The sequence below is a fragment of the Paraburkholderia sediminicola genome, assembly GCF_046027355.1.
GTDB classification, from domain to species: Bacteria; Pseudomonadota; Gammaproteobacteria; order Burkholderiales; family Burkholderiaceae; genus Paraburkholderia; species Paraburkholderia sediminicola_B.
Genome location: NZ_JAQQEK010000025.1, coordinates 1 through 57,671, shown reverse-complemented (window position 1 = coordinate 57,671; position 57,671 = coordinate 1). Strand labels below are relative to the sequence as shown.

Genomic DNA, 57,671 nt, shown 5'->3' with positions numbered 1-57,671 from the left:
CATTTGGGGGCCGTATGCGGTCTCGACTGCTGCCCCGACGCTCAGCCCGTGTCGACTTGCAAAGGACACATGCTCCGATGGGTGCCAGTCTTGCGTGAATACCACCCGGCTGAAGTGCTGAGTTAGCTCATTAATCACGGGAATTATGGCAGGTGCATCTGGGATCGCAACGGTCCCTGATATGAAATCGTTTTGGACGTCGATCACGAGAAGTACGTCCCGCGAGGAGATGCTGATCCTTTTGTTCATTTCCAAGCCCGATCCTGAATGCGCAAAGCGATGCTCCACTGCGTTTATCGTTCATTCCGGCGTTGAATTGCTCGGTCTCGCCAGATGGTCCGACTCGTGCAAAGGTAGAGCACGAGTCCGCAAGATGACCATATCGCGACACCTTCAGTCATTGCTTTCGTTGCAGGACGCCGATCTGTCCGGACCGCTATGCCTGCCTTGGCGGCCTGCCTTGACGGCCTTTTCAGTTGTAGCCGAGCACAGCCGCGCTGCAGCAGTGTGGACCTTCTTCGATACACCGAGCTAAGGTGGCCGTAGGTTCCTTGAGCAGGCTCCGGTAGGCCCCACCATGCCCACGAGGCGATGCTAGGTGAAGCTTGCCGTTACCTGTTGCGCTCCGTTCTGCCTCGATATCTTCCGTGGACTCCAAGGTCATAGCACGTCTCCTTCCATTCTGTTTCGTTTGTGTTAAACGCGAGCGCCGGCTCGCCGACATTGAACCCAGCGACTTGGCACTTGTCCAGCTACCTGGGAAATCCCTTTATGCGCGATAAAAAGCCCAGCTACGTGAGTCGTTCGTTTATTGGCGCCGGCGCAGTTGCCCGCTCCAGCAGTGTCAGCTTCCGGCCAATCTCAAACAAACCACTGCGCCAAAGTTCCTTTTTTGGTACTATATCCAAAAAAGGAAGCCGTGACCAGTGAAGATACGCGCGCACTTACGACGGGAAGCGTAGATGGAGTAAACCATTCGGCTGACCTGGGTGTGGTCAGGAAATGCCCCGCATAAGTCGCGGGCGTGCGTCATGTCCTAACGACGCTGGCGCGGCGATCAATGGTCAGCTAATACAACCGGAGGTTCGATGAACGTCGAAGGAAGATGTCATTGCGGTGCTATACAGTTCCAAGCTACAGTCAATCCTCAAGCATCGTTTATCTGCCATTGCTTCGACTGTCAAACCCTATCTGGCTCCGCATTTCGCCTAAATGTAAGCGCGTCCGCCGAAGGATTTTGCATTATCAAGGGCTGCCCCAAAAAATACGTCAAGACAGCGGAAAGCGGAACGCGACGAGTCCACGCGTTTTGCGACAATTGCGGGAGCCCGGTTTATTCTTGTACGATCGAGAATCCCGAAAAGTACACCCTGCGCGTGGGAACCCTTGAGCAACGGTCCGAAATACCCCGACCATTTCGTCAGACGTGGACCAAACGCCGATTTCAATGGCTAGAGGACTTTGAATCAATTCCGGCGTGCGAAGGGCAGATGTAGTGCTGCGTGCCCGAGTCGCTTAACCCATACAATTGGGAACTGTCGCAGTAAGGCGTTGGGCTATCATGTGACGTCGAAAGCCGAATGATCGGATATCAGGCTGAATTGGGTGATCCTTGAGGAAAACGTGCTTCGTCAGCGCGCGACGACCGATACCACCACTAACAGCGGCCAGTTCGACGTGGTTGTAATGGGTACGTACGAAACGCCGCAGTGGGACAAGCGCGGCTGGCTGGTGCCGATGAGCAATCTGCCGGTCGACTACGACCTCGACGACGTGGTAAAGACCGCGCGCGACGGCCTTTCCTACGATGGCCAACTCTACGCGCTGCCGTTCTATGTCCAGAGCTCGATGACCTTTTATCGGAAGGACCTGTTTCAGGCAGCTGGGCTCAAAATGCCGGATCAGCCGACTTACGATCAGATCAAGCAATTCGCCGACACGCTCACTGATAAGTCCAAGGGTCAGTATGGCATCTGTCTGCGCGGGAAGGCAGGTTGGGGCGAAAACATGGCATACGTGTCGACAATGGTGAATACCTTCGGTGGACGCTGGTTCGATGAGAACTGGAAAGCGCAGATTAATACGCCGGAGTGGCACAAGGCGATTAGCTTCTATGCAGACCTCTTGAAGAACGACGGGCCGCCCGGAGCGAGCTCGAACGGCTTCAACGAGAACCTCACGCTAATGTCGTCCGGCAAGTGCGCGATGTGGATCGATTCGACGGCCGCCGCGGGCACCCTCTACAACAAGTCGCAGTCGAAAGTGGCGGAAAAGATAGGCTTCGCCGCGGCGCCGGTTGCGGTGACGCCGAAAGGATCGCATTGGCTGTGGTCGTGGTCGCTCGCGATCCCCAAGACCTCGAAGTCGCAGGATGCCGCGAAGAAATTTGTTACCTGGGCAACGTCGAAACGGTACATCGAGATGGTTGGAAAGGACGAGGGTTGGGCATCCGTTCCTCCGGGCAGGAAGTCGACTTTTGCACGTCCCGAGTACAAGCAGGCCGCTCCGTTCGGAGAATTTGTGTGGAAAGCGATCGAATCGGCCGACCGAACGACTCATCGCTCAGGAAGGTGCCGTACAGCGGGATTCAATTCGTAGGCATCCCCGAGTTCCCGTCTTTCGGGACCGTGGTGGGGCAAGCGATTGCGGGCGTCGTTGCTGGGCAAACCAGTGTGGACGCAGCGCTGAAGGCGGGCAACGCCGCTGCCGATCGCGCTGTGAAGCAGGCGGGTTATCAGAAGTAAGCGCCCGAATTTGTCCTTCGCGGTAAACGGGCAGCACCGCCTCCGGTCACGGGGTGCTGCCCAACGCACCGCGAGGCGTCACGACGAGTCAACTGAATCCCCCAATCCATTCATCGAGACTTCAGGTGGAACGCTCTCGTGCTGGCAGTCTGCATTCCGCTGACAGTCCGCCTTTTTTTAGGTTTGTTCGGCGCCTGCCCATGTCCACAGGCTTGGAGACGCGCGCCGGCGCGTCAGGGCGTGCGTTAAATAAACCTCAAGACTCGTCGTCGGCCGGCGAGGTCACTAGGTGAATGGCCGTTGTACTCCGGAACGCGCCTTTGGCTCATAACATGGCGACCGGCCGCAACGGGGTCGAGTACAGCCGATCGCCCAACGCTAACGCAAATCGAAATCGCGCCTAAATTGTCACCCGATAGAGTGGGCGAGCACTGTCTTCAATTGCCGGCATGCAGTTCGGCGGACCCTTCGCATGGTGGTGAAAGGGGTTCCCGTAAATGCTCACTCTGGGCGGCCATATTGATTGCAAACATGCAACTAACCGTCTGCCGCGTCTGCATTCTCCGAAACCGCAAACCCCGTCTCCAACAGGCTGCAATCTACACTACCGCAGACCAACACGAAATTTCGTTCCGCCTGACCGGACAGCGCCGCATTATCGCGGTCGCAGAAAGAAAAGTCCGCCTGCATCCGGGTGAACCAGTCAGGCTCAAGGCCTTCGATTTCCAGATCAGGCGGTAGGGGCTGGCTGCCATCTGTCACCAGTCGGTCACCAGTCAATGCGGTGTTTCTCGTCGGTCTCGCGGTGCCGGCGATCGTCGTCGACGTGAAGATACTGACTGGTCGTCGTCAGTGACGCATGCCCGAGGTTATCACGCACGAGTCGCAGATCGACCTGCTGGTCCGCCATGTGGGACCCTGCGCTGTGACGCAGCCAGTGTGCCGATGCCTGCTCGAGGCGGTCCGCGCGCGGCGCATGGTCTTCACCACGCGCACGCAGGGATTGCGCCGCACCGCTAAAAACGTCCTTCACGATCCGGTGCAACGCTGCGCGCGTGAGTGGTTTGAGCGACCGGCCAACCGGCAGCACGAGCGGCGTGTCCTCGCCCGGCGAGGGCAGGGCGGGCAGTCCGCGTGCCCGCCGGTAGGTGCCCAGTTCCGTCATCATTTCTGCGGTGGCGGGCACCAGCCGCTCCTTGCCACCTTTGCCCATCACTTCGAGCCACCAGCGATCCGTGCCGTTTTCGTCACCGCGCCGGAAAAACCGTCCCATCGTGTTCGTGCCGACCTCCGTGATCCGCAGACCGCCCAGATAGAGCAGGGTGAAGAGCCAGCGCACGCGTGCGTGGTGTTCGCGCTCGCGACCGGTCTGCACTGGCATGCCCTGAATCCAGGTCTTGACCTCGAGCCACAACTCGGGCGACAGATACCGGACGATGCGCGGCCGGGCCCGTCGGGCGCGCTGACGCGACAGCGACAGCGGATTGCCGGCCAGATAACCGGCCTGCACGAGCGTAGACCGCAAGAAAACTGACACCTGCCCAGTCCTGACGCAGCAAGGCATAGCCGCTGGCAATTGACACAATTCCCGTCTACCTGCAACGACTCCTCTTCCTGTAGCGCGAGGATCTTCTCGTCGAGCCCATTGTCTGCCATCAAAACGGCGAGACTGAATTGTGCACTGTGCTCACCGGCAGCTCTCGAACGCCCAATAACCCGCCTGATCATAGATGGCCGTCTTGACCATAGCTTATAGTATTCACGGAATGCGGCAACTCAGCCGCGCCGGAAAGCGATCTGGCATCCGTGCGGAGATTCACGCGCACCGCGTGCGTGGTGTTGCATGCATGATTGCAATGACGGCGGTATGACGACCCGGGTTGCGCCGCGGCCGCGCAATCGACTGTCTACTGAAAGCGGCGGGTAAGGCCGCTGCGAAAGATCGTTCATCGAGTCCCATGTCCATCAAATACTATCCGCAGCTTCTTCGCAATCGTCCCCGCACGGTGATCGGCCTCGCGATCGGCGTCGTCGTCGCGCTCCTCATCCCCGGCCATACGAGTCCGCTGACTCGCACGCTGCTCGGTTGGGACGCGGCCGTCTGGAGCTACCTGCTGATGATCTGGGTACATATGGCCCTCACCGAGGAACACCGCGTGCGCGAATACGCGATACGCGACGACGAAAACGCGGGCGTCGTGCTGTTCGTAATCTGTATCGCGACGGTCGCGAGCATCGCCGCGATCGTACTAGAGCTCGCCTCGGCGAAGGGTGCGGGAGGCGCGTCGATCGTATCGCACTACCTGCTGACCGGTCTGACGTTGATGGGCGCATGGTTTCTGATTCCGACAATCTTCACGCTCCACTACGCGCGGCTCTACTACGACACCGACGCCCAGGAAACCGCGTTGAAGTTCCCCGACCACCATTTGCTGCCGAACTACTGGGACTTCCTCTACTACTCGTTCACGATCGCGGTTGCGTCGCAGACCTCGGACGTCGTGCTACGCTCGCGCGAAATTCGCCGCGCGACGCTCGCTCAATCGATCCTGTCGTTCTACTTCAACGTCGCCGTGCTCGGCTTGTGCGTGAACATCGCGGCGGGGCTGCTGGGCTCATGACACTGCCCTTGCGCGGTGGTCGGACGATTTTCACGCGAACGCCACGCGCGTGCCTGATAGTTGCGACGCGAGTGTGCCGCCCAAGCTGCGCGCGTCCACTTCAGGCGGACTCGAGCATCGTCGGTCCGTCCGTGCAAAACCGGTACACGCCGAGGCCTAACTCCGGCCATTTTCCATGCCGCCCCCCGGGAGCGAGCATGACGATGCACGCTTTATCGCAGGGCCGGCCGCCCAATGCGCGGTGGTGTCCAGCGCCCGCGGACCGCCTGACGCCAGCCGCCAGTCGCCATTCCATCGCGTCAATAGTCGACGCCTGCATACGAATATCTCGCCAACTGAATTTCTTCTGTTCACGCTGCAATCCATACCTCGCATGACGACGTGGCATGGGCAATCACCGATATAGCGAGGATATTGATCAATTGTGGCGCGAGGTGGAAAGTGAAAACGCCTCAGATCTGCTCGCCTAATTGCGTGCTGCACCTACGATCTTCACGAATGACCGTTGAACAATCGAAATCGGCCCTTGGGACTTCGACAGTTCGACCGGCAGCAACGGGGTCGACTTCGGCCCGATGCAACATCCGCCATTTTTCATTCGACGAGCGCGACATCCACGTCAACATCGATAGCTACACGGTCGAAGGTAGTGTGACGACTAGGTCATGCTTCCCCGCTCAGCTTGGCCACGCAAGTTGAGTAGATTCCACGTACAACAGGCGATCGATAGTCCAGTCTCCACCCGTTGGTGAACAGTCTTGCCAAGTATTCCGCGTCGGCGAAATCCGGCAGACCTGTCAGGTCGAGCGCCATCTTTTCTGAGAGAGTGCCAAGTTGCACCCGCTCTGACCAGTTGGCCTTCGCGCCGTTTCCGGCAAGCCAGATGCGGGTCGACTCGACGAGGTGATCTGTGCGTAGCCAATCACCGCCGCGCGCCCTGGAGACAAGCAGGGCTATTGCAAGATAGCAGAGCAGTTCGGCGCGTGCTTCCTCGTCCAATCCGGTAGATTCGATCATCCGTTGTACCGCATCCGGCCAGCATTGTGTCGTGCGGCTTTAGCTGCAACGTGAAGACCGGGCGAAGCGTCCCGAACTTCGCATAGTTGCTCGTAAGCGCCGTTCGTCTGGGTGACGTCCAGCATGTCGGTACAGGCAACGATCGCGCGTCGACAGCCGTTCTCGATAACAGTCCCGGCATGAAGACGAATCTCGGTGCATTCGTTTGCTTCGGTTTCGTTCACTGTAACCTCCGTGTAGGGTCAAAAACTGCAGATTTCGGGAAGGCAGCACCAACCCGGGCAGGAGAATGGTCCTCCCGACTCGCGCCAAATATCGACTTTCACGCAGGACCTGCTCTTGCCAGCGTTAAGATCCCCGTCGTTAGTGTATGGCAGCATCAGCGGAATCGAAGCAATTTCGCCGATTTCGCAGCCAGTCGCATATGGTCGATTTCAATCCCCCGATGCCAGTGCACGGATCGTCAACGACCGAGATAGAGTGACGTTGAAATGAGTGAATAAGCCTTCACGACCGTGATCGCATGAATCTCATTGGAACTGCGACCGGGCTTTAAGCGTTCGTAGCCCTGCGAATTGCCGTCCTCAAGTAATTCCACGCATAGCGTCGCCGCGAATGTTTCTGATGCCGGACTGGAGCGGGCGCAGGGCAATAATGTTGGTTTCCTCTCGCGGCAAGCGTTATCGCCGATCTTGACTTCGTAGCGAAAAACACTAGCACTGAAGCTTACCGTCAGTCGAGCTTCCATGTCCCCCGCCGGGACGCCTTCTATTCACCCGGCTGCGCCGCCCCGGGCCGCGCAATACATTCGCATGTCCACCGATCACCAGGAATACTCTCCGCTCTTCCAGCGCGAAGCGATTGCCCGGTATGCAGCCACACACAAAACATACGGATCGTGCGGGACTACGAAGACGCGGGAATCAGCGGTCTCACATTGCGTGACCGGCCAGCGCTGATCCAACTGCTGCTTGATGTGGAAAATCCCGCTAGCAGATTTTCCAGCGTTCTGGTGTACGACGTCAGCCGCTGGGGACGTTTCCAGGATGTCGATGAGAGCGACTTTTATGAGTACACATGCCGCCGCGCTGGCGTGAACATTATTTATGTCGCTGAGCCCTTTGAGAACGACGGCAGTCCACTCTCGTCGGTGTTGAAAGCGATGAAGCGGGCGATGGCCGGTGAATTCAGTCGAGAGATGTCGCGCAAGGTATTTCTTGGCCACTGTTTGAACGTCCAGCGAGGGTTTCACACCGCTGGGCGCGGCTCGCAAACCTCTCGGACTCTCGGCCACGGATTGCAAGATCCTTCAGTTCGCCATGGCGCTGAAGCACGAGCGGCTATCCGCCCACGCCGACGAGCCAGTTGTGTTTGATGTGGTAATTGACGCCGTAGTCCGCGGTAAGCTGGACGCCCGACTGGTAGCGGATAGCCGCATTGTTGCTCGTCGCGAAGTGGGGTTCGAGGTGGTAGTTGCCGGGCGAAAAAGTGAAGCCGGAAGAAGGATTGATCGGTGCGGCAACTCGCGAGTTGCAGGAGGACACCAACATCGCCTTCGCCGATCCTTTCGTCCCGGTTTCGCGACCGGTCCGCGCGCGGGTCACACTGCAGATTTTCGATACCTCTAGGCAGAAAAGAGAAAGAAGCACGGGCGAGCTTAGGCTTGACGTCATGGGCCGAATCAGCTCGGCGCAAAAGCTGACGTCCTGGATGAAGTTCACCTTGGTTGAGATCGGAGCACCAGCGATGGACGAACTGTTAGCACATGCATGGCGGATGCTGCTCCTGGTGCGAGGCATCGCGGGACTACTATTGGGCCTGCTCGCGCTGTTGGCGCCTGGAATTACGCTTGTTCTGCTCATCGCCATGTTCGCTGCGTACGCGCTGTTAGGATGCGCCGCGGCGGTCCTCACAGGGTTCCGGCATTGCTCGAGCCAAAAAGACCGGTGGATTCCATTGCCGCTCGGCCTATGCAGACCGTGATCACTGCAGTGCTGCTGATAGCACTCCGCAACAGTCCGCGCGGCCGGCGGCGTAGCGACTTCTCCGGCAAGCGGAACGGGCCGCTGCACCCATAAAGGCCACGGCGGGGCAGGGTGCCCCTTTATTTATTCGTACGCATTGGGAGTACATCATGAATAAAAAACTCGAAAAGGCTACGAGAACCCTCTCACTTTTGCTCGCCGTGACGGCCACCGTGCTCCCGGCCGGCTCCGCGACGGGGCAGCAGCCCGCAGCCCCGGTCGCAGGCGCGGTGCCTCTCGGCGTGAGCGTCACCCAAACGCAACTCGTAGCGAAGGGGTGGCGTGCATCGAAGCTAGTCCACACGGACGTGTACAACGACAAAAACGAAAAGATAGGACGGATCGACGACCTGATTATCGCGCCCGACGGGTCACTTTCCGTGGCCATCATCGATGTTGGCGGATTTCTCGGCATCGCTGCGCACGGCGTCGCCACTCCGGTGCAGCGGTTCAAGCAGATCACACCGAAGATGATACTGGAGGGCGCGAGCAAGGATGCGCTGAGCAAGCTCCCGGAATTCGAATACGCCAAGGGTTGAAATCAGCCCGCCGATAATCCGATTTTCACCCTTTGCCCAGTTCACCTGGCGCGTGCGCCGCCGGCCGTATAGCGTGGCGCTGCTCGATGAGCGCAAGAAAGCGCATTCGGAGATGCATAACCTGCTTCTGTAACTCTTCGACGAAGGCCGACTCACCGACGGCGAGGGACGTCTGGTTGATTCTACGAATACGATAATCATCGCCGCCAGCAATCCGTCTCGCGGACATCGGCTATGACCCGGAGTTCGGCGCACGCATGCTCAAGCAAAAAATCCCTCAGGAAGGGGAGTCGCAGCTCGCGGATGCCGTTTTGCGCGGCGACGTGCGCGAAGGCGACAAAGTCGTTATGACCTACGACAGGGTGCAAACGCCGTGCTCGTACAGAAGCAATCACCAGAGACGGAGCTCCGAACAAGTCGACCAAGAAACCGGCGCACGTCTGACGCGATGCACGGCCGCAGGCGATGCCGCCTGAACGGCATCGTCCATGCGGCGGAGCCTGGACCAGGCAGGAGAGAGCGATACGAGAGGAAATGGGCGCTTGAAAAGACTGAGATAGGATCGCCGACGTCGCCGTCAGCTTCGCAGCACATTCCCGACGCGTCGGGCTTGGCCCGGAGCGGCAATTGAAACTGCACGGAGGAAAGAAAATGGAAAGACGAACTTTGGTAATCAAGGGGCTGGCGCTAGCGTTCGGAAGCCGCGCAGTTGCCGGCTGCTCTGTTACTTCTGAACGCTGCGTAAGAAAGTGCGGCGAGCGCCGGCAAACGCAAGTCAATCGATTCGGTGATCGACGCGACGCTTGAGCACTTCTACGCGGCCGCTCACGGTTCGCGCGAACTGGTGACAAAGTCGCGCGGCGCGATCGCGCGGAGATCGCGATCCGCGTGGCGTTGTCATCGCTTCCCACTTCTCCTCTTCTGCCTCGCGACCTGGTACCGGTTCGAACGAAGTTGTCCTGTCAAAGCATCGGCACGTCGACGGCCCGAGTGGTTTTACCTGACCACGCTCTTGTTTTTCGTAGACCCGCGGCGTTGCGCTCGGCGACTGGATGGCCGGTTCAGACCGGGGTGGCCTGGGCCTCGGTTACGAATATGGCGCGTTGATCTTTGGAGCCGGACTCATCGTCCGGCTGCCCTCCACTTCCCGGACGAAAATTCCGCGCACTATGCTGGTGTGGGCGTCTTCATCCTGACGCGATCCTGGGGAGCGACTCAGGATGACCTCCTCGAATAAGCCACAGGCGCAGGGGCTGCACGTCAGCCGATTGTATGCGTCCCTGATCCTGCTTGGCTTCATTGTCGCCTGCATCGTGCTTATTTCCCAGCGGGCCACGAGGAGGGAGGAGACAGCTTGATTGAATTGGATGGCATTGATGGTTGGCCAATTGATTGATACCCCGGCCCTATGCCAGGCCCCCATCATTACCTCACATGCGGCACGGGAGTCTCGGTGCATCGTGCCGCCGTTTCGGAGGCAGTTCGCGCACAAACGCAGGAATCCAACATGTCCGGGCAGGAAGAAGGAAGAAGCGCGAGAACCATGGACGTATGCTCTGCCCCAGGCCAACCCGTAGCAAGCTTCTAAAGGAGCTTCGCGAATGAAACGCATCATACTGTTTCTCGCCACCAACCTCGCGGTGATATTGGTGTTTTCGATAGTACTGAATGTCTTCGGCGTCGGCCGCTTCCTGACCGAGAGCGGGCTGAAAGTCAATGCCCTACTCGTGTTCTCCGCAGTGGTAGGCTTTGCCGGTTCGATTATCTCGCTGCTTATTTCAAAGCCGATGGCGAAATTGACAACCGGGGCGCGTGTCATTGACTTTCCACGCGATGCGACCGAGCAATGGTTGGTGGGCACCGTACGGCAACTCGCACAGAAAGCCCGCATCGGTATGCCGGAAGTTGCAATTTTTGAAGGTGGGCCGAACGCATTTGCCACAGGCGCATTCAGGGATTCAGCCTTGGTGGCCGTCTCGACCGGCTTGCTGCAATCGATGAATAACGAGGAAATAGAAGCGGTCCTCGGACATGAAATTACGCATGTGAGCAACGGCGATATGGTGACGTTGACCCTCATTCAAGGTGTGGTGAACACCTTTGTGATTTTCTTCGCGCGCGTAGTCGGCTACTTCGTGGACAAGACTGTCTTTCGCACTGAACGCGGGGTGGGCCCGGGTTTTTACGTTACTGTTATTGCCTGCCAGATCGTCTTCGGTATCCTCGCTTCAGTGATCGTCGCCTACTTCTCGCGCTTGCGCGAGTTTCGCGCCGATGCGGGATCTGCTCAACTGCTGGCTTCACCGCGGCCGATGATCAGCGCGCTCGCCCGCTTGGGTGGGCTTGAACCCGGCGAACTTCCGCAAACTTTCAAGGCATTCGGCATCACCGACAAACCCGGTTGGCTTGGGTTGTTCGCGACGCACCCTCCGATCGACAAGCGCATTGCCGCGCTGCAAGGTCGCGAATAGGTCGGCGAAGTGGTGGGCGGTTTCAAGAGTGAAGCGCAACAGTGGCTAATGAATGGAAGCTGAGGTTATCGCAGCGGTTGCAAGCATACGTTCGAAGACCTCGAATGGCGAATGAAATGCATGGGTAGCGCGAGGTCGGCAGTTGGGGCTGTCGGCGATGGCATCGAGTTCGTCCTGACTGTAGATCGAGAGGTCAGTGCCCTTCGGCAGATACTGCCGCAGCAGCCCGTTGGTGTTCTCGCAGGTACAGCGTTGCCATGGACTATGGGGATCGCAGAAGTACACGCACACGCCGGTGGCGGCGCTAAACTCCTGATGCCGGGTCATTTCCTACCCTGATCGTAGGTGAAGCTCTGGCGCAGTGGGGCGGCGATCGAATTCAGTTTGGCAGTGAAGCCCGCCGGTGCCGAGGCGGCCGTGGCGTCTTCCATATTCACCAGCAGCACCAGGCGACTGGTGCGCTCAACCAGCACGCCGACGGAAGACTGGTTGCCGGCGCCCTTGATGAAGTCGCCTTCCCAGTGATCGGGCATCATCCGGTCCTCGACCTCAGGCGGGCGCACATGGATGCTCACCGTGTCGGGGATCTGGCCGCGCCGGTCAGTGCCACGCTTGCGTGACATACGCGTGCTGTGGCCGTGGCACAGACAGGCTATCAGCTGGCGGCGCAGCTCACCGCCAGGCTGGGCATACATGGCAGTGTAGATGGTCTCGTGCGAGACGTGCTGGGTCGGATCGTTGGGCCACATGCGCTTGAGGGTACCCGAGATCTGCTGGGGCAACCACTTCCATTCCAGCAGGGTGAGTACGACGCGCCACGACACGCTTTGAGGGTGCAGCTTGGGACAGGGGCGCGCAGCCTCGCGCGGGCTCGTGCTGAGTGACTGCGCCGGCGCAGACGCTCAGCCCACGGCAGAACACGTATTTCTGGCCAACTCGCGGCTCACAGTTGATACCGCGCGCCCGAGTGTTCGGGCCATGGCCCGAACACTCGAACCCTGCTGCTTCATGCTTGCAACGGTCATGCGCTCTTCAGGCTGAAGCTGTTGGTACGTTCTTCTTTTTTGCATGTGCGCACCTTCCACGAGAAAGCTGTTGCACTTCAGATTTGATCGCGCCCATTTAATGCGGTCTACGGCAGGTCGCCGTCAATGCCGTCGCAGGTGCGCTTGAATTTCGCGTGCATCGAGGGCCGAGAGGTCTTCGTTAATCTCTTCGAAAATCATCTGACGCGTCTCCTCGCTCAGACGCTCACGCAGCATCCCGAGAAACTTCGGCTCCACGGCAAATCGCAATCGGTGATACCGGTGATGAAGCCGTCCCTGCTCGACGCAGTCGGCGACGGTCTTCGCGAATTTTTCGCGATCCTTCTCGCTCAGCGCCGGTCCACCAGGGACGACATTGACGAGGTCTTCGATTTCCCGCAAGTCCAGCTTAAGTCCCGGTGTCTCGAAGATTCGAGCACGGCTGCCGTCGGCAACGACAACCCAGGTAGTGACAGCCATGGTGCGCCTCTCAGCGTGATCGGTCGCCGGCTCGGCGGCCATCGTACATCGTCGCGTGACGCCAGCGAACTCGCCGGTCAGCGATAGTCTATCTCCAACGCCCATCAATGACGGACCGTGGGGCCTCCCCGCGCTCCTGCGCGAGCGACGGATAGTCGGTATACCCGCGCTCGCCGCCTCCGTAGAACGTGGACGGATCCGGCGAATTGAGCGGAGCGTGCGACCGGAAGCGTTCCGGCAGGTCTGGATTGGCGATGAACAAGCGTCCGAACGCGATCAGGTCCGCATTGCCGTCCTCGAGCCATCTTTCCGCACTGCTGCCGTCGAACCCGCCCGCGACCATCAGCACACCACGATAAGTGCGGCGTATCATTTCGTTCATGCCTTTCGCGCGCTGCGTGAAAGCGGCATCCTCACCGGTCGCCGCCAGCGCAGGATTGACGATGTGCAAATAAGCCAGCCCGTATCGATTGAGCTTCTCGATGACGTAAGAAAAGGTCGCCTCGGGATCGTCGTCGTGCATGTCGTTGAAGGTGCCGAGAGGAGAGAGCCGTACGCCGACCTTTTCCGGCCCCCACACTTCGCAAACCGTTTCGATCACCTCGAACAGCAACCTGGCTCGACGCTCGCTCGATCCGCCGTATTCGTCCGTGCGGCGGTTCGTGCCGGACAACAGAAACTGGTCGAGCAGATACCCGTTCGCACCGTGCACTTCGACGCCGTCCATACCGGCAGCCTTTGCGTTGCGCGCCCCCCTGAAGTATTGGCGCACGAGATACGGCATCTCTTCGACCTGCAGTGCGCGAGGCGTGACGCAGGGCGCGACGACACCTTCGCCGCGCTCGTTCTCGATGAACGCCTCCGCTTTCGGCCGGACCGCAGAGGGCGCAACGGGCAGCATTTCATCGGGCTGCAACGAGGGGTGCGATATGCGTCCGACGTGCCAGAGCTGCATGAACATCAACCCGCCCGCCTCGTGCACGGCGTCCGTCACGAGCCGCCAGCCTTCGACCTGCTCGCGACTATGGATCCCAGCCGTCCATGCATAGCCTTGTCCTTGCATCGACACCTGCGTCGCCTCGCTGATGATGAGCGCGGCCGCTGCGCGCTGCGCGTAATAGCAGGCGTTCAGCTGCGACGGTATGTTGCCTGGCCGGCTCGCGCGCGAACGCGTCAGTGGCGCCATCACGACACGATGACGCAGGTTGTGCGGTCCCACCTTTAAGGGTTCGAAGAGCTTGCGCAGCGGGAATTGCTCGTCGTGCTGCCCGGCTTCCGCGGGCGCGATTTCCGTATCAGGCATATTCGCTCCTTGCGTTTTTGACGCGGCTTGAAAAGTGCTGTCACAGACGCTTCGAAGCGCTGGCGTCAAATTACATCGACAGGACCCCGCTCTCTGGCCAGTCTAGCCATGGCCTGCGCGCGCTTCTTTCCGGTTTCTGCTCAGATGTGTCACGATCCTGCGGTCACCCGGTCCATCGCTCCATCGGGGGTCGGATGCAGCCCTGCCGTGCCCTCAGCTACTCTGCCGCTTTCGAAAGATTCACGGCCGGCGTTCGCCTCGAACTTCGCCCGATGCGTCGAAAAGAACATCCGCAGATTACGGACGTTCGACGAACTCTCAAAAAGCCGTCTCGCAAATTCATTGCAGGCCGGGCCCCCGAGGTCCGCAGTCCGCCGAGATAGAACAGCGTGAACAGCCATCGCGCGCGCAGATAGCGCTCCCGCTCGCGAGGCGAGTCCTTCGGCAGGCTGTAGATATGGCGCTTCACTTCGTTCCACAGCGTGCGGTCGAGGCAGCGCGTGACGCGAGGCCTGGTGCGGCGGGCACACTGGCGCGACAGCGACAACCGGTTGCCAGCCAGATGGCCGGCTTCGACGACCATGCGAACAGTGCATTAAGAATATGCGCCCATCATGATCAGGTCCATGCCCAAGTCGGCCGCGCGCGACAGCAGCAGTTCGCCGACCGGCACATCGCGCACGCCGTCCATCCCCGCAACGGTGACCTCGGCCCCGTGGCGCGCGATAGCCGTGGCGATCCGCGCCCAAAATGCGGCTGCCGGGCGGCTCTCCTTTCGCGCCATTTACGGTGAAGACGGTGATCTGCTTCACCGCCTTCACGAGGGCGGCCTTGACCCATTGTCCCGACACGTCACCGAGCGCGAGTTTGCTTGGAAGAGCTTCTCGAGTGCGTCAGGCCGTTCAAGATGCGCTTCTCATCGTTTTGAAAGTATTCGGCCGCGCCCGCATCACATAGAACGAGCGCGCGGCGGGGTGAGCACGGAGCAGAGGCCCGTCAGACGCGCGCTGAAGTGCTTCGGGAGCCGCAGGGCGATTTCGAGTCGCGGATGAACGCGCTCGCTCGCTTCGAGTTGAAAACGACGATTTTGTACGTCATCGTGGTAGCTCCCGTAGGCAGAAAGGACATAGGCGTTGCGCCCGGTTCGAATCCGGGCCACGGCACGGCCCTTTGACGCGAACCAGGCCGGTTGAAGCTTTGCTGTATCGCGCATTCGGGTCGATACAGACCGCCGAAGCGAGCGCGATGACCGGTTGGGAGCGAACCGACCGGTCTCTAGCCCGTCAGCGCCCGATGTTGATCCGGTTGTCGACGTGCGTCACACCGGGGGCAAGCCATGCTACCCGCTCGGCCTCCTCGCGCTCGGCCCACGAGCGGACCGTGCCGCGCAGGACGACCTTATTGCCTTCAGCCTCGACCGTGATGTGCTGTGCGTCGACTTCCGCGTTGCGCTTGAACGCGTCCTCGATCTTGCGCTTGAGATCCTCGGGCTTGACCTTGGGCTTGATCTCGATCTCGTTCGTCACGCCCGTTACGCCGCTCACCCGCAGCGCCGTGTCGGCCGCGCGGCGGCGCTGGTAATCCCATTCGACTTCGCCCTTCAGCGTCACGTATCCGTCCCTGACGACCGCCTTGATGTTGTCCGCCGAATAAGGGAGCTCGGCCTTCAGTTGGGCAATGATCTCGCGCACGATCTCCGGATCGGGCCGCTTGCTGATCAGCGGCAACCGGACCTCCACGTCATTTGCAATCCCCTTCACGCCGAGGACACGCGTCGCATCTTCCTCGGCCTTGCGCTTTTGCCTCCAACTGCGCGCGAAACCAGACAACGTGACCACGCCGTCCTTGACCGCCACCCCGATATCTGTTGAATCGATGTCTGGATCCCACTTCAGTTCGTACTCCACGTCTTGCTTGATGTTTTCGTCGGTTCTCATCGCTGCTCCTCGTCGGTTTGTTGATGGATTAACGCGCGCACGCGGGCTGCGCCGCACGAATTGGCCCATCGTAAAGCGTGCCGACGTGCATTTCTTCCCTTCGCCTGCGCAGTTATTGCGCAATGCTGCTTTCAATTCCATCCTTTCTTTGCGAATGAACGTGGCGACTTTGCGAACGTGGAACGGAATTGTCAACGCAAGGAAATCGGGCTGAAGCCATCCCCCGGGACGCTTCGTGTTCGCCACAGTTACTCTGCGGTCGAACTGCGTCGCCCCTCATCGCGGTAAATGTGCACGTTGGATCATAAGACTTTCCGACTTGTCCGGGCGCGTCGATCAAATCTACGCACAGGAAACGCTGTTTGCAGCGCGTCGACAAGCTCGCTCTGTTGCTTTCCAGTACCCACGACGATTGAGTTTACTTCTTCGCGCGTTGCTCGGGCTCCGGGTGAACGGCAATTGGATCGCTCGCAGGAAAGGTCTCTTCGAGCGCTTCGTCGAGTTGCTCGTCCAGGGTCATCGGCGCTTCCTGCGCCCCGGCTTTCGACTTCGGGATGTCGACGCGACTTTCCTTTGTCATGTTGCGCTCCATAAGAGAACCAGCGGCATTTCGCTATTGCAGCGGCGTTGTCTGCAGCCAATCACGGTTATTGCAGGCGGAGACCGCCACCTTCATCACGCAGATCGAAAATCGCGGCATCGGCGACGTCCAAATCCACGTCACTGATCTGCCGGGTGGCGCGAGAGATCGGCGCGTGCGTGAAGCAGGAGATGCTCGACACCACGGGTCTCGCGTGCTCGAACCCGGCTTCGCGATTAACAAGCTGCTCGCGAAGATCGGTTCTGAGTTGGACAAGCCTGAAAGGCTCGCCTTTCTGACGTCGCACGATCTGGCATGTAGACACTCTCCGGGTTTCTCGATTTGGCGGCGCTTTGCGTGCTCGCCTTGGAACCCGAACGCTAACGGCGGGTACTATCTAAAGGGAACATGTCGCTCGTTTCACACACATTTTGTACTTCCGGCGCGCTTCCGTGTTACAAGCGACCTGGATCTTAGTCGCAACGCAGACGGCTAGGTCGAGTGCCTTGCCTTCGGCGCATAGCGATCTTATCTGTGGGCAATTCACATAGACGAGCCCTGACAGGACGACCGCTGCGAGCGTCGCAATAGTGGTGCTTCCTGCTTTCATGCCGTCCTCCACCGGACGCGCCGTACAGGATTCGAACCGGTGACCAACGGATTAAAAGTCCGTTGCTCCACCTTCGGAGTTCACGACCCGAAAGAGACCTTGCCCGGCCGCCTGTCCCGCGCGCACCGGTGTTCTCAACGACCTTGTTGCCCCAGGAAGCACATCTAGTGACAAAGCGTCCGCTACAGCACGGTCGGCCGACGCTCAGTTCGCGCAACTGCTGAATTTCGATTCTCCGACCTTCAGATGCGATCGTAACAGTCTTCGGAAATTTAAGCGTGAGCACTCTCCAAGGTCGAACTGCGCGTCGATGTGATCGACGTCCACACCGTATGGTCCGCATATTTGTCGGAGTGTCGATCCGACCCAAATGCGAACTTCAACAGAATTCAAGATCACAACCCTGATGCAACGCAGGGGTGCTCATGCTGTCGTGCCGCTGCTGTTCAGGCTCTCTAGCGCCTTCTTCAGGCGTTCCTCCTGATCGTTCGTGAGAGACGTCTTTAATAGCTTTCCGCCGAAAGGTTTCAGCTCTGGCAGGACCTTGTCGAAATTCACGCGACGCACAAGGATGAAGAGCGCCGACGAACCCGGCTCAATGTTCTGGCCCGTCGAACGCATGAAATCGTCATCGATTCCATAGTCCGAGAGCGCTCCCGACAACGCGCCCGTGCCTGCACCGATGGCCATGCCCGTTGCCAGCCCGACGAGCGGATTGAGCAACATCAGCCCAACCAGCGCACCAAACAGACCACCCCAGGCCGCGCCGCTGAGCGCGCCGATCTTGACGAGATCGACGGCTTGCTTGAGGTGTACCTTGCCCTTCTCGCTACGGACCACGATGCAGGCATCCTCAAGGTCGATCAGGTGCTCCTTTTGCATCTGCTGGAGCTTGGTCAACACCTGGTCGGCCGTGTCTTCGCCTTTGAAGCTTACAACGACTAGATCGCTCATCGATTTGCTCCTTTTCTCTGGGAGATAAGCCGAGACCCTTCCGCGGCAAGACGGTTTAATTCACGCCCAGTGCCGCGCGCAAGCCGGTCGAGCGCGCCGCAAAGCAGCGGTGGTGCCAACCAGCCTTGCATGTCCCGCCCGGCGCGTACCTTCGGACGTCGACGTGGCCATTGACCGGATGACGATGACATCAAGACTAGGTTCTTGCCGGTTGCACTTCTTCCTCATTCCTGCAAAGACGTGTCGGATCTCTGCGCTCCTGCTGCGCGGCTTTCAGATGTGAACGTACGGCAGCATTCCGCAAAAACTGCGCAGGCGACGGGAAGAAAATCTGCCCCGCGCGCCATACCGTGGCCCTACCGTGGACGGATGCGTGCGGTGCAGGGCGTAGCCCGCGTGCGCGCGTTAGTCCATCAACAAACCGACGAGGAGCAGCGATGAGAACCGACGAAGACATCAAACGAGATGTGGAGTACGAACTGAAGTGGGATCCGGACATCGATCCATCAGATATCGGGGTTGCGGTCAAGGACGGCGCGGTCACATTGTCTGGTTTCGCACGCAGCTTCCGGCAAAGGCAAAAGGCCGAGGAGGACGCGACGCGCGTGCGCGGCGTGAAGGGGGTCGCAAACGATATGGAGGTGCGGTTGCCTCTGATCAACAGGCGGCCCGATCCGGAGATCGTGCGCGAGATCATTGCCCAACTGAAGGCCGAGCTGCCTTATGCGGCGGACACCATCAAGGCGGTCGTCAGGGACGGAGAGGTGACGCTGAAGGGCGAAGTCGAATGGGACTACCAGCGTCGCCGCGCGGCCGACACGGCGCTGCGGGTGAGCGGCGTAACCGGCCTGACGAACGAGATTGAGATCAAGCCGAAGGTCAAGCCCGAGGATCTCAAGCGCAAGATCGACGACGCGTTCAAGCGCAACGCGGAAGTCGACGCACAGCACATCACGGTCGAGGCCGAAGGCAATAAGGTCGTCCTGCGTGGCACGGTCCGCTCGTGGGCCGAGCGCGAGGAGGCCGAGCGGGTAGCATGGCTTGCCCCCGGTGTGATGCGGGTCGACAACCGGATCACCATCGATTACTGACGGGGGTGCTGGAGACGGGCGGCTCGCTTGCGTACCGATGTGGTCGAGGGGCGGGAAAGGACACAGCCCCAAAACCGGTAACACCCTCAGCGCTCCTGACAGCCGCCTATACTGCCAGAATGACTTGGGTTGATGACACCGCTTTTCGGCTCGTTGCAACGTGAATTGAAAGGACTCGCGAGGTTGTCATGAGAATCCTGGTGGTATTGACTTCACACGACCAGCTCGGCGATACGGGGCGGACAACCGGATTCTGGCTCGAAGAGTTTGCCGCGCCTTATTACGTGTTCAAGGACGCTGGCGTCGAGATGACACTCGCTTCGCCAAAAGGCGGGCAGCCGCCCCCTCGACCCCAAGAGCGACGATCCGGATTCGCAAACCGAAGCGACCCAGCGTCTCAAGAAGGATAACGAAGTGCAAGCGGCCCTGGCAAATACAGCGAAGCTTTCAACTGTCTCGGCAGCGGACTATGACGCCGTGTTCTATCCCGGCGGGCACGGACCGCTATGGGATCTGGCAGAAGATCCGCAGTCGATCGCATTGATCGAAACCATGTATGCGACGGGAAAGCCGGTTGCCGCGGTTTGTCATGCTCCCGGTGCGCTGCGTCATGCAAAGGCGCCCGATGGCTCTCCGCTCGTACGCGATAAACCCGTAACCGCCTTTGCCAATTCGGAAGAAGCAGCCGTCGGTCTTACCGAAGTGGTGCCTTTCCTCGTCGAGGACATGTTGAAGAAGAATGGAGGCAAGTATTCGAAGGGGCCGGATTGGCAGTCATACGTGGTTGTCGCGGCAAACCTGATTACTGGCCAGAATCCCGCGTCGTCGGAAGCAGCAGCAAAAGCGCTGCTCTCGAGGCTGGGCATGGCCTGATACGACGCTTGAGTTGAAGGAGCGAGTCATGGCAAAGGCGACCGGGGCCAGCGGGTCCGAAATCCGAAACCAATCCAGCGACGTGATACATGTGCCCGAGCCGAAGCTGCACCAGCGCGCACATGAGCTGCAGCCGTACGGTCATGTCGTAAAGCTGCCAATCGCGTTGTCCCAAACCGCGTGCGAAACGAGCATAGAACTGTTGAATCAGATCCTGGCCGACACCATGACGCTGCGCGACATGTACAAGAAGCATCATTGGCAGGTCGTTGGGCCTACGTTCCAGTCGTTGCATCTACTGTATGACGCGCATTACGATAAGCAGGTCGAACTCGTCGACACGCTAGCCGAGCGGATTCAACTGCTCGGTGGGGTCAGCGTCGCCATGGCTGCCGATGTGGCGGAAATGACCATGGTCCCGCGTCCGCCACGCGGACGCGAAGAGGTGCCGGTACAGCTTTCGCGTCTGTTGGAGGCGCACGAAATCGTCATTCTGGCCACTCGCAGTGCAGCCAGCAAGGCCAACGAGGTGGGCGACTTTGGGACCAATGACGTGCTGGTCAGTGACGTATTGCGCACTAACGAATTGCAGGTCTGGTTCCTCGCGGAGCACCTGATCGACGCGCCTCTCGTGGTCACAGCATGACGTTGATACGGCGATACGCGCTGGCGATCGGCAGATAGCTTGCCGGGTTGTTTGCGGCAACGGCTCAGCGAAACGCAGGATGGGACGCAGTCATTTTTGAGCGCTCGCCGCAAGTACGGAGAGCGACATGAATGCCAGGTTAGCGGACGCAGATACGTTCATGCTCGTGACCCAGGGCAGTATCTACTTCGAGAAGCTCTTGTCGCTCTGGTTTAATCGCGCGCGCGGCAGTCCCGCGGTCATCGTCCTGCTCGCAACTTCGCCAAATGAATCAGCTACCGGCGTTCCGGTGGGCTAGTCGGAATGCGCGTGGCGTCACACCGCTGTATCGATGAAACACTTCGGTGAAATGCTGCTGAGTCTGAAACCCCGCGCGCGCGCCAACGTCAACTAGGGGAATGGTCTCCTCGCGCAACATCGTCCTGGCAAATTTCACTCGTTCGAGTGTCACGTACAGATGGGGCGGGGTACCTGTCGCCGTTTTGAAAACGCGCGCAAAGTTTGATGCACTCATGTGTACCAGCACTGCGAGTTGCTCGACCAAAATGGTTTCGGCTATGTGCCCATGAACGAAGGCTTCAATGCGAGTCAGCATTTGACGCGTAAGAGGCATGCCCGGCTCGGCCGCACCAGCACAGTGCCCGTAGCGGAGAGCGATGTGCGCCGAGACGACATCGGCAAACGCGTCGGCGCAGGCAGCGTCGATGAGATCCGCATGATGCAAAGCAGCCAATGTGTCCGCGGCCTCGCGCAGGAACGGATCCCAAAACCTGGACCATTTCGGGACCGCGTCAAACGCTACTTGCGAGACTTGCCCAAGTACGCCCGGTTTGAGTGCGATAACCCATCCATTGGGATCGCTGTCAGCGACCGTGGCCAACTGCGCCCCCACCGGAATAACTGCGACAAATGGTGCACTGATCACGATGGAATGACTCATTCCGGGACCGTCGCCGCCCGCAGTCTGCGCAACAGTGCTACCTGTCGGTACAACCAGGCGAAGTCCCTGCACCGAATTCAGCCCGCCATCGGTGAAAGCGATATTCATCGGTTGGCAGCGTAACCCGTGCTCCGGGGTCGACCCTATTTCTTGCTTCATGATAAGCAGAAGTCTCCTCCTTGACTCGTCGCACATCTAAGCTTAGGTCGAATTCAAGGCTGCTTAAGGCGGATTCGTAATATGGGCGGAAGCAACACGACTTTGTTGATGGAGTTGCTGCTGAGCTGTATTGCTCGGCACCTCGGGACGACGCTCGACACGCTGTTAGCCGGGATTCAAAGCAATCCATCGCTACTGAAGGCATTCTGCAAGCTGACGCTTACGCGGGGTATTGCGCGGCGTTCGAACGCAATCAGGTTCGCGAAGCGGCATGTCATGTTCAACGCACGCGCGTCCGCGATCTGGGAACATCGATCGGACCAGGCGTGGGTAAGTCGATCGCGCTCGAATCGCCTACCGGTCATCTCGATCCCGACCAGGAATGCGGGCTCAGAGATGACACCGATCTATGGCCTGACCAAAAACAATCTGAAAGGTATGGGACGCGACCTGCGTGAGTTGCCGAAGACGGTGATCTACGACCCCGAGCTGTCACGTGAATTGCCGCCCGGCTTGTCGTTCGTGAGCGGCCTCAATGCCATTGCGCATGCGGCGGAGGGGTTGTACGCTCATGACGGCATTCCAGTCATGTCGCTGATGGCCGAAGACGGAATACGTGCGTTGGCGACCAGACTGCGCGGCATCGAGAACGAGCCCAAAGCCTGTTAGCGCGCAGCGATTGCCTCTGGGGTGCACGGCTATGCGGCTGTGTGCTGGGGCACGTGGGAATGGCGCTGCATCACAAGCTTTGTCATGCTTCTGGCGAAATCTTCAACCTGCCGCACGTAAACGCACGCGATCATATTGCCTTACGCACTGGCATCTAACAGCGCGGCGTCGCCTGAGGCCATGACACGAATCTGCCACGCGCCACGCGGCGAGAGCGCTGCGCATGGTGTCTTCGAGCCTGGACGAGGGCTCGGCGTTCCATCTGGCTTGCGCGAGACTGGCATGCAGGAATCTGACCTCGATACAGCATGCGAAATAGCCATGTCGAGTCGCGCTTCAACGGGGCTGCAAGCGCGGTTAAGTAGTTGAAGTGCACTGATACTGAAAAACGTGCTCGATGAGGCAGTCATCACTTCGTGTCAATTAAATTTTTTGCTGCATCGGCTTACTATCAAGCCACATCACGGTATCAACGTCGCACGTTTCGCGGAGCAGTTCCCGAAGCTCCGGCGCTGGCGCGAGTTGCTGCGCTACATTTGCGCCCGCATCACCGCATCACCGCATCTGCGCCGCTGCAACGGCGACCGATCGCTGAAATCGCAAGAGGATAACTGCGGTTTTCAGGCTGACGGGTCGCCTGAGCGGCGTTTGACGCTCAAGCAGTTTGCTTCCCTCGACGCTAGACTGTAGTGAGCAGCCAGGTGCTCGCCGAGCGCGACGTTACCAGGAAACCTTAGCGGGGGTGCCGATGATTTCATACGTGCAATTGCTTGAGGCGATCTTGCGCATGGTCGCGGCAGTGCTGGTGGGTTGTATCGTCGGGCTTGATCGAAACCTGCATGGCAAGCCAACCGGCGTCAAGACGCTAGGCCTCGTTGCGCTCGGCTCCTGTCTCGTCACGATGGCCGGCATGTCCTTCGAACTACACCGTTTCACCGACGGCAGCGACGCCGACCGTGCGATTCAAGGCGTCATTACGGGCATCGGCTTTCTCGGCGCCGGGGTGATCCTTCAAGACCGCGCCACCGGAAGGATCAGCGGCTTGACGACGGCGGCTTCGATCTGGGTCACGGCCGCGCTCGGCATTGTGTGCGGCATCGGCGCATGGCAGATTGCGGGCATTGCCACCGTCCTGCTCCTGCTGCTGCTCTCGGTGGGCGGCAGCATTGAACGTGGTTTGCACCGGCGCTGGTTAAGAAAGTCCCCTGAAGAGCAGGCGGCGATCATGCGGCACGACGAATAGTTGCGCGGCGACGCACTGATCGGCACACTGCCCATGCATCGAATGTGCCGCGCGTCAATGAATCGATTGGGATCGATGCGAGACATATGTCAATGATGCTCGCTGTAGTCGGACCTCGGTTTAGGTGTCGCGCGTACCTTTGCGTATTGAAACTCGGGCAGCGCCTTGATCGCATCTTTCGTCGCACCGGCGAGCACCAGTTTGCCATTGACGAAATCGAGCTGCTCGATCGGAATGGCCACATCGTGATGCGACACCCCCAGAAACTGGTTTGCGGCGACGATTGCGAACGATACCGACCGGTCGGGTGCCACGATAATGTCATGAATGACGCCGACACGCTCACCCTTTTCGTTGAAGACCGGCTTGTCCATGACCGACTTTCTCACGCTCCAGCCTGCGACGATCGCGGCCGACTCTTCCACGCTGACACCAAGCGGTTGGGCGCCGGCCACCTGGGCGTGCGCGTCCAGAGGAAGTGCGAGCGACGACACGAGCAGCCATGCAAGCAGATTCGTTTTCATGAGAGTCCCTTCGTTATGGTGTTGACGGTACGACACGGGGCCAGCAATGATCACGCTAATGCCGGACCGTGCGCGGCGTAAGTTCATGTTAGGACGCCTCACGGCGAGCCGCTATAAAAAAGCGGTGATGGTTCAGGTTATTTTCGTGCATCTGGATGCCATTCAGCACGCGTCCTGAATGAACGCAGAATTGCGAAACGCATGGCAGAAACGCGAAAGAATCACAGCTGCGTGGAGCCTAGACTGAAGTTGATCACCTGACGGTACAGCTTGGAGTCCCACATGGATGAACTGCTTGGACGCGCTTGGTGGATGCTCATTCTGCGTGGCACGGTAGCGCTGCTGTTCGGCACTCTGGCGCTATTCTGGCCTGGTCTCACTCTGCTACTGCTTGTCACCCTCTTTAGCGCCTATGCAATCGCCGGCGGCATTGTCGCGATTCTCGCGGCCATCCGCTACCGCGGGACGCACGGCGGCTGGTGGGTGCCGTTGCTGTTCGGCATCTGCAGCATCGGCGCCGGTGTGATCGCCGCGTTAGTGCCGGGCATTACCACGCTCGTACTGGTCGCCGTCATCGGCGCAAACGCGATTATCACCGGCGTATTCGATCTGATCGCAGCAACGCGGCTGCTCAGGCGCCTGCGCAATGCGTGGATGCTGGTGCTAACCGGAGTGCTGTCCGTGCTGTTTGGCATCTTCGTGCTGCTCTTTCCGGGCGCCGGCGCACTAGCGCTCGTCTGGCTGATCGGCGTGTATGCGTTGTTCACGGGCGCGCTGCTGTTCGTACTCGGCATCACTGCGCGCGCCTGGCACCGTGGCGGCCTGACCGGCGAGCCGCACGCGCCATTGCATCCGTAAACGCACCGTTCAGGAGCACTCGCGGGTCAGAAGGTCAAGCCCGCGGTCAACCCCGCACCGGACTGGTTCCGCTATCGCGGGCGATGCCGCGCCGGCCGCGCCCCTCGCATCCGGAGGTCGAATGGACCACCCGCCATCTCCAGTGGTCCAGCCTCAGGTCTGGCACTGGCGCACCTCACGTAAGGAGAATCACATGCTTCTGGATCTCGATAAATGGAATCCGTTCCGGTTTTTACGCTCGCACCCCGCGCAAAATAACGCATCGGGCCAGACCGGTGGGCCGCGCATCAATCAGGAGAGCGCCCGGCAAACTCGGCAACAGACGGGCGGCACGCAAACGGGTAACGGGGCACCGATTGCAGCGGCTGCTGCGCCGGTACTCGCGCCTGCCAGCTGGCCGCTGCCTGATCCGATTCATCTGTTCGCCGAATTGATCCGCGATCCGTTCGGCGGGCGTGGACCGCTCGGAAGCTGGTTCGGCGACTTCAGCGCGAGTGAGTTTCAACCGCGGATCGACGTCACCGACGAAGGCGACGCACTGCGTATTGTCGTTGAATTGCCGGGCATGACCCGCGACGACGTCGAACTCGAAGTGATTGAAGACATGCTGATCATCAGCGGCGACAAGCGCTTCGAATCGACGAGCGAAGAACAGGGATGCTATCGAGTCGAGCGCTCGTTTGGACACTTTCAGCGCGCGGTGCCGCTGCCCGCGGGCATCGATCTCGATCGGGCAGAGGCCAGATTTGAAAACGGTGTGCTGACGCTGCGCGTCCCCAAAGCGGTCGGAGAACCGGCAGCGAAGCGGCGCATCGAGATCAAATAACATCATCCGTACTCTGTGGTCGGTCCTATCGTGAAACAACTCGTCAGCTTCCGAGGTCTCGATGATTCGGCCCACGCCAGCATCGAGCAACAGATTGGTGAACTGGCCGCGCACCATCCGACGCGGCATCTGCACCCGTCTTCGACGGAACTGGTCAGTTTGCGGGCGGGTGTCGAAAGGGACACGCTGTGCAGCGGCGACGCTTATCGCGTAGAGCTGCGACTGGTACTGTCCACTACCACGCGAACCGCCGGGGAAGAAGCCGAACACGTAGCGGATTTCAGCGCCTTCGCGGGCATGCCGGCATATTCCATTGAAGGGGGGCGCTGCACCGCTAGGCTGGCTGGGGTCCCAGACGAAGTCGGCGAGGCGAACAGCAGATTTTCGGATTCTGGCAACCGGACGAAACGCTCAAGGTCGAAGACGTGCTGCCTGGCAGTGGCGGAGAACCCGAAGAGGCAACGAGCGAGCATGAAGTGCGGTTGCTCCCGAGCAAGCTGCTGGGCCAGTTGCCCAACGCGTGGCGGCACGCGGTCTGCCAGTGCAAGCGGACGATGTGCCGCTGCTGGAAGTCGTGGTACGCCTTGACACGGACGAAGCCACCGTGCGGCGCGGGTTGAGCATACCGATGCGTTCCTGCGCACGGTTAGAGGAACTGGGTGCCGCGGGAACAACGGATCGATCGACGTGCCGTCCGCTGGATTGCCTCGTTCCGAGTACAGCGAGAGCCCAGCGCACAAACAAGGCGACATCGGAATAAGCAGCGGAACAGATATTTCCACCCACCTATTACCCGCCCGGGACGCGATGCCCTCGCGGACGAAAAGGAGTTCATCATGGCCGAGTGCAGTGTTTGTGGAAAGCCCGCAACCTCGCAGATCACGATCACCGAAAACGGCCAACGCCGTCAGCTGATGCTGTGCGATGAGCACTACATGGAGTTCATGGCGCGCAATCAGCGCCGCCTGTCGCCGCTCGAGTCCCTCTTTCACGGCGGACTTTTCGACAGTCTCTTCGACGACATGTGGCCACAGATGGAAGGCGGCCGCGGTAGCCGCCCACGCATCGGACGCGCGCACGGACAATCCGGCGACGCGGAGCAGGGTACCCGCGGCGGTAGCGGGCAAACGGGCGATTCAGCGGGCGCACAGCCAGGCGGGCGCACGCGCCGGCATCGCCGGGCGCGTGAAGCGGTGGACCTGCAGACGTACCTGAGCCAGAGCGGTCTGGACCGCCTTCAGGCCGCGGCGCAAGCTGCGGTGGAATATGGCAAGAACGAAGTCGATACGGAACACCTGTTGCTGGCGCTCGCCGATAACAACGTGGTGCAGGAAATCCTGCGCGAATTCAAGCTCGATCCCGAAGAGATCAAGAAGACTATCGACCAGACCGCACCACGCGGCACCCGCAAGGAGCCGAGTGACAACGAGCAGATCGGCGTGTCGCCACGCGCCAAGAGTGCGCTGGAAAATGCGTTGAAGTCGTCGCTGGAACTGGGTCACAGCTATGTCGGACCAGAGCACATCCTGATTGGGCTCGTCGAGGAAGAAGACGGCTTTGCAGGTGAATTGCTGCGCAAGCTCGGGCTGTCGCCGCAATCGCTGCGGCAAAAAGCGGTCAAGGTGGTCGGCAAGGGTGCCGAAGACGGCAAGATGGAGGACCGCTCCACCACGCCCACGCTCGACAAATACGCGCGCGATCTCAGCGCGCTTGCGCGTCAGGGCAAGCTCGATCCGGTAATCGGCCGTGACAAGGAAATCGAAACCACCATTGAAGTGCTCGCGCGGCGGCGCAAGAACAATCCGGTGCTGATCGGCGAGCCCGGCGTGGGTAAGACCGCTATCGTGGAAGGCCTCGCCCAACGCATCGCTCAGGACCAGGTGCCCGAAGTGCTGCGCGGCAAGCGCGTGGTCGAACTGAATATCAATAGCGTCGTGGCAGGCGCGAAGTATCGTGGCGAGTTCGAGGAGCGCGTCAAGCAGGTGCTGGATGAGATCGTCCAGAACCAGGACCGTCTGGTTGTCTTTATCGACGAACTACATACGATTGTCGGCGCCGGCCAGGGCGGCGGCGAAGGCGGCCTCGATATTGGGAATGTCTTCAAGCCCGCGCTCGCTCGCGGTGAGCTGCACCTCGTGGGTGCGACCACGTTGAACGAATACCAGAAGTACATTGAAAAGGACTCGGCATTGGAGCGGCGCTTCCAGCCCGTGATGGTGCCTGAGCCCAGCGTCGAGGAAACGATCGAGATTCTGCGTGGCCTGCGCGACCGGCTCGAAGCGCATCACAAGGTGAAAATCACCGAAGAGGCGATCGCTGCTGCGGCAAAGCTCTCGGACCGCTACATCGCCGCGCGGTTTTTGCCCGATAAGGCAATCGATCTGCTTGATCAGGCCGCCGCCCGCGTGCGCATTTCATCGAATTCGCGTCCGCAGCCGTTGCATGATATCGAGGCGAGCATCCGCCGCATCAAGCAGGAACAGGACGCGGCCAGCGCCGCAAAGCAATTCGATAAAGCCAAGGAATTGGAAGAACGGCTCGTCGCGGAACAAAAACGGCTGCATGAAACCACTGAAACGTGGAAGAAGGAGCGCGGCACCAGCTCGCAGGAAGTGACGGCGGAAGACATTGCGCAGATCGTTTCGTCGCTCACGGGCGTACCGTTATCTGAACTCACTGCCGAGGACCGCGAAAAACTGCTGCGACTGGAAGACCGCCTGAAGGAGCGCGTGGTCGGCCAGGATGAAGCCGTCTCCGCGGTCGCCAAAGCGGTGCGGCTTTCGCGCGCCGGTTTGACGGAGGCCGGCAAGCCGACGGCGAGCTTCCTCTTTCTTGGGCCTACAGGTGTGGGTAAAACCGAACTCGCGAAGGCGCTAGCCGCTTCGGTATTCGGCGACGAGAACGCGCTGGTGCGCATCGACATGAGCGAGTACTCCGAGCGTCATACGGTGGCACGGCTGGTTGGCGCGCCACCCGGATATGTCGGCTACGAGGAAGGCGGGCAACTCACCGAGCGCGTGCGGCGCAGGCCATATTGCGTGGTGCTGCTCGACGAAATCGAAAAGGCGCACTCGGAGGTGCACAACCTCCTGCTGCAACTGTTCGACGAAGGGCGGCTCACCGACGGCAAGGGACGTCTGGTCGATTTCACCAACACGATCATCATCGCGACCAGCAACGTCGGCTCACAGCTGATCCAGGACAACATGAAGGCTGACTCGAAGCAACTCGATTATCCTGAGCTGCGGGACCGGTTGATGGAGATCCTGCGGCATCATTTCAGGCCGGAGTTTCTCAATCGCGTCGACGAGGTGGTCGTGTTTCATGCGCTCGGCAAGGAGCAGATTCGCACCATCGTCGATCTGCAACTTGCGCGCGTACGGCGTACGGCGCTGGCCCAGGGCATCGAGCTGTCGTTCGACGATGCGTTGCGCGATCACCTTGCGCAGATCGGCTATGACCCCGAGTTCGGCGCGCGGATGCTCAAACGCAAGATCCGTCTTGAAGTGGAATCGCAACTCGCCGATGCACTGTTGGGAGGCGACGTGCGCGACGGCGACAAGGTCACGATGACCTACGACTCCGGTACGCACTCCGTGCGTGTGCTGAAAGGACCAACGCCCACAGAAGCGCCCAGCGAGGCGTCTAAGGAGGCGCCGGCGCATGCGTGAGGCTCGCCTGCCGAAGAACGCGACGCCGCCCGCACGTGCGGGCGGGCGGTGTCGCCGTCAGGATTCAAGTTCACCTGCGACGATCTCGTCGCGGTAGCACCAGATCCACGTTTCGCCGGGTTCGAGTGAACGCACCAGCGGATGGCCGGTCGCGTGAAAATGCTTGCTTGCATGCCGGTTGGGCGACGAATCGCAACAGCCGACGTGTCCGCACGAAAGACAAAGCCTCAAATGTACCCACGGCTGGCCAAGCTTCACGCAGTCCTCGCAATAGTCGATGGGCGTGTGGAGAATGCGGGCCTCGCCCAGGTGTGTGCAACCAGGGGTCATGATCGTACTCCTCGGACAGGTGTGCGCAGACGTGCGCGGATCAAGATTGCGCTTGCGCTCAAGCGCTATTCAGATAGCGATGCACCAGCGCCACAGCCATTGCACCCTCGCCGACTGCCGACGCCACGCGTTTGATCGACGCGTGGCGGACGTCGCCCGCGGCGAATACGCCAGGCACACAGGTTTCCAGATGCAGCGGCGCGCGTTCGAGCGGCCATTTCAGGTTCGCCCGATATTCCTGCAGGTCGGGACCGGTCACGAGATAGCCGCCTTCATCGCGGACAATGCCAACTTCGCGCGCCCATTCGGTCTGCGGTACGCCGCCAATGCAGACGAATAGCCAACTCGTCCTTACCGTGCGTTGACGGCCGGTGCGCACATCGGTCAGCGTGATCGCCTGCAACACGTCACTGCCTGCGAGCGCGGTAACTTCGGTGCACGTGCGCACTTCAATATTCGGCGCCGACGTGATGCGATCTACCAGGTATTGGGACAACGTGTTCTTAAGCGATGCGTCACGTACGAGCATATAGACGCGGTTGGCGGACTGCGAAAAATGCATGGTGGCCTGTCCCGCCGAATTGCCGCCGCCCACCACATATACGTCTTCGCCATGGATCAGCGCGGCCTCGCTCGCGCCGGCGCCGTAGTAAAGGCCCGCGCCGAGAAAGCGCTCTTCACCTGCCAGGCCTAGCGTGCGATATGCTACGCCGGTCGCGCAGATAGACGTGCGCGCCGTGATACGTGTGCCGTCTTCCAGATACACGATGCCCTGGCCGGGCAGAAATTCCGCGCGTACGCCGGCGCGAGCCAGCAGGATTTCGGCGCCGAACTTGATGGCCTGGGCGCGCGCCCGTTCAGCGAGCTCCGCGCCGCTCACGCCCTGTGGAAAGCCCAGATAGTTCTCGATCTTCGAACTGCTGCCTGCCTGGCCGCCCAGTGCCAAACGCTCCACCAGTACGGTGTGCAGCCCCTCCGATGCACCGTACACCGCCGCGCTCAATCCCGCAGGTCCTGCGCCGTAAATCGCCAGATCGTAGGCCTCACGGGATGGACTCGCAAACCAGCCGAGCTTCTCTGTGATTTGCCGGACGGTGGGACATTCAAGCCGCGTTCCGTCGTGGAAGACGCAGACCGGCAAGCGCGAATCGGAAAGATGCTGCACGTGCGCCAGTTCCTCCGCTTCTTTATCGCTGCCCAGCTCGATCCATTCGAACGGTATGTCGCAGCGATGCAGGAAGTCGCGTATCGCGTAGCCATTTGCGCTGCGCATGCGTCCATAGATCCTGACCATGAATATGCTATCCGCCATTGAGGACGTTCAGAACTTTCTTTCGTTTCTCGCGCTTCACAAGCAGGCGGCCGCGCCGGGATAACGGCGGTTGGCCGTATTCGTGCACTGTAGATCCATCGAAGGGCGGCGTCTTTCGCTAAACTGCCGTTTTTTTCGCTTTCGCTGATGGTTCCATCACATCCGGTCGTGCGACTCTTCCACCTTGTGATCGACAAAACGCGTACCCCATTCGATGCCGTCCCGCACCGCCTCCTCCTGCGCAAGCCATTCCGGCTGAACCGTATCCGGACGGAATTCGGCCACGGTGCCATCGGCATGGCGCACACTCACCTTCGCCTGCCACGCGCCGTATGCGTTCTGCTCCGGCTGTACCACGATCTCGTAGCCTCGATGTTCAAACACGTGCGTTTGCATGAGCCGCTCCGGTTTCGTATCAAGGCGTCATTCTGGAAGCACGAACTCGGTACGCATGTCTTCGATCACTTTCTGGAGATGATGTGCGCAATCTGCGCCGCGGGCGTTGAGCGGCACTATGTTCCAGTTGCGGCCGGATGCGTCCGGCGGATGCCGCTCTGGCAGCGGTATGCGCACGCGCAAAGCTCCAGGCACGTCAGCGGCGATTTTCGCCATGCGGTTCTGCAGTTCGTCGCGAATCTGCTCAGCGGTTCGAACGGTCTTCGGCATCGGTCTGCCTCCCTTCGGTCGCACGTCCGGATCGTGACTGAACGGCGCATGGGTGCTTCATGCCTGAGCATGCGCCGACGATGCTTAAAGTCTAGTCGCAAATCCGGGGATGTTCGGATAATCGTTGGTTCTGCCGACTGTATCAAGGGAGGGCGCGCCGCAAAGCTGCTCTTCGGAAAAATGCGCAAAAAGCCGGAAGACGCCGGTGCGCAAAGGCCTGATCCTCTCCAGGTCAGCCCGCATCGTATCCGAAGCGGGTGTCCGCAGCTGATGAGCTGCCGGTGAGCTGGCAAAACCGAAGATACTCGACCGGCTAGACCCAAGTGACGGGGCCAGGCTTGAACAAGTCGTACAGGCGCGGGATCGGGGGCGCGGTGTCGAGGTCCTGACGCTCGACGTAACGTTCCGGTTGCGCAATAACCGAAGCAAACCAGTGCGTATGCAGGTGGCCCTGAAGCAGGCGACTCCGGCCCGCGACGGAGACTGGTTGTTTGTTATTCAAGATACGCAAGCGGACCAACGGGAAAAAGCCGCGCGTAACGCGCGCGGGGCTGCATTGAACCGTGCGTCACGCGATGCCTCCTAAGACCTGCACAGATCGTATGAGCGGTTGACGACCGGTCGGCGCATCCTGGGTGGGGCGGTTAGTGATGTAATCCCTGGTGGGCGCTGCCCAAATGGCGTATTCCATATTGCGCTCGTCGGGGTACAGTGCATGGACCTGCTGCTTCAAGCCTGGTACCTCTTCGACTACATGACAGGTACCCTGTATCAGAAGCGCGAAATAGTTCGATCTTTGTTATCAATAGCTGAATACGTCAGTTCTGTTTTGGGCAGCTATCCGCAAAGAACCCGCGCAACGCGAAGGACCGTAGCATGTGCGTTGCGCGACCGTCGAATGAACTGTGCACGGCGCATGTGCAATCCATGCACGCGCGCGGTGCGTTCGCGGCGCAGCGACGGCCGCCCGGGAGCCAAATCATGGAAACAAGGAAAAGCTGGCTGCGCAAGGATCTCGATGCGTTGCGTCTGCAGTGGGACATGCTCACCTTTTATGAACGATTCGAGCAGCTTGTCGCGCATGTGCTGAGCGTCGTGATTTCTATCATCATCCTCGTGTCGCTCTGGCAGTTGATTAGCGCTGTGATTTCATTACTGGTTTCGGACGCGCTGAACCCGCTGGATCACGCGGTATATCAGACCATCTTCGGCATGGTCATGACGCTGCTGATCGCTATGGAATTCAAACATTCGATTACGCGCGTGATGGCGCGGCGTGATCACATCGTGCAGGTCAAAACGGTGCTTCTGGTTGCGCTGCTGGCTATCGCCCGCAAATTCATCATTCTCGATCCGGCAAGTGCGCCCGCCCAGATCGCGGCGCTTGCGTTTGCGCTGGTGGCGCTGGGGAGTGTCTACTGGCTGATGCGGCAGCGCGATGACTCGGCCAACGCGACGGCCGCCGCGCAAGCGGAGCGCGATCGCGTGGCGCACGCGCAGCGACAGCAAGGGGTACGGCCCGGCGAAGGCGGGCAGCGCGACAATTGACCCGACTCGCCATGCGCGTCACGTAATGGCAGCGTAAGCGTCAATCTAGCGGACGGCGTCGATGGTGACGCGAAGTTCGGCCGCCTCCGGTTGCACCCGGGATAGGAGCGTTTCGAGCGCGAGCCCTTTCGTCTCAATGCCCATCGACCATACCGCAAGCGCCACTACGCCGAACAACGGCGCACGGAGACTGAACATGCCGCCTTGGCCGAATGCCGGCAACACGAGACCGACCGCATACCGATCGGCGACGGAACCCCGGCGACGCGGACGACTTGATTGCAGTGTTTGCTAACGAATGCGTCTTCTCTTTGATCAGGCCGTCATGCGTGCGATGGTGGCGGATCCTCACTCGACCCACCAACGACGGTAGTTAAGAACGTCATCTGCCATCGTCTCATTGCCACTCGGGAGCCGTCGTTCGCCAAACGTACAGGAGAGGCGAAGTGGGTCGCGCTGCCGATCGCGACGGCGGGAGATGCGGGCAGTCCATGCGATTTGCATGAGGCAGTGATCGGCCATGAAGCGACGATCAACGCTGTCGCTGCGAATGACGACTTTTTGCTTCAGGGTTGACCTTCGCGGTTGTCGTCATATTCATAAAACGGGCCGGGTTGCTCCCAGACCGGTTGTAGCGTTGGATGTACTCGGCGTTGCCAAAAGATATCGGAAGCGTCGCGCCTTCGATCACGCAGCCTCGATGAGCCCGAGTTGCTGCAGGGCGGTCACGCCGTCATCCAGGCCGATTTCTTCAACGATCTTGCCGTCTTTGAGCCGGAGCACGGTCGTGCCGGTGAAGCGCATTTTCCGGCCGGTCGCAGTCGGCAACGATCCGATGAGGAAATCGTTGAACGCTGGACCGTTATGCGTGCCGCCTCCCTCCCAACGGCCGACTACATAGCCCCCTCGGCGATGAGATCAGCGGCACCCCAGAAGTTGAGGTCCGGGAATGCTTCGCGGAAATCGGTCATGAATGCCTTGATGTCATCGCGGCCACGACGCGGCTCGTGCAGCGAGCGATGAACGCGTGACCGTGATCAGCGACATGCCGGTGAATTTGGGAAGACAGTCGAGGGCAGTCAGCTGGCCCGGGGCCCGATCCTCGACTGGTTTCATATCGCAATGAAGTTCAAGGCGGCGGAGCGTTCCGTGTTCGGCAGCAGGATGATCGACTCGATGGAACGGGAGTCAGTGGAAACCGAAATCACCCACGCCCAATGGCGGGTCTGCATGGCAAGGGCAGCAAAGCGTTGGAGCGGATCAAGGCACTCGACAGTCGGCTCTGGCGAGGGAAGGATACGAATTCAATACGTCGTGGTGGAATCTGAACACTGTCTCCAGTTACCTGAAGAAGAACGCTGGCACGTTGGTCAACTACGGCGCTCGGCATCCGCAAGGGCCTGCCGATCAGCGGCAGTATCGCCGAGTCCGCGGTGAACCAGATTGTCAGTTACCGTATGGCCACGAAACGCCAGATGCGGTGGACAGACGAAGGAGCGCACTGCATGGCGCAGGTCAGGGTTGCGGTGTTGAACGGGGAATTCTCCCCCGTCGCATCTCGGCGCTCAAGATTGCCGCCTCGCGTTGCGGCGCATGCGTGCGGGCAGCGTTGGCCGGCGAGGACCGGCCAACGGACAGAACAGAGGGTGCAATCATGCCATAAGCCATGGACACCTAACGAAATCTTCCTCCCCAACTCTTGCACGCTCTCTTCTACGGGGGCGGAACGTCGTCCCAGCTTTCCTCACTCAACGAGACGCCGCTGCAAACCAGAAGCGGTGAATAATGCCAAGCGCGGCGGCGAACATACGGTGGGACGACGAGGGCGCTGAGTTGAACCCATCACCGATCGACGCTGTCGCACCGATTTGACGGTTGATCGGGCCGCTAGCCGTGAAACTCGGCGTTCCGAGAGTCCGACCATTGGCGCGCTGATACGCCTCGAGCAAGTACAGACCCGTGCGTTTGGACAGCGCGTAATACTGTGAAAGCTTGAATTGATGATACGTAGCCGCGTCATCAATGCCGTTCGCCCTACTTGCCCAGGTGTAGCTATAGCCTGCCGCATGATCTCATGCTGCGGCGGGCTTCCAGTGCAGCACGCTACCGATAGTATTGAACACAGCCTCATCCGTGAATTTTGAGTTGATGCCTGGAACGTACTGGACATTGCTGTACGTAGCCGAGATATCCCACGCACCGTTAAATATATATCCTAGACCAACAGCGAAGCGCTGTTGCACCTGTGCGCCTTGATATCCATTGGTGACTGCGGAGACACCAGATTGGCCGCCAGAATTGGTAGTTGAATCGGCACCCCAGACTCCGACGTCTGCCCACCGGAACGGCCGACAATGGCCTTCCGATAGGTGCGCAGTTGGTCGGAAAGTTTAGGGCTGACGCCAACGCTCTTGGCTGGGGAAAAGTGCTGCAGAAAATCTTGCAGGCGTAGGGGAGCCTTGAGCAATAGGCCTATGCTACAAGCGGCAGTTCTTCACGACTTTTGATAGTCTCGAGCGAACGGTTGGCGTAGTCTCGCGTGAGGTTCTTTTCGCCGAGGACGGCCTTATCCTTCGTACGTGGCATGGGGGACGGTCGCCACCCACATTCGCCATACGCGGAAACAATGAGATGTGACATCTTCGAGGTGGAAGAAGGCCGGGTTGTTTTTGTCGGGAGACCATCGGAGCGTTACCTCAATCCGATCGGTGCGGTACACGGCGGCTGGACTGCTACGATGCCTCGTTGCCTCGTTGCCTCGTTGCCTCGTTGCCTCACGCCACCTAGGCGACATTGAAGGTCGGCGAAGGCCGCGCAACTGTTGAAATGAGAATTGGGTATATTCGGCCGGTATTGGCAGGACGGGAACGGTTGACCGGGACCTTTCCCGTCGCCGACATACTCATGCTGGATGTGCTGCGGCTGGTCGACCGGTTCGACCGACTGGTGGGACATCCGGCTAGTCGCGGCTAGTCACGCGGGCCACGGCCCCCGTCTTTCGTGAAAGCACACGCAGACCAGATGGCGCACTTGCTGCGGCAGACTGAGCGACACCGGTCCCGCTGCTGGAGCGGGCGATGTCGATAGCCGCCTGATCAAGGCGAGGGACGCGTTCGCTACAGCGCGCGTTGCAACCGCGCTGCCACGTTCCTTAGAACAGGCAGGAATTTCTGCTCCAGCGTTTCCACGCTAACCCGTCCGGAAAACACACTCACGCTGAGCGCGGCCTCGATCTCCCCGCTGCGATTTCTCACCGGCACCGCCATCGCAGACATACCGATCTCCAACTCCTCGTTGCTGATCGCATAGCCTTCTTCCGCCGCGTGCCTGACGGCCTGCAAGACCGCGGCCGGCGTCGCGAGCGTGCGCGCCGTCAGCCGTTTCATCGGCGTGGCGTCCAGATGCCGGTTGATTTCTTCTTCCGTCAAATCTGATAGCAGGACGCGGCCGGTTGCCGAGCAATATGCGGGCAATCTGCCGCCGAGCTTGACCCCCGTCGAGACGATCCTGACCGCTTCGGCGCGTGCGATGAATACCGAATAGCCCTCGTCCATCACCGCCAGCGAGACGGACTCCTGCAATTCGTCACGCGCACTCGCAAGCAGCGGCTGCGCGATCTGCGTGAGCGACGACGTGCTGAGGTACGCGCTGCCCAATCTCAGCATACGCGGCAGCGGCGTGAAGAACTTGCCGTCATGCGCCAAATAGCCGAGATCAGCCAGCGTGAGCAGGCATCGGCGGGCGGCGGGGCGGCTCAGATCCGCGTAGTGCGCGGCATCCGAGACGGTCATGCGGGTGGTCGATGCGCCGAACGCCTCGATGATCGCCAGCCCCTTCGCCAGCCCCGCCATGCCTTCCTTCGCACGCACCTTACTGCCTGCTTCAGCGTCTTCTTCAGATGACGGCGCGTCCTCCCGCCCGTTGACAGATTCTTTGTCGGATGTCATATTTAATTTAGATATCGAACAACGTACGGTATTCGAACACATTCGACCGAACCTGTCAACTTCCTTGGCACCCGAAGGGTTGTCTTCAATCCCGGTCGGCCACGTTTAACGGTCCGCGCAATACATGGAGCAAGCAACTTGAACATCATCCCCATCAAGCCGGCGCGGCGCGCCAGCATCGCCTGGCCATCCGAAGGCCTCACGCGCGTCCCCTACACGCTGTTTCAGGATGAAGACGTCTACGCCGACGAGCAGAACGCGATTTTCCGGGGCCCGAACTGGAGCTACCTGTGTCTCGAAGCGGAGCTGGTGAACGCGGGCGACTTCCGTAGCAGCTTCATCGGAGATACACCGGTGGTGGTCACGCGCGATACCGACGGTGAACTCTATGCGTTCGAGAATCGCTGCGCGCATCGCGGTGCAATGGTGTGCCTGGAAGACCAGGGCAACGCGAAGGATTTCAGCTGCGTCTATCACGCGTGGACTTACAACCTTCAAGGCGATCTGCTCGGGGTCGCGTTCAAGGACGGCATCGGCGGTAAGGGCGGCATGAAGCCGGACTTCTGCGAGGGTGACCACGGCTTGCGCAAGCTGCGGGTCGCGACGCTGCACGGCCTCGTATTCGGCAGTTTTTCAGACGACGTTCCCCCGCTCGATGAATATCTTGGCGAGGAAATCGTCGAGCGTATTGCGCGCGTGCTCGAAGGACGCACGCCGGTCGTGCTCGGCCGCTTCACGCAGATGCTGCCGAACAACTGGAAGCTCTACTTCGAGAACGTCAAGGACTCGTATCACGCGAGCATCCTGCATCTGTTCTTCACCACGTTCCAGTTGAACCGCCTGTCGCAGCGCGGCGGCATCATCGTCGATCCGAGCGGCGGGCATCACGTCAGCTACTCCGCTGTCGACCATGCTGCGGAGGCGGCGGCACAGGCAAAAGTCGCAAGCGATTACGCGGATCAGAAGATCCGCTCCGAAAGCGAGCACCGGCTGGAAGACACCTCGGTGCTGGCCGGCACGGACGAATTCGGCGACGGCGTCACGCTGCAGATTCTTTCGGTGTTTCCCGGCTTTGTGCTCCAGCAGATCCAGAACACCATCGCGGTGCGCCAGATTTTGCCGCGCGGCACGCAGCAGACCGAACTGAACTGGACCTACCTCGGTTTCGAAGACGATACGCCGGAGTTGCGCGAAATGCGTCTGCGGCAAGCGAACCTCGTGGGACCGGCCGGTTATGTGTCGATGGAAGACGGATGCGTCGGCGGTTTCGTGCAGCGAGGCATCGATGGCGCAAGCGACAGCCGCTCGGTCATCGAGATGGGCGGCGATAGCGCTGAAAGCAGCGAAAGCCGCGTGACGGAAGCGTCGATTCGCGGTTTCTGGAAGGCCTACCGCAACGCAATGGGGTACTAGAAATGGCGCAAGACATCCATCAACTGATCGCTCGCGCGCAAGCCGAATACGTGCGCTGCATCGACGACGGCGATCTCTCGCAGTGGCCGGCGTTCTTTACCGAAGCATGCGTCTACAAGGTCACCACCGCCGACAACTACAAGCGCGGCCTTGCGGGCAGCATGATTTACGCGGCCTCGCGCGGCATGCTGATCGACCGCGTCGCTTCGCTGCGCGACGCCAACATCTATGAGCGCCACGGTTACCGGCATCTGCTTGGACAGCCTTATGTGGTGAGCGAAAACGAACGGGAAGTGCGTAGCGAAACCTCCTTCATGGTGGCGCGCATCATGCGCGACGGCACGACAACGCTGTTTGCCACTGGCCGCTACTGCGACGCGTACGTCGTCGAAGAGGGTTGCGTGAAGCTGCGCGAACGGATCGTCGTATGCGACAGTTCGCGCATCGACACACTGCTGGCATTGCCGCTATGAAACAGGCAATGAGCCACTCCATGACCATTGCGCTGGCGATCGGCGACCCGAACGGCATCGGTCCCGAGATTGCGGTGAAGGCCGCCGCGCAGAGCGCGCGCGACATGGCCGATGCCGGTCCGACGCGGCGTCTGGTTCTGTTCGGCGATGCGTTCGTCATTCGCTGGTATGTGCAGCGCTGCTGTCCCGGGATGACGCTTCGGCAAGTGCAGGCCGACGATTTGCCCGCGGCCGAACCCGGCGCGATCGACGTGGTCGACGTCGCGTCGCTGGCTGCCGAAGCATTCGCGCCGGGTGAAGTCGCGGCCGCGGCCGGAACCGCGACGCTCGCCTATGTCAGCGTCGCGCTCGCTGCCGCGCGGGCGGGCAACGTCGACGTCGTGATCGCGTGTCCGCATTCGGAGACGGCGATCAATGCGAGCGGCGTGCGCTTCGCCGGCTATCCGGGCTTCGTCGCGCAGCAGATGGGCGTGCCGGTTGACGACGTGTATCTGCTGCTGATCGGCGGCGGCCTGCGCATCGTTCATGCGACCTTGCACGAAGGCATTGCATCGGCGCTCGCGCGGCTCGATCAGCGCCACATCGTACGCGCCGCGCGAGCCGCCGCGCAAACGCTGCAATTGATGGGCATCGAGCGCCCGGTGGTCGGCCTGATGGGCATCAATCCGCACGCGGGCGAAGGCGGGCTGTTTGGCCGCGAGGACATCGACATCACCGAACCCGCCGCGCGGCAGTTGCGCGACGAGGGCATCGCCGTGATCGGACCGGAAGGAGCGGATCTGTTGCTGACGAATCCCGATGTCGACGTGTTCGTCGCGATGTATCACGACCAGGGGCACATTCCCGTCAAGCTGCGCGCGGGCCGCCATAGCGCGGCGCTGTCGATCGGCGCGGGCGTGATGTTCTCGAGCGTCGGCCACGGCAGCGGCTTCGACATCGCGGGCACGCTGCGCGCCGATGCCGCGCCGCTGCTAGGCGCGCTGCGCCTCGTGACAACGGGCACTGTGCTCCCCGCGCAGGCCGGCTGAAACGTCTTAACCGCTCATCGAGGTCACATTTTGGATTACCAGATTTCCATCGCGGGAAGCGATGTCGTATTCCGCTGCGCGCCGGGCGAAACCCTGCTCGACGCCGCCGAGCGTTCGGGCTACAGCGTGCCGTACTCGTGCCGAAAAGGCGTGTGCTCGACCTGCGAGGGCGGCGTGGTGGCCGGCGCAGGCCGCTCGTCCGTGCAGGGTGAGGTGGCGGGACCGGGCGAGCGCGTGCTGATGTGCTGCCTGCGGCCGTCGTCGGACATGACGATTGCGCCGCGCAAGATCGAAAAGCGTGAGCCGGTTGTGCGCAAGACGCTCGACATGTCGGTGTACCGCGTCACGCAACCCGCCGCCGACGTCAGCGTCGTGCAGTTGCGCCTGCCTACCGGCTCGCGCGCGAAGTTCCGCGCCGGTCAGTATCTGCAGATCGAACTCGAGGACGGCAGCCGCCGTAATTATTCGATGGCGAATCCGCCCCATGAAAGCGACAGCGTGCAGCTTCACGTGCGCCACGTGCCGGGCGGCAAGTTTTCCGGCAGCGTGCTGCGCGGGCTCGAGAAAGGACAGAAGCTGCGAATCGAATTGCCTTTCGGCGAATTCACGCTACAGGACGAATCGACGAGCCCCGCGATTCTGCTGGCAACCGGCACGGGCTTCGCGCCGGTCAAGTCGATCGTCGAGGACGCGATCAAACGCAAGCTCGAACGTCCGCTCCATTTGTATTGGGGCGCGCGCCGTCAGGAAGACCTGTATCTGTTCGAGCTGGCGCAGAAGTGGCACGCGAGCGGCAAGCTGACGTTCGTGCCCGTGTTGTCCGAGCCGCACGATGATTGGACCGGTCGTCGCGGCTTTGTGCACGAGACGGTGCTCGAAGACTTCGGCACGCTCGCCGGCTATCAGGTCTATGCGTGCGGCAACCCGGCCATGACGAGTGCCGCGCAGCGCAGCTTCGTCGAAGCAGGTTTGCCCGACGAGGATTTCTTTAGCGACGCCTTCGTGCACACCGATATCCGTCCTTAGAAGACGCGACGCTTTCCCACACAATAACCAGGAGACAAATCCGTGGCATCCCCCTTTATCGACGTAGTCGAGGTCATTGAACGCCAGAAGGTCGGGGCGGGGCAGTGTCTGGTCGTACTGCTCTGTGCGTTGCTGATGTTCCTCGACGGCTTCGACACGCAGGCGATCAGCTACATCGTGCCGGTGCTGTCAAAAGACTGGCATTTGCCGCGTGAGATTCTCGGCTCGATCTTTTCCGCCGCGCTGGTCGGCCTGATGATCGGCTATCTCGCCATCGCGCCGCTGTCGGCACGCTTCGGCCATAAACGCATGATGCTGACGAGCACGCTGCTGTTCGCGGTGTTCACGATGCTGACCGTGTTCGCAACGAACGTGACCGAACTGATCGGCCTGCGGTTTCTGACGGGCATCGGCCTGGGCGCGGCCGCGCCGAGCGCCGTTGCGCTGACCTGCGAATTCGCGCCGAAGCGGCTGCGCGCCACCTTTGTGTTGCTGGTGTATTGCGGCTTCTCGCTGGGCTTCGTCGTGGCCGGACTCACGGCCGGCACGCTCATCCCCGCGTACGGCTGGCGATCGTTGATGCTGGCCGGCGCAATCGCGCCGCTTGCGCTGACGCTGCCGCTCTCGTGGCTGTTGCCGGAGTCGCTGGCCTTTCTGCAACGGCGCCCGCAAGGCAATGAGCGTATGCGCGCCGTGTTGCAGCGGCTCTTCCCTCGTGTCGACGTGCCGCTCGGCAGTACCTTCTGGCTCGAAGACCAGAACGAAACGCGTGCGAGTGTCGCGGCGCTTGTCAGAGGGCCCAGGTCGATCGGCACCGTGCTGCTCTGGCTGATTTTCTTCCTCAACCTAGCCGAGTTCTACTTCATGCAGAGCTGGCTGCCCACGATGATGACCGGCCTGAAGTATTCGCCGTCGGCGATTGTCTGGATGACCGCGCTGCCGACCATAGCGGGCGTGCTGTCGGCCGTGCCGCTCGGCCTAGCGATGGATCGCGTTGGCCCGTACGTGACGCTGACGGTGATGTACCTCGCGGGCTGGGTGTTCATGTGGCTTGTTGGCGGCGCGTTCTCCGGCAGCATTGCGTGGTTGATGGTGATGGTCTTTTGCGCTGGCTTCTGCATCAGCGGTGGGCAGAAAAGCGTGATCGCACTCGCGGCTGTCTACTATCCGCCGAACCTGCGCTCGACCGGGGTGGGCTGGGCGCTCGGCATCGGTCGGCTCGGCGGTATCGCGGGGCCGCTGATTGCAGGCATGCTGTATTCGGCACACTGGACGCCCGCGGAAATCTTCCGCTTCTCGGCGTGGCCCGTGCTCGTCGCCGGTCTTGGCGTGTTCGTGATGGGGCGCATCTACGGTTCCCGTACCGTGGAGGCCGCGACGAGCACCGCAAGATAGACCGGAGATCCAGTTTTCAGCCGGCGGCCTGTCGCTTCCGGCTGATTCATTGAAGTACCTCCGCAAAACAATCATTTAAAAAAACCAGCGATGTCTGCCGTTTTCTCGCGCTCCCGCGAGAAGGCGCGGACTCGTCACGCCTGAGACATTATGAAAAAGACCTCAATCGCATTGTTGACTCTGCCGCTCCTCGCAGGCGCGGCTCATGCGCAAAGCTCAGTCACGCTGTACGGCTTCCTCGACGCCGGACTCGTTTACGTGAACAACCAGTCCGGGCACGCTAACGTGCAAATGATCAACGGACAAACGAACGGCAGCCGCTGGGGTTTGCGCGGCAGCGAGAATCTCGGCGGCGGCCTGAAGGCCATCTTCACGCTTGAAAACGGTTTCGACACGTCGAACGGCAAGCTGCTGCAAGGCGGCCGCGAATTCGGCCGTCAGGCGTTCGTCGGACTCAGCAGCGACACGTGGGGCACCGTGACGCTCGGCCGCCAGTACGACCCGATGACGGAACTCATCGGCGAGATTGCCGCGACTTCGATGTGGGCATGGCTCGGCACTCATCCCGGCGACTTCGACAACCTGAACTCGACGTTTCGCGTGAACAACGCGGTGAAGTATCAATCGCCGAAGTTCTACGGTTTGCAGGCGAGTGGCATGTTCGCGCCCGGCGGCGTGGGGGGCAACTTCGGGTCGGGGCGCGTCTACGCCTTGGGGCTCAAGTACGCGAAAGGTCCGTTGAGCGCCGCGCTCGCATACGACAACATCAACAACCCGTCGGTGTCGGTGCTCGATAGCGCGCTTTCGCCGGGCCAGCCCGGCTACGTGAGTCCGAGCAAAACCCCGGTGCTCAGCGGCTTCGCCTCGGCGAATGTGTGGCAGATCTTCGGCGCGGCGGCTTCTTACAAGATCGGCCAGGGCAGCATTGGGCTCGTATATACGAACGCGCGGTTTCAGGACATCCGGCATACAGCGTCCACGCCGAACACGGGCAACGCGAGTTTCAACAGCTATGAGATCAATGGTCGCTATAACATTACGCCCGCATTGCTGATCGGCGCGTCGTTCGACTACACGAAAGAGTCCCGCGCCAAATACGAGCAGATCGATTTCGGTCCGAACTACTCGCTCTCCAAGCGTACCGATATCAATCTGGTCGGCGTGTGGCAGCACGCGTCGGGTGTCGATTCGACAGGACATGCCGCAGTCGCGGCAATCAGCACGCTAGGCCAGTCGTCGACGCCGACCCAGGTCGCTGTCAAGTTTTCATTACGGCATCGCTTTTGAACACCGCCTCCCCCGACTTTGCTAACCCACGATAGAAAATAACGCACTGGCATGCCGTAAAAAAACCGGTATGCCAGTCACGTGGCGCGTGCGACCATCGACGTCAACGGTGGCAGCCACATTCATTAGTCGGCGGTGGCTGAACAGGATTCCCCCGGCGATCAACGTAAGGTGTAGTTTCAAACCAGACTTTATGGGTAGCGGAGCACCTGCTCCGCACACGCCCTTGTTTGTCCATGATGGTATACAGCATCGAGCTTCGACTGCTTCGCGCGGCGGCACCCTAACGCTGCGGGGATACTCCAAATCAATGTAGCGGCTACCCATTGGCTGTTGCAGACACCGAGCCGCGAAACCATTGGCCCAGGCGCCCGCGACGCACTTCTGCGGAATACCACGAGACTAAGAACGTCGGGCGACGAGGGCGCTTGACAGAGGGGCCGTAGGGATCTGAACGTAATCTCAAATGAAGAGGACTGGGATGACTGAAGCATATTTGTGTGACGCAATGCGCACGCCGATCGGTCGTTACGGAGGCTCGCTGTCTTCTGTGCGCGGTGCCTCTGCGCGCGCTGGTCGAGCGTAATGAGGACATGGATTGGGAGGCCGTCGAAGAAGTGATCTACGGCTGCGCGAACCAGGCGGGCGAGGACAACCGCAACGTTGCGCGCATGTCGGCGCTTCTTGCGGACCTGCCGGTCGGCACGCCCGCTTCCACAGTGAACCGTTTGTGTGGTTCGGGTATGGATGCGGTGGGCATTGCAGCGCGGGCAATCAAATCGGGCGAAGCGCGTTTGCTGATTGCGGGTGGTGTCACAAGCATGAGTCGCGCGCCCTTTGTATTGGGTAAGGCGACAAGCGCATTCTCGCGTCTGGCGGAAATCCAGGATACGACCATTGACTCGCGCTTTGTCAACGCGCTAATGAAGAAACAATACGGCGTTGATTCAATGCAGGAAACTGATGAGAACGTCGCGGACGACTATAAGATGAGTCGTGAAGATCAGGACGCGTTCGCGTTGCGCAGCCAGCAGAAGGCCGCCCGCGCGCAAAAAGGCGGGACATTGGCATATGAAATTACGCCGGTCGCGATCCCGCAGAAGAAGGGCGACGCGCTCCTCGTTTCGAAGGACGAGCATCCGCGCGAGACGAGCCTCGAGGCGCTGGCGAAACTCAAGGGTGTCGTGCGTCCGGAATCGTCGGTGCCGGCGCGATGGGACAAGGCATTGCGCAGATAGCAGCGCTTGCCGGTCACGAAGTGCGACTTATGGATATTGATGCTGCAGCTTGCGCTCGGGCGATTGCTGCAATCGGTGCGGACAAGCCTGCCTCAGCGAATTGCCGCGCCGACTTACCCCGCCTGTGACGGCGGATCTGATACGCATGTTTTGACACGTAACTGCTACTCGTTTTCGAAACGCAGTCAGGTCATAGTACGCGACACAGATAACTGCGCGAAGCCAATTTCATGCGTTCCTTTCAACGCTACACAGTACGACTGCGCCGGCTGCGACCTGTATTCGACGAGCATCTTGACGAGGTCGTGACCGTCGCCGTCGTGTCGGCCCTAGCCATTTTTCTGGTGGCCAGCCTGATCAGAGTTCACGACGCCGCTGTGCTGGCTGTCGCGTTGTCTGCTTGCGTTGCGCTTGTGTACGGGGGTTACGGGGTCTCACCAAAAGCAAGATTGCGGCGCGCGGCGCGCATCGGTCTTCGCTGCGGGGAGTTCCATGTCGTCTATCAGCCCATCGTGGACACGCACACGCGACGCTGCGTGGGCGTGGAAGCCCTGCTCCGGTGGGTCATCCAAAGTTCGGAGCCGAAGGCCGGGGGGGCATTCGAGCGCTCGAAGGCACGCGTCTGCTCGGCGCATTGACCTGTTTCGTACTACGCGAGGCGAATAACGCACTGACGCAGGTGCCGTTCGCTCAGGACTGGCATATATCGGTAAATATCTATGCGGGGCATCTGATGGAGGAGCGCTTTGCCGAGGATATCTGTGAGTCCGCCGGTCCAATGCTCGATCGCCTCGTTCTGGAACTCACCGAGCGCGGCTGCGTCGAGCGTACGCCGCGAGTTATCGCGGCGCTTAGCCACTTGAGGCAACGCGACGTACGCCTGTCACTCGACGATTTCGGCACCGGCTTCAGCAATCTGGACTTACTCTTGGATTTCCGATTCGATCAGGTGAAAGTTGACCGGCGATTTCTAGCCATGCGCGGCGAAGCGCGAACCCTGTTTCTGAAGTCGATAGCTGCTCTAGTGCATACGCTTGGGGCCAAAGTTGTCGTGGAAGGCGTCGAGAGCGCTGCAGAACACGATGTGATACAGCGCTCGGGAATCGACCTCGCGCAGGGATACTGGTATGGTAAGCCAATGGCAGTTGAGCAGCTTCGTGCGTTTGCGTCGGCGTAGACGTCGATAAACACACCACACGGTGTGACCCGAATGGAGCACGGAGCGTGAAAGACGAATTCAGCATGGATGCGGAGCGGCAACCACAACCAGCCACCGCCAACCTGCTACCGGAAAGCAACCACGATCAGTACTTTGAGCGCATGACCAGCATCGCTGCGCGCGCACTGAATTTACCGATCTCAGTCATATTTCTGGACAACTTGGGTCAGCCCGAAGTCATGGGTGCAAGCGGGTGCAATCGGGATGTCCTATCGCATGTGGAGACGTACTATTGCCGGACGCTCCAATGCGAGGAACCGTTCGTCGTCAGGGATGCGTTGTTCGATCCGAAGCGTGCGCAAGGGCCACTGGCAACCGGCGGCCCGGGGATTCGCTTCTTCGCAGGCATGGCGCTGCGTCTACCGTGCGGCAAACCCATCGGTATGCTATGCGTGATGCACACGATGCCGCGGCGCTTCACGCGCCAGCAGCGTCAGATGCTGGTAGACCTGGGACAATTGATCGAACACGAAGTTGGCGTGCGCCAGCTGGACAGCCCTGATCGTTTGCAGGTGCTTCAGGCGATCGACCGGCTCCAGGCCCAGCATGCGCTGTACGTCGAGATGTTCTATCGGACACCGGTCGCTATCGCGCATATCGGAAGGGACTGGGAGTGGCGGCACATGAATGATGCCTGCGTGAAATTCTTCGCGCACTCGCGTGCGCCGCTGACGAAAACGAACATACTCGATCTGCTGGATGCGAGCGACCGGACCAGCCTTGAACAGGTCGTGCAGGCACTCAATCGTGGGCGCGGGGTCGAGGTCCTGACGCTCGACGTAACGTTCCGGTTGCGCAACAAGCAAAGGAAGCCAGCGCGCGTGCAGGTGGCATTGAAGCAGGCGGCGCCGACCCGCGACGGCGGCTGGCTGTTTGTCATTCACGATACCCAGGCGGAGCAACGGGAAAAAACCGCGCGAAGCGCGGGAGGCGGCGTTGCATCGGGCAGCACATGAGGCCTCGGAAGTTCTGCGCAGCTCGCATGAGCGGCTGACAACCGCAGAGCGACAATTGGGAGCCACGCGCGTAGACTTGCGCGCCATCGCTGACAATCTGCCGGTGCTGGTCGCTTACGTCGATGGTGAACGACGTTTTCAGTTTGCCAACTCAACCTATCGCGAGTGGCTGGGGTTGGACCCGGAGGAGATCGCGGGACGGCTCACCCATGAGGTTCTCGACGCTGACTATGTTGCTGCCATCGAGCCGTACGTCAAACGCGTGCTTAACGGCGAAAGGGTCGAGTACGAGGTCGGAGCGACGCTTAACGGGAGCCAACGTGTCCTGCGTGGTGTGCTGGTGCCGCGTCGCGTCCACGATCAGTCGGCTAACGGGTACTACCTGCTGGTGCAGGATGAGACTGAGCGAAGGGCGTTGCGCGATCGCACGCGGCATCAGGCGTTCCACGACGCGCTGACCGGCCTGCCTAACAGGCGCTCGTTCCGCGACAGGCTGGAGGAGGCATGCGCAGCAGGAGGCGACGGTGTGGCTGCCATCATGTTTATCGACCTCGACGGCTTCAAGGCTGTCAACGATACATACGGGCATCAGTGCGGCGACGAAGTACGTGTTGAAGCAGCGCGCCGGGTCAGCCGCTGCGTGCGTGGCGGGGATCTGGTTGCGCGGCATGCCGGGGATGAGTTCTCGGTACTGCTGACCGGCCCTGCCATCGACCGTGCTGCATTAGAGAAAATTGCACGTGCAATCCGGCTGACACTGAGTCAGCCCATAACTCTCGGGGCGAAAGTCGTCCAGTTATCGGCGAGCATCGGCATGTTACCGCGCGACCAGGCAGCGTCATTGAGTGGCGAAGCCCTGTTACGCGCGGCTCATGCCGCAATGTATCGTGCGAAAGTCGCGGGCAAGGCGCGTATTGTCGTGCATGAGCTTCACGATTCACCGGCCGGGATGCGCGGTTGAGATCGACGCGCGTGTCATGCCGGCTGAATCGGACCGGCCAGCTTTGCGCCACAACGCGATTCATCGGCGCACAGGGCGCCTAGTGTCGCGACCGCTTTATCGAGCTGCGCCGACCACGGGTATCCATAGTTTAGACGCACACGGTGTCGAAAGGCGCCGTCCGCAGAGAAGATAGGTCCGGGCGCGACGCTGATGCCACTGTTGAGCGCAGCCTGGAAGAGGCGTATCGAGTCTACGTGATCCGGCAGCGCCACCCATGTGAAATAACCGCCGTCAGACCTCGTCGCCATTGTATTGGCCGGGAAGTACCGCCTAATCGCGTCGAGCATCTGCGATTGCTGATGGGCCAACTCGCGACGTAGTTTGTGCAGGAAACGTTCATAGCCGCCGTGCTGCAGATAGTCGGCGATTGCGCGCTGCGCCGGCATGCTGGCCGATAGCGTGGTCATCCATTTCGCACGTTCCAGCCCGCCCGCGAACCTTCCGGCTGCCGCCCAGCCGATACGATATCCGGGCGCAAGGCATTTCGCGAACGATCCACAATGGATGACAAGACCTTTCCGGTCGAAGAATTTGGCTGGACGCAGCGGGTCCGGGCCAAAGTGCAGCTCGTTGTAGACGTCATCCTCGATGAGCGGCACGTCGTGTTTGGCAAGCAGATCAACCAGCGCCTGCTTTCTGGAATCGTCCAGCGTCACCCCGGTCGGATTGTGGAACGAGGTCATGAACCAGCAGGCGCGAACTGGATGTTGCTGCAGCGCCCGCGCGAGCGCATCGAGATCATGACCCTCCACCGGGTCAACAGGAATCTCCACTACGTTCAGCCTCAGACGTTCGATAGCCTGCAGCGCTGCATAGAACGTCGGCTTTTCGATCACGATCACATCACCTGGAGCGGCGAGCAACTGGGCGCTTAGCGTCAGGGCTTCGAGTGCACCGCTCGTAATGATTATCTCGTCGGCGGGCACCGTCATCCCCGCCATCAGGTAACGCAACGAAATCTGCTGGCGCAATCCTTCGTGCCCTGGTGGCAGTCCGTCGACCATGCTGGCCAGGTCCGTTGAACGATTGACCGTCGCGCACGACTTTCCGACGCGCGCCATCGGAAACAGCGCGGGGCTCAAGAACGCTGAACCAAGTGGGACAGTCTCGGGCTGCCTGATCGTCTTGAGGACCTCAAAGACAAGGTCGCTGATATTGACGGTCTTCGGGTCGGTACCCGGCGAGGTGCCGGGCCTTTGCTGCGGTAATTCTCTGGAAGTCGCCGACACGAAATAGCCTGAACGCGGGCGCGCCTTGATCATGCCCCGATTTTCAAGCAGGTAGTAGGCACGAAATACCGTCGCGGGGCTCACGCCCCAGGCCTTGCACGCCGCGCGAACCGAAGGGATACGCGCGCCGGGTGGCAGATCGCCGCGTTTGATGAGCTCACTGAGTTGGTCGGCTAGCCGCTCGTACCGTTTCAACTTGTACTCCTCACAGATAACACCGTTGCGGGCGTCGGACCCGCCCCGGTAGCACACACATTTAACGTTAGCAGAAAGCCACTTATCAATCTGATACGGCTTTTCTTTTGCAATCTGCTTCTATTGCGGACGCGCACACGCTGGCAAAGTGCGGCGCAGACACTTTCCACTTCTTTCGATGTTTCGGCTACGCGTAGCGGTCCATTCGATAGCGATTTTAAAGCCGAATTTTTTAACGATAAATCAATGGCATTTGGGTTCCCGGTATCAACCATCAGATGCAGCGCGCTCATCGCGCTCCGTCGGTCGTGGAGACGAGGTATGGCAGTCGTGCTGGTCACCTGCGCAGGCACCTCACTCGCTCTTGCAGATTCGGCCGGCACTGGTTCCAGTCGCAGCCTTACGTTTGAACGCAACGTTTGGCAGCCACTGACGGACTGGCTTGCTGGTCCACCAGCGCCCCCGATTCACTTCGGCTCAGCCTGCACGTCCAATGCGCAGTTGCCCGTTATTCCCGCCGCCCTTGCCGGACCGGTCGCTGGCCCGATGCCTGTACTGACTAATACTTGCGATTCGTTGGCCGGCACGCGTGCCGATGCTACCGGCACCGTTGCTGCGATGGCCAGCTCGGGGCGGAACGTTGTGACGCTGCTTAGGGAACTGCGGTGGCAAATCAGCGACCACGCGGCGGCAGAGCGAGGCGGCCTTCTGGCCTCTGATGCAGTGGCCGGTACCGCGTCGCGGGTCGACCGCGCGCAGCAGTCGCCGGAACCACCAGCGATGTCGACCCCGGATTGCTCATTGAGTTGGGGTTGTGAAATGCGAGCGGTCTCGATCGCAACCGACACACTCGCCTCGGTGCAGCCTTCGGCGAGCACCGCTACGCAGCTTACCTCAGTATGGACCATATTGGGCTTTGTATTGTGGCCGATTCTGGCGGTGGCCTTGGTCGTTGCTATCGGTTGGGCCCTCAAAAGGTGGTTTCGCTACGACAAGTCCCTGCTGCGAGCAGCGCGTGCAGGGCTGCGTCGTGGCCGGTTCCATGTTGAGTATCAACCTGTCGTTGGCGTGCGGCGGGCCAGGTGTGTCGGCGTCGAAGCATTACTGCGATGGGACAACGAGAAATATGGCGCGCTGGGCCCGGCCCACTACATGGAGTTCATTGAGAGCAGCAGCCTGATTGGGCCAATGACGCGATTCGTCCTGTCGCGGGCCGCGCAGGATCTGCGTGAAATCGGGGCTCCGAAATCACTCTACCTGGGCGTTACCGCTCCCGCTACTTACCTGGTAAGTTCTGCGTTCCTCGCGGACCTGGGTGACGTTGGCTCCCTCGGGCTTCCACCGCTAATGCTGAAGATCGGGGCAGGCAGCGTGATGAAGTTCAGAAAACGTCTCATCCCGATGATGGCGCAGGCGCGTGAGAAAGGGGTGCGTTTCGCCCTCTCGGGCGTGCGTCCCGCGGACGTCGGACTTGAACTGCCGCCAGACATGACCTTTGAGATGATGAAGATTGACAGGGAAGTGCTCGGAATGGATCCAGATGAGCGCTCCAGACAGATCAGTGCGTTGACGAGCATGGGCCATGACATGGGCGCCGTGGTCGTGGTCGAAGGCATTGAGAACGCGGTGCATCACAACATCGCGCGGGCAAGCCGGGCCGAATTCGGTCAAGGTTTCTTCTACAGCCGTGCACTCGGCGCGAGCCCGCTGAAGGCATTTCTCCAGACCGCCAACGCCCCGTCCTCAAAACCGGCGGGAGCTGCAACCGTGCTCGGCTGGCGGGTCCGAAATTTCTGAATGAAGCATGCCGCCCGCAACTGGCGTAACCCGCGTCAACTCAAATTGATTAGCATGACACAATAATGAAGCGCTATCTCCAACTGGCGACAGAGTTCGAAAACCTGATTGCGAACGGTACGCTTGAGCCCGGCGTGCGGCTCCCGTCGGTGCGCCAGGCGAGCAGTTCTTACCGCGTCAGCCCTTCAACGGTTTTTCAGGCTTACTACACGCTCGAACGACGAGGCCTGATCGTAGCAAGACCTCGGTCGGGTTATTTCGTCGCAAGTCGGCCTGCGCTAACGAAATCACTAACGATCGTTTCAAAGCGCAGTATTGACGAGGCTGATGGCGACAGCCTGGTTATCCGCTTCATGCAGGCTCAACGCCGATGCTCCCATCCGGGGCTTGGCTCAGGGGAGCCGAGTGCCCAGCTGTTCCCGCTTGGCAGGATCTCACGCTCGTTGGCTGCGGCGGTTCGGAGGATGTCGAGTTCCCGGAATGCCTTGTCGGCGGGAAAGGCGGAAGCAGATCTGCGTCGCCAGATCGCCCTGCGCTACATTGTCACAGGTGTTACCGTTCCAATCGATGAGGTTATTGTGACGAGCGGCGCGCTCGATGCACTGATACTGTGTCTGCAGGTTCTGACGCGGCCTGGCGACACTATCGCAATAGAACGGCCCGCTTTCCATGCTGTGCAAGGCGCGGTTCAGCGCCTGCATCTGAAGGCCGTGGAAATCCCTGTCGATCCCCGCCGTGGACTCGACCTTGGCGCGTTAGCCGAGGCGTTGCGGCAGCATCCGGTACGGGCTTGCTGGTTTATGACGACGCTGCACCAGCCTACCGGCGCGACGCTCTCCGATGAACGGAAGGAGGCGCTCGTGAGGCTGCTGGCAAAACATGGCGTGCCGTTGATCGAGGACGACGTATTCCGCGAACTGCATTTTGGCCTGACTCCCGCGTATCCGGCGAAGCGCTTCGATTCTAACGGCCTCGTGCTGCACTGCGGCTCGTTTTCGAAGAGCCTTGCGCCTGGACTGCGCCTCGGTTGGGTCGCGGCGGGGCGATACGCCGCGAGAATTGAGCGCGCGCGTTGGCTGACGATGGCCCCGGCGTCTGTGCCCGCGCAATGCGCAATTGCCGACTACCTTGAGCATGGGGACTACGACCGCCTTCTACGCAAAGTGCGTCGCGAACTGGCGTACCTTCAGACCCGGATGGTAGCCGCCGTCGTCAGGTACTTCCCCCAAGGGACATTAGTGGTCCGGCCGCCGGGCGGATTCTTTCTATGGGTGGAACTTCCGGAAGGAGTCGAGACAGTGCAGTTGTTCGAGATGGCGGAAGCGCACGAAATCGCGATAGCACCTGGTGCAATCTTTTCATGCAGCCGCGAATTTCGCCGTCATATCCGGCTTAACTATGGCCGTCCGTGGACCTCGGACGTTGAAAAGGAGATGCACACTTTGGGCCTGTTGGCGACGCGAGCGATGGCTGAGCAAGGGACTGGCCGCCATACCGGGCGCGAAGGGTCGGAATAACTGGCAGACGAGGAGCCTTGATTGAAGGCGGTGCCAGCTGGAGCGGAGAGCATCCGGGGCCGCCCGCGTCCCGCGTCCGGCGGCAGCCGGCCCAGAGCGGGTCAAAACGCGTAGCCACCGGGAATTGACGAAACCTGTCTCGGCGCGGATCGCCGCATGGATTGCGGCGATCCGAACGTCAAATCCCAGACGCACACATCACGAAGGGTCAACAAGCCCATACGGGCGTGACGCACGCGTCGCCTTCGTAACCGCTTCTGAACTGAGTAGTTTGATCACCCGCTTCAAGTTGTGAGTGATCGTCGAAAGTGGTGTACGGATGAGGTGGAGTTTTGAGAAGGCGGTGGCGGTTAGCTGAGAATGTTGCTTGTTGAGAGTCTACGCTACCAATTGGTAGCGATTTCAGTCATAGGGCGGGACCGTGGCATCGACCCGTCAAGGGAGACAAAGGCGTGGAAGACTTTCAAGTGATCGACCACATCACGGACGGGGTGATGTCGCTCGACCGGGAGTGGAAGTTTCGAAACATCAACCGTACCGCTGCGCGGCTGCTGAAGCGCCGGTCGACGGACCTGCTGGGTCGCGAGATCTGGGCCGAATACCCGGACCTCATCGGGTCGAGCTACGAAACGGCCTATCGGCAGGCGGCCGAGACCGGTATGCCCAGCACCGCGACCGACTACTATGCGCCGCTCGGTACCTGGTTCGAAGTGCGGGCGTTTCCATGCGACGACGGCGTCACCGTGCTTGTTCGCGATGTCACCGAAGCGCGTGCGATCTCCGAACTCTTGTCGCGCCAGGCCACGCACGATGAACTGACCGGCCTCATCAACCGGCGCGAACTGCTGCTGCGCCTGAACCGTCTCGTCGACGAAGGCGCGGCCGATTCCGTCGATCTCCTCTTCATCGACCTCGACCGCTTCAAGGACATCAACGATTCGTTCGGCCACGCGGCGGGCGATGAAGTACTGCGCGTCGTCGGCGAGCGTCTTTCGGACCTGCTCACCGATCGCGCCCATGCATCGCGCATCGGCGGCGACGAATTCGTAATTTTCCTCGTCGACGCGCCCGAGGGCGAGGCCGCGCGCGTCGCGCGCGACGTCATAGTACGCATGCGCGAGCCTATCCAGACGCCGTCCGTGCGGGCGTCGGTGGGCGCGAGCATCGGCGTGGCGCGCTACCCCGTGTCGGCGTCGGATGCGGGCGAGTTGCTGCGCAACGCGGACACCGCGATGTATCACGCGAAGCGCGTGGCCGGCTCGCACGTGTGGTCGTTCGGCAAGGAGGATGCGCAGCGCCTCTCGCATCGCCTGCGGCTACGCGCGGATCTGGAAAGCGCGAGCGCCGCGCATCAGTTCGAACTGCACTACCAGCCACAACTGGACCTGCACACGGGCCGTATCTACGGCGCCGAGGCGCTTCTGCGATGGAACCATCCCCAACTGGGCCTGCTCATGCCGGCCCACTTCCTCGACGTGCTGCTTGAGTCGCCGGCCTACGAGGCGACGGGCGAATGGCTGATTCGCCTCGCGTTCCGCCAGGCGGCGCAATGGCAGGCGACGGACAGCATGCCGTTCAGGATCGCCGTCAATCTCTCGGCCACAACGATCCAGAACTGCGATCTCGCCGCATTGGTTTCGGAGGCGGCCGAGGCGTCGGGCATGTGCGCTTCCGTACTCGACATCGAAGTGACAGAGACTGCCGTCATGAGCGACTTCGTCGTGGCGTCGCGCTCGCTTTCGGCCGTACGAAGGCTCGGCGTGACCATCTCGCTCGACGACTTCGGCACCGGCTACTCGAGTCTCGCGTACCTCACACGGCTGCCTGTCGATCGCATCAAGATCGACAAGTCGTTCGTGCAGGGGCTCACCGTTAAGGAGACCTGCCACCAGGCACGCGCGATGGTCGAAGCAATGGTGGCGCTCTCGCGCGCGCTGGGCATGGCAACGGTCGCCGAAGGCATCGAGACCGAAACCCAACTGGTTCTCGTCAGGGAGCTCGGGTGCGATGCCGCGCAGGGATACTTTATCGGCAAGCCAGTGTCGGCAGTGGGCATCGAACCTTATGCAGAGACGCGGTTTGGCCCGGCGCCGACTGCGCTTTCGTCGTCGCAGGGCGCACGAAGTGGATCGCGCTAGCGGTCAACGCGTAGTCGCCCGGTTCGCATTGCTTCTTCTTACGCCCGGTGAGCCGGCATCTGCCTCCGCGCGTCTTCACGCGTGCGAAAGCCAGCAACCCGATATCTAACGGCGATGCGCTGCAACCGAAGCGGCTCAATTGGGCCTTCAGAAGGGTTCTTGGCGGCTCCGCGTCGGCGTTCAAACAGACTGATTGCCTGGCTGCGGAAGAATCGGCCGGCGAACTTGCCGATAGCGAAGCTCCCGTGCAGCGGCGACGCCCCGGATTGCCGAACGCGACGCAACAGGAAAGAAACATCGTCAGGTTCTGGAAGCGCGGCATCGTTTCCGAGTGACGGCGACTTTGCCCGTGGTCCGTAACTCTTTTAATTGCACCGGTGCTGCGGTAATGATGGTCACTATGGCGTGCTGTTCGCAAGCAACAACGCCAACGACTGTGGCAACGGGATCCTGACGCCAGAGATGCACGTATGCGCGCTGTGCCCAGTTTCTGCGCGTATGCGTTAAACATGGATTTACGTTCAAAGAAATTAGATAGCAAGAAACGGAGTGCTTGTACCGGGCTGCTGCCATAACTTGATCATTCGATCCCGCAGTTGCCGAGGTCGGCGGACACCGCACGGTACGCTCGAACCATGCTTAATCTTGCAGACACGCGATACGTCAATTCTTTCATCGACATCGCGTTCGCCTGTCTTTCATTGAATGGAGTTTAACCATGCTGCCATTTCTCTCGCTTCACGCTCTCGCAGCCCAACGGGGTGACGGACTGCGCCCTGAACTTCTGGCCTTATTTGAGCGCCATGCCGGATCAGAGACTGGTCTCGCTGCCATCATCGAACCTGACGAAGCAGAGCCCCTTAACCAGGTGGTGGACGTCGTGCCCAGGGAGCCAGTGAAGTAGTGCGGGGCTGCTGCCAACTACCTAAAAGATTTCCTGGAGCCCTTTTACCTTTCTGACGATGCAGATTCCTATGACCGACAAGGCTCACTTGATGATCGACTACCCTGACTATCTCGCCCTCGAGCGTGGCGCTTTTATCTTGCGTGGGTTTGCGCTGCGCTACGGGGAAGAACTGCAGCGCGGCGTAGCCGAGCTACAAAAGTCGCCACTTAATCGCCACCCTGTCACGCCGAGTGGACTGAGCATGTCCGGTGACTCCACAACTTGTTTTCATCTGGGCTGGACGACAATCGAGCGAGGTAAAGATCAGTTACCGACGGACGGTCCGCGCGCGGTAGTGCCAGAGGTGTTGAGGAGTTTAGGTGGGGATGCTGCAGCTGCTGTGGGCTTCAATAACTTTTCCCCTGACGTTAGTCTGGACAGTCACGCTTCGCAAGGTGCGCGCGTCTCTTTGCATCAGGAGATGAGCTGGCCCGAAGGAGGGGCGCCTATCGTTGCATTTGTATTGGGAATGGCCAGCGCATTTCTCTTCAAGGAGCACGAGTCGTCGGTCGATGCTCGCAGGATCAACCTTTGGCACGGCGACGTCATTGTGTGGGGACCGGCAGGCACCGCTTGAGTCAGTTGCACTTTCGACGTCAGCCTCCGGCCGCGTTTGATAGCGGCCCGGACGAGGCCAAATGGAGGCTGTGGTGACACCGCAAGCGCGGTCGTGAATGACAGCTTGTAACTTAGAAACGCCCACCCGAGCATCGTAGGATGGTCGTCCGTTGAGGGGTCGCGTGCTGCCGATCGTCGTCAGGCAGTGCGGCCAGTTTGAGTCATTCAACACCGGCGGGTGAATCGTTCACAATCTGCGTCAACTGCGATGTGGTCCCCGTCCATGCCGGCGCGAAAAGGGCACAATGGTTAAACCCACGGGTGCCTGCACCACAGGTGTGAAGGTGTGCGTCACTCGCCAGCGCATGGTCGGAAAAATCGCCTGACACAGTGGCTCGGACATAGCAGCTGGAGTAACGCCCGGCCGCCCGTGGCATTCCATCTACGAGCAACGATAACCGAGTGGCCATTTCTCATGGCGAACGGGGCTCCCGGGCAACTTTCGATACGTGCTCTCGGCCACAAGCCTCCGTTCACATGCGGCGTCGCTCAGAAGTTCAAGCGTCGGCTACACCTCGTAACCGGCCGTCGAATCGTAAATGACCAACGCTCGTCATCGGCCATTGCGGACGTTCGGCTGTCGGC

At 60.5% G+C, this 57,671-nt stretch carries 49 protein-coding genes and 10 pseudogenes (1 of these 59 running past the window's edge); 34 read left to right on the top strand and 25 right to left on the bottom strand.

Annotated features, from left to right (window positions below; translation table 11 throughout):
• Window positions 1-249 carry the 5' end (the start) of an isochorismatase family protein gene (locus PQR42_RS32890; protein ID WP_408494733.1) on the bottom strand. 411 nt of this gene lie to the left of the window's left edge, so only the first 249 of its 660 coding nucleotides appear in the window; it begins with the start codon at window positions 247-249; the stop codon falls past the left edge of the window.
• Between the two features lie 839 nt (window positions 250-1,088).
• On the opposite strand from PQR42_RS32890, the gene PQR42_RS32885 reads away from it, so the two are divergent.
• Window positions 1,089-1,496, top strand: a complete 408-nt coding sequence (locus PQR42_RS32885) for a GFA family protein (protein ID WP_408494592.1) — start codon at window positions 1,089-1,091, stop codon at window positions 1,494-1,496.
• A gap of 91 nt (window positions 1,497-1,587) precedes the next feature.
• Window positions 1,588-2,744 (top strand): annotated as a pseudogene (locus PQR42_RS32880) (ABC transporter substrate-binding protein); the annotation flags it as partial.
• Window positions 2,745-3,513: 769 nt separating this feature from the next.
• Here the strand turns inward: PQR42_RS32880 and PQR42_RS32875 are convergent.
• Window positions 3,514-4,269 (bottom strand): annotated as a pseudogene (locus PQR42_RS32875) (tyrosine-type recombinase/integrase); the annotation flags it as partial.
• Between the two features lie 433 nt (window positions 4,270-4,702).
• On the opposite strand from PQR42_RS32875, the gene PQR42_RS32870 reads away from it, so the two are divergent.
• Window positions 4,703-5,365 carry a DUF1345 domain-containing protein gene (locus PQR42_RS32870; protein ID WP_408494590.1) on the top strand — a complete coding sequence of 221 codons (663 nt, stop codon included), beginning with the start codon at window positions 4,703-4,705 and terminating at the stop codon, window positions 5,363-5,365.
• A gap of 663 nt (window positions 5,366-6,028) precedes the next feature.
• Here the strand turns inward: PQR42_RS32870 and PQR42_RS32865 are convergent.
• The 3 genes from PQR42_RS32865 to PQR42_RS32855 form a co-directional block, all read right to left on the bottom strand.
• Entirely contained in the window at window positions 6,029-6,382 is a 354-nt protein-coding gene (locus PQR42_RS32865; RefSeq protein ID WP_408494588.1) for a hypothetical protein, read from the bottom strand.
• Window positions 6,379-6,606, bottom strand: a complete 228-nt coding sequence (locus PQR42_RS32860) for a hypothetical protein (protein WP_408494586.1) — start codon at window positions 6,604-6,606, stop codon at window positions 6,379-6,381. The genes PQR42_RS32865 and PQR42_RS32860 overlap by 4 nt, the downstream gene beginning before the upstream one ends.
• 239 nt (window positions 6,607-6,845) lie before the next feature.
• Window positions 6,846-7,130: a hypothetical protein gene (locus PQR42_RS32855; RefSeq protein WP_408494584.1), complete on the bottom strand. Its 285-nt coding sequence runs from the start codon at window positions 7,128-7,130 to the stop codon at window positions 6,846-6,848.
• Between the two features lie 150 nt (window positions 7,131-7,280).
• Between PQR42_RS32855 and PQR42_RS32850 the strand changes: the two genes are divergently transcribed.
• The 6 genes and pseudogenes from PQR42_RS32850 (at window position 7,281) to htpX (ending at window position 11,416) form a co-directional block, all read left to right on the top strand.
• Window positions 7,281-7,757: a recombinase family protein gene (locus tag PQR42_RS32850; RefSeq protein ID WP_408494582.1), complete on the top strand. Its 477-nt coding sequence runs from the start codon at window positions 7,281-7,283 to the stop codon at window positions 7,755-7,757.
• A gap of 98 nt (window positions 7,758-7,855) precedes the next feature.
• Window positions 7,856-8,365, top strand: a complete 510-nt coding sequence (locus tag PQR42_RS32845) for a DUF308 domain-containing protein (protein ID WP_408494580.1) — start codon at window positions 7,856-7,858, stop codon at window positions 8,363-8,365.
• Between the two features lie 151 nt (window positions 8,366-8,516).
• Window positions 8,517-8,945 carry a PRC-barrel domain-containing protein gene (locus PQR42_RS32840; protein ID WP_408494578.1) on the top strand — a complete coding sequence of 143 codons (429 nt, stop codon included), beginning with the start codon at window positions 8,517-8,519 and terminating at the stop codon, window positions 8,943-8,945.
• A 37-nt stretch (window positions 8,946-8,982) separates the two neighbouring features.
• Window positions 8,983-9,159: pseudogene (locus PQR42_RS32835) on the top strand (AAA family ATPase); the annotation flags it as partial.
• A gap of 43 nt (window positions 9,160-9,202) precedes the next feature.
• Window positions 9,203-9,421, top strand: coding sequence for a hypothetical protein (locus PQR42_RS32830; protein WP_408494576.1), 219 nt, complete (start codon window positions 9,203-9,205; stop codon window positions 9,419-9,421).
• A gap of 1,125 nt (window positions 9,422-10,546) precedes the next feature.
• Window positions 10,547-11,416, top strand: a complete 870-nt coding sequence (htpX, locus tag PQR42_RS32825; RefSeq protein ID WP_408494574.1) for a protease HtpX — start codon at window positions 10,547-10,549, stop codon at window positions 11,414-11,416.
• Between the two features lie 45 nt (window positions 11,417-11,461).
• Here htpX and PQR42_RS32820 read toward each other — a convergent pair.
• The 9 genes and pseudogenes from PQR42_RS32820 to PQR42_RS32780 form a co-directional block, all read right to left on the bottom strand.
• A pseudogene (locus tag PQR42_RS32820) lies at window positions 11,462-12,486 on the bottom strand (IS30 family transposase).
• 78 nt (window positions 12,487-12,564) lie between these two features.
• Window positions 12,565-12,963 carry a host attachment protein gene (locus PQR42_RS32815; RefSeq protein ID WP_408179898.1) on the bottom strand — a complete coding sequence of 133 codons (399 nt, stop codon included), beginning with the start codon at window positions 12,961-12,963 and terminating at the stop codon, window positions 12,565-12,567.
• A 46-nt stretch (window positions 12,964-13,009) separates the two neighbouring features.
• On the bottom strand, window positions 13,010-14,224 hold the full coding sequence (locus tag PQR42_RS32810; RefSeq protein WP_408494572.1) for an alkene reductase: 1,215 nt from the start codon (window positions 14,222-14,224) through the stop codon (window positions 13,010-13,012).
• Between the two features lie 248 nt (window positions 14,225-14,472).
• Window positions 14,473-14,592, bottom strand: a pseudogene (locus PQR42_RS32805) (Lrp/AsnC family transcriptional regulator); the annotation flags it as partial.
• Between the two features lie 227 nt (window positions 14,593-14,819).
• The gene (locus PQR42_RS32800) at window positions 14,820-15,008 is read right to left on the bottom strand and encodes a hypothetical protein (RefSeq protein ID WP_408494570.1); all 189 of its coding nucleotides are present in this window, start codon (window positions 15,006-15,008) and stop codon (window positions 14,820-14,822) included.
• A 499-nt stretch (window positions 15,009-15,507) separates the two neighbouring features.
• Window positions 15,508-16,161 (bottom strand): BON domain-containing protein, encoded by a 654-nt coding sequence (locus PQR42_RS32795; protein WP_408494568.1) that lies wholly within the window; start codon window positions 16,159-16,161, stop codon window positions 15,508-15,510.
• A 418-nt stretch (window positions 16,162-16,579) separates the two neighbouring features.
• Window positions 16,580-16,741, bottom strand: a complete 162-nt coding sequence (locus PQR42_RS32790) for a hypothetical protein (protein WP_317015581.1) — start codon at window positions 16,739-16,741, stop codon at window positions 16,580-16,582.
• A gap of 67 nt (window positions 16,742-16,808) precedes the next feature.
• On the bottom strand, window positions 16,809-16,943 hold the full coding sequence (locus tag PQR42_RS32785) for a hypothetical protein (protein ID WP_408494566.1): 135 nt from the start codon (window positions 16,941-16,943) through the stop codon (window positions 16,809-16,811).
• An 831-nt stretch (window positions 16,944-17,774) separates the two neighbouring features.
• The gene (locus PQR42_RS32780; RefSeq protein WP_408494565.1) at window positions 17,775-18,305 is read right to left on the bottom strand and encodes a DUF1269 domain-containing protein; all 531 of its coding nucleotides are present in this window, start codon (window positions 18,303-18,305) and stop codon (window positions 17,775-17,777) included.
• A gap of 437 nt (window positions 18,306-18,742) precedes the next feature.
• Between PQR42_RS32780 and PQR42_RS32775 the strand changes: the two genes are divergently transcribed.
• From PQR42_RS32775 to PQR42_RS32765, 3 genes and pseudogenes are all read left to right on the top strand, one after another.
• Window positions 18,743-19,396, top strand: coding sequence for a BON domain-containing protein (locus PQR42_RS32775; protein WP_408494563.1), 654 nt, complete (start codon window positions 18,743-18,745; stop codon window positions 19,394-19,396).
• A 188-nt stretch (window positions 19,397-19,584) separates the two neighbouring features.
• Window positions 19,585-20,269 (top strand): annotated as a pseudogene (locus PQR42_RS32770) (type 1 glutamine amidotransferase domain-containing protein).
• 28 nt (window positions 20,270-20,297) lie between these two features.
• Entirely contained in the window at window positions 20,298-20,915 is a 618-nt protein-coding gene (locus PQR42_RS32765; RefSeq protein WP_408494561.1) for a Dps family protein, read from the top strand.
• 271 nt (window positions 20,916-21,186) lie between these two features.
• Here PQR42_RS32765 and PQR42_RS32760 read toward each other — a convergent pair whose 3' ends face one another.
• A complete protein-coding gene (locus PQR42_RS32760) occupies window positions 21,187-22,014 on the bottom strand; it encodes an AraC family transcriptional regulator (protein ID WP_408494559.1) in 828 nt (275 codons plus the stop codon).
• A 108-nt stretch (window positions 22,015-22,122) separates the two neighbouring features.
• On the opposite strand from PQR42_RS32760, the gene PQR42_RS32755 reads away from it, so the two are divergent.
• From PQR42_RS32755 to PQR42_RS32735, 3 genes are all read left to right on the top strand, one after another.
• The gene (locus tag PQR42_RS32755; protein WP_459252329.1) at window positions 22,123-22,683 is read left to right on the top strand and encodes a dehydroquinate synthase/iron-containing alcohol dehydrogenase family protein; all 561 of its coding nucleotides are present in this window, start codon (window positions 22,123-22,125) and stop codon (window positions 22,681-22,683) included.
• 390 nt (window positions 22,684-23,073) lie between these two features.
• Window positions 23,074-23,373: a hypothetical protein gene (locus PQR42_RS32740; protein ID WP_408494557.1), complete on the top strand. Its 300-nt coding sequence runs from the start codon at window positions 23,074-23,076 to the stop codon at window positions 23,371-23,373.
• Window positions 23,374-23,431: 58 nt separating this feature from the next.
• Window positions 23,432-23,926 carry an MgtC/SapB family protein gene (locus PQR42_RS32735; RefSeq protein ID WP_408494727.1) on the top strand — a complete coding sequence of 165 codons (495 nt, stop codon included), beginning with the start codon at window positions 23,432-23,434 and terminating at the stop codon, window positions 23,924-23,926.
• An 89-nt stretch (window positions 23,927-24,015) separates the two neighbouring features.
• On the opposite strand, the gene PQR42_RS32730 is transcribed toward PQR42_RS32735, so the two are convergent.
• Window positions 24,016-24,450 (bottom strand): PRC-barrel domain-containing protein, encoded by a 435-nt coding sequence (locus PQR42_RS32730; RefSeq protein WP_408494555.1) that lies wholly within the window; start codon window positions 24,448-24,450, stop codon window positions 24,016-24,018.
• A 282-nt stretch (window positions 24,451-24,732) separates the two neighbouring features.
• On the opposite strand from PQR42_RS32730, the gene PQR42_RS32725 reads away from it, so the two are divergent.
• The 3 genes from PQR42_RS32725 (at window position 24,733) to PQR42_RS32715 (ending at window position 29,805) form a co-directional block, all read left to right on the top strand.
• Window positions 24,733-25,308, top strand: a complete 576-nt coding sequence (locus PQR42_RS32725; RefSeq protein WP_408494553.1) for an HdeD family acid-resistance protein — start codon at window positions 24,733-24,735, stop codon at window positions 25,306-25,308.
• Window positions 25,309-25,501: 193 nt separating this feature from the next.
• Window positions 25,502-26,134, top strand: coding sequence for an Hsp20/alpha crystallin family protein (locus tag PQR42_RS32720; RefSeq protein ID WP_408494551.1), 633 nt, complete (start codon window positions 25,502-25,504; stop codon window positions 26,132-26,134).
• Between the two features lie 836 nt (window positions 26,135-26,970).
• On the top strand, window positions 26,971-29,805 hold the full coding sequence (locus tag PQR42_RS32715; protein WP_408494549.1) for an ATP-dependent Clp protease ATP-binding subunit: 2,835 nt from the start codon (window positions 26,971-26,973) through the stop codon (window positions 29,803-29,805).
• A gap of 57 nt (window positions 29,806-29,862) precedes the next feature.
• Here the strand turns inward: PQR42_RS32715 and PQR42_RS32710 are convergent, their stop codons facing one another.
• From PQR42_RS32710 to PQR42_RS32695, 4 genes are all read right to left on the bottom strand, one after another.
• Window positions 29,863-30,135, bottom strand: coding sequence for a UBP-type zinc finger domain-containing protein (locus tag PQR42_RS32710; protein WP_165190095.1), 273 nt, complete (start codon window positions 30,133-30,135; stop codon window positions 29,863-29,865).
• 58 nt (window positions 30,136-30,193) lie between these two features.
• Complete coding sequence (locus tag PQR42_RS32705; RefSeq protein WP_408494547.1) at window positions 30,194-31,429, bottom strand: NAD(P)/FAD-dependent oxidoreductase; 1,236 nt, start codon at window positions 31,427-31,429, stop codon at window positions 30,194-30,196.
• Between the two features lie 174 nt (window positions 31,430-31,603).
• Complete coding sequence (locus tag PQR42_RS32700) at window positions 31,604-31,843, bottom strand: DUF6566 family protein (RefSeq protein ID WP_408179921.1); 240 nt, start codon at window positions 31,841-31,843, stop codon at window positions 31,604-31,606.
• Window positions 31,844-31,870: 27 nt separating this feature from the next.
• The gene (locus PQR42_RS32695; protein ID WP_408494545.1) at window positions 31,871-32,113 is read right to left on the bottom strand and encodes a hypothetical protein; all 243 of its coding nucleotides are present in this window, start codon (window positions 32,111-32,113) and stop codon (window positions 31,871-31,873) included.
• 981 nt (window positions 32,114-33,094) lie between these two features.
• Here PQR42_RS32695 and PQR42_RS32690 point away from each other — a divergent pair.
• Window positions 33,095-33,661: a phosphate-starvation-inducible PsiE family protein gene (locus PQR42_RS32690; RefSeq protein ID WP_408494725.1), complete on the top strand. Its 567-nt coding sequence runs from the start codon at window positions 33,095-33,097 to the stop codon at window positions 33,659-33,661.
• Window positions 33,662-33,706: 45 nt separating this feature from the next.
• Here PQR42_RS32690 and PQR42_RS32685 read toward each other — a convergent pair whose 3' ends face one another.
• The 4 genes and pseudogenes from PQR42_RS32685 to PQR42_RS32670 form a co-directional block, all read right to left on the bottom strand.
• Window positions 33,707-33,859, bottom strand: coding sequence for a hypothetical protein (locus tag PQR42_RS32685; RefSeq protein WP_408179924.1), 153 nt, complete (start codon window positions 33,857-33,859; stop codon window positions 33,707-33,709).
• Window positions 33,860-34,348: 489 nt separating this feature from the next.
• Window positions 34,349-34,677, bottom strand: a pseudogene (locus PQR42_RS32680) (ester cyclase); the annotation flags it as partial.
• A 732-nt stretch (window positions 34,678-35,409) separates the two neighbouring features.
• Window positions 35,410-35,988 (bottom strand): annotated as a pseudogene (locus PQR42_RS32675) (porin family protein); the annotation flags it as partial.
• A 789-nt stretch (window positions 35,989-36,777) separates the two neighbouring features.
• A complete protein-coding gene (locus PQR42_RS32670) occupies window positions 36,778-37,608 on the bottom strand; it encodes an IclR family transcriptional regulator domain-containing protein (RefSeq protein ID WP_408494543.1) in 831 nt (276 codons plus the stop codon).
• A gap of 138 nt (window positions 37,609-37,746) precedes the next feature.
• On the opposite strand from PQR42_RS32670, the gene PQR42_RS32665 reads away from it, so the two are divergent.
• The 11 genes and pseudogenes from PQR42_RS32665 to PQR42_RS32615 all read left to right on the top strand — a co-directional run bounded on the left by PQR42_RS32665 (window position 37,747) and on the right by PQR42_RS32615 (window position 48,604).
• Window positions 37,747-39,021: an aromatic ring-hydroxylating dioxygenase subunit alpha gene (locus PQR42_RS32665; protein WP_408494541.1), complete on the top strand. Its 1,275-nt coding sequence runs from the start codon at window positions 37,747-37,749 to the stop codon at window positions 39,019-39,021.
• A gap of 2 nt (window positions 39,022-39,023) precedes the next feature.
• Window positions 39,024-39,494 (top strand): aromatic-ring-hydroxylating dioxygenase subunit beta, encoded by a 471-nt coding sequence (locus tag PQR42_RS32660; protein ID WP_408494539.1) that lies wholly within the window; start codon window positions 39,024-39,026, stop codon window positions 39,492-39,494.
• A gap of 8 nt (window positions 39,495-39,502) precedes the next feature.
• Window positions 39,503-40,522 carry a PdxA family dehydrogenase gene (locus PQR42_RS32655; protein ID WP_408494537.1) on the top strand — a complete coding sequence of 340 codons (1,020 nt, stop codon included), beginning with the start codon at window positions 39,503-39,505 and terminating at the stop codon, window positions 40,520-40,522.
• 30 nt (window positions 40,523-40,552) lie between these two features.
• A complete protein-coding gene (locus tag PQR42_RS32650) occupies window positions 40,553-41,548 on the top strand; it encodes a 2Fe-2S iron-sulfur cluster-binding protein (protein ID WP_408494535.1) in 996 nt (331 codons plus the stop codon).
• 42 nt (window positions 41,549-41,590) lie between these two features.
• On the top strand, window positions 41,591-42,943 hold the full coding sequence (locus PQR42_RS32645) for an MFS transporter (protein WP_408494533.1): 1,353 nt from the start codon (window positions 41,591-41,593) through the stop codon (window positions 42,941-42,943).
• 150 nt (window positions 42,944-43,093) lie between these two features.
• Entirely contained in the window at window positions 43,094-44,230 is a 1,137-nt protein-coding gene (locus PQR42_RS32640; protein ID WP_408494531.1) for a porin, read from the top strand.
• Between the two features lie 481 nt (window positions 44,231-44,711).
• Window positions 44,712-45,441, top strand: a pseudogene (locus PQR42_RS32635) (thiolase family protein); the annotation flags it as partial.
• Window positions 45,442-45,443: 2 nt separating this feature from the next.
• Window positions 45,444-45,548, top strand: a pseudogene (locus tag PQR42_RS32630) (3-hydroxyacyl-CoA dehydrogenase NAD-binding domain-containing protein); the annotation flags it as partial.
• Window positions 45,549-46,027: 479 nt separating this feature from the next.
• Window positions 46,028-46,645 carry an EAL domain-containing protein gene (locus PQR42_RS32625; RefSeq protein WP_408494529.1) on the top strand — a complete coding sequence of 206 codons (618 nt, stop codon included), beginning with the start codon at window positions 46,028-46,030 and terminating at the stop codon, window positions 46,643-46,645.
• Between the two features lie 47 nt (window positions 46,646-46,692).
• Complete coding sequence (locus PQR42_RS32620; RefSeq protein ID WP_408494527.1) at window positions 46,693-47,643, top strand: GAF domain-containing protein; 951 nt, start codon at window positions 46,693-46,695, stop codon at window positions 47,641-47,643.
• A 76-nt stretch (window positions 47,644-47,719) separates the two neighbouring features.
• Window positions 47,720-48,604, top strand: a complete 885-nt coding sequence (locus PQR42_RS32615; RefSeq protein ID WP_408494525.1) for a diguanylate cyclase domain-containing protein — start codon at window positions 47,720-47,722, stop codon at window positions 48,602-48,604.
• 14 nt (window positions 48,605-48,618) lie between these two features.
• Here the strand turns inward: PQR42_RS32615 and PQR42_RS32610 are convergent, their stop codons facing one another.
• A complete protein-coding gene (locus PQR42_RS32610) occupies window positions 48,619-50,070 on the bottom strand; it encodes an aminotransferase-like domain-containing protein (RefSeq protein ID WP_408494523.1) in 1,452 nt (483 codons plus the stop codon).
• 321 nt (window positions 50,071-50,391) lie between these two features.
• Here PQR42_RS32610 and PQR42_RS32605 point away from each other — a divergent pair, with 321 nt between their 5' ends.
• The 4 genes from PQR42_RS32605 (at window position 50,392) to PQR42_RS32590 (ending at window position 57,045) form a co-directional block, all read left to right on the top strand.
• Window positions 50,392-51,867, top strand: a complete 1,476-nt coding sequence (locus PQR42_RS32605) for an EAL domain-containing protein (protein ID WP_408494521.1) — start codon at window positions 50,392-50,394, stop codon at window positions 51,865-51,867.
• Window positions 51,868-51,932: 65 nt separating this feature from the next.
• A complete protein-coding gene (locus tag PQR42_RS32600; protein WP_408494519.1) occupies window positions 51,933-53,384 on the top strand; it encodes an aminotransferase-like domain-containing protein in 1,452 nt (483 codons plus the stop codon).
• Between the two features lie 452 nt (window positions 53,385-53,836).
• Complete coding sequence (locus tag PQR42_RS32595) at window positions 53,837-55,522, top strand: putative bifunctional diguanylate cyclase/phosphodiesterase (protein ID WP_408494517.1); 1,686 nt, start codon at window positions 53,837-53,839, stop codon at window positions 55,520-55,522.
• Window positions 55,523-56,496: 974 nt separating this feature from the next.
• Window positions 56,497-57,045, top strand: coding sequence for an alpha-ketoglutarate-dependent dioxygenase AlkB (locus tag PQR42_RS32590; protein ID WP_408494515.1), 549 nt, complete (start codon window positions 56,497-56,499; stop codon window positions 57,043-57,045).
• Window positions 57,046-57,671: the final 626 nt, after the last annotated feature.

Coding starts and splice junctions, on each gene's coding strand:
- PQR42_RS32885 (WP_408494592.1), top strand. CDS start 1,089: ATGAACGTCGAAGGAAGATGTCATTGCGGTGCTATACAGTTCCAAGCT.
- PQR42_RS32870 (WP_408494590.1), top strand. CDS start 4,703: ATGTCCATCAAATACTATCCGCAGCTTCTTCGCAATCGTCCCCGCACG.
- PQR42_RS32865 (WP_408494588.1), bottom strand. CDS start 6,382: ATGATCGAATCTACCGGATTGGACGAGGAAGCACGCGCCGAACTGCTC.
- PQR42_RS32855 (WP_408494584.1), bottom strand. CDS start 7,130: ATGGAAGCTCGACTGACGGTAAGCTTCAGTGCTAGTGTTTTTCGCTAC.
- PQR42_RS32840 (WP_408494578.1), top strand. CDS start 8,517: ATGAATAAAAAACTCGAAAAGGCTACGAGAACCCTCTCACTTTTGCTC.
- PQR42_RS32830 (WP_408494576.1), top strand. CDS start 9,203: ATGCTCAAGCAAAAAATCCCTCAGGAAGGGGAGTCGCAGCTCGCGGAT.
- htpX (WP_408494574.1), top strand. CDS start 10,547: ATGAAACGCATCATACTGTTTCTCGCCACCAACCTCGCGGTGATATTG.
- PQR42_RS32815 (WP_408179898.1), bottom strand. CDS start 12,963: ATGGCCGCCGAGCCGGCGACCGATCACGCTGAGAGGCGCACCATGGCT.
- PQR42_RS32810 (WP_408494572.1), bottom strand. CDS start 14,224: ATGCCTGATACGGAAATCGCGCCCGCGGAAGCCGGGCAGCACGACGAG.
- PQR42_RS32800 (WP_408494570.1), bottom strand. CDS start 15,008: ATGGCGCGAAAGGAGAGCCGCCCGGCAGCCGCATTTTGGGCGCGGATC.
- PQR42_RS32795 (WP_408494568.1), bottom strand. CDS start 16,161: ATGAGAACCGACGAAAACATCAAGCAAGACGTGGAGTACGAACTGAAG.
- PQR42_RS32790 (WP_317015581.1), bottom strand. CDS start 16,741: ATGACAAAGGAAAGTCGCGTCGACATCCCGAAGTCGAAAGCCGGGGCG.
- PQR42_RS32780 (WP_408494565.1), bottom strand. CDS start 18,305: ATGAGCGATCTAGTCGTTGTAAGCTTCAAAGGCGAAGACACGGCCGAC.
- PQR42_RS32775 (WP_408494563.1), top strand. CDS start 18,743: ATGAGAACCGACGAAGACATCAAACGAGATGTGGAGTACGAACTGAAG.
- PQR42_RS32765 (WP_408494561.1), top strand. CDS start 20,298: ATGGCAAAGGCGACCGGGGCCAGCGGGTCCGAAATCCGAAACCAATCC.
- PQR42_RS32760 (WP_408494559.1), bottom strand. CDS start 22,014: ATGAAGCAAGAAATAGGGTCGACCCCGGAGCACGGGTTACGCTGCCAA.
- PQR42_RS32755 (WP_459252329.1), top strand. CDS start 22,123: ATGGAGTTGCTGCTGAGCTGTATTGCTCGGCACCTCGGGACGACGCTC.
- PQR42_RS32735 (WP_408494727.1), top strand. CDS start 23,432: ATGATTTCATACGTGCAATTGCTTGAGGCGATCTTGCGCATGGTCGCG.
- PQR42_RS32730 (WP_408494555.1), bottom strand. CDS start 24,450: ATGAAAACGAATCTGCTTGCATGGCTGCTCGTGTCGTCGCTCGCACTT.
- PQR42_RS32725 (WP_408494553.1), top strand. CDS start 24,733: ATGGATGAACTGCTTGGACGCGCTTGGTGGATGCTCATTCTGCGTGGC.
- PQR42_RS32720 (WP_408494551.1), top strand. CDS start 25,502: ATGCTTCTGGATCTCGATAAATGGAATCCGTTCCGGTTTTTACGCTCG.
- PQR42_RS32715 (WP_408494549.1), top strand. CDS start 26,971: ATGGCCGAGTGCAGTGTTTGTGGAAAGCCCGCAACCTCGCAGATCACG.
- PQR42_RS32710 (WP_165190095.1), bottom strand. CDS start 30,135: ATGACCCCTGGTTGCACACACCTGGGCGAGGCCCGCATTCTCCACACG.
- PQR42_RS32705 (WP_408494547.1), bottom strand. CDS start 31,429: ATGGTCAGGATCTATGGACGCATGCGCAGCGCAAATGGCTACGCGATA.
- PQR42_RS32700 (WP_408179921.1), bottom strand. CDS start 31,843: ATGCAAACGCACGTGTTTGAACATCGAGGCTACGAGATCGTGGTACAG.
- PQR42_RS32695 (WP_408494545.1), bottom strand. CDS start 32,113: ATGCCGAAGACCGTTCGAACCGCTGAGCAGATTCGCGACGAACTGCAG.
- PQR42_RS32690 (WP_408494725.1), top strand. CDS start 33,095: ATGGAAACAAGGAAAAGCTGGCTGCGCAAGGATCTCGATGCGTTGCGT.
- PQR42_RS32685 (WP_408179924.1), bottom strand. CDS start 33,859: ATGTTCAGTCTCCGTGCGCCGTTGTTCGGCGTAGTGGCGCTTGCGGTA.
- PQR42_RS32670 (WP_408494543.1), bottom strand. CDS start 37,608: ATGACATCCGACAAAGAATCTGTCAACGGGCGGGAGGACGCGCCGTCA.
- PQR42_RS32660 (WP_408494539.1), top strand. CDS start 39,024: ATGGCGCAAGACATCCATCAACTGATCGCTCGCGCGCAAGCCGAATAC.
- PQR42_RS32655 (WP_408494537.1), top strand. CDS start 39,503: ATGAGCCACTCCATGACCATTGCGCTGGCGATCGGCGACCCGAACGGC.
- PQR42_RS32640 (WP_408494531.1), top strand. CDS start 43,094: ATGAAAAAGACCTCAATCGCATTGTTGACTCTGCCGCTCCTCGCAGGC.
- PQR42_RS32605 (WP_408494521.1), top strand. CDS start 50,392: ATGGCAGTCGTGCTGGTCACCTGCGCAGGCACCTCACTCGCTCTTGCA.
- PQR42_RS32600 (WP_408494519.1), top strand. CDS start 51,933: ATGAAGCGCTATCTCCAACTGGCGACAGAGTTCGAAAACCTGATTGCG.
- PQR42_RS32590 (WP_408494515.1), top strand. CDS start 56,497: ATGACCGACAAGGCTCACTTGATGATCGACTACCCTGACTATCTCGCC.